The following is a 57,671-nucleotide window of genomic DNA, read 5'->3' as shown; positions in this document are numbered from 1 at the left end:
AGCAGCAGAAACCCGTGAAGCGGGAGCCTACCTTCATTGTGAACCGCTCTGCTTCGGAGCCAAGACGGACGTTTACCCCTACAGAAGTTTTTTCGCCTGTCTACGGGCGGATGAACCCTAAGGAGGGCGACGAGAGGCTGTGGCCGCGGACGACTCCAAAGTCTCCCGAACCCGTTCCACAAACAGAGGAGGCTCTTCCGAGCGATTTTTACAAGCGTCTAAGTGCCAGCCGGGAGGAAGAAGCGGCAGTCCAGGCAGCGCTCGGCCGCAGTCAGGCGGCGGCAGCGGCAGAAAAAAGTGCCGCGGTAGAAGAGCCGGCGGGCTTCCCGGCGGCGGGGACGGAATTGGAGCAAGTCAGCCGGGACGAGCATAAGCTGGAACCGGAGCGAGCAGACTGGGCCGGTCATGAGTTGGAGCCGCAGCCAGAACCGGAGCGGGTTGGCTGGAACGAGTATGCGCCGGAGCCGGAGCGGATCGGCTGGGCCGGTCTTGAGTTAGAGCCACAGTCAGAACCGGAGCGAGCAGACTGGACCGGGCATAAGCTGGAGCCGGAGTACGAACCAGAGGAAGCGGACTGGGACGAGCATGAGCTGGAGCCGCAACTAGAGGCGGAGCGAGCAGACTGGGCCGGTCATGAGTTGGAGCCGGAGTACGAACCAGAGGAAGCGGACTGGGAAGAGCAAGCACCGGAACCGCAGCTAGAGCACGCGGACTGGGCTGACCACGCTCCGCAGCCGGAACCAGTACAGGATAGGCCTGCCGCCGCCGGACAGCAGGAAAAATGGAACCTGCAGCCGGTTCCGGAGCGTCCACAGGCGTCCGAACCGCTTATCGCACGCATACAGCCACAGCCGCCCCAACCGGCGGTTCAAGCGGCAGCGCCAATCCCTCCGGGGTATACATATCCGCCGCTTCATCTGCTGAATCCCTCGCCAGAGCTGACTCAGGAAGGGGAGGAGCACACGCTGGAACAGAAGCGCTTGCTGGAGGAAACGCTTAGCAATTTCAACGTCAGCGCACAGGTCGTAGGCATCGTCAAAGGTCCGACGGTGACCCGATTCGAACTGCAGCCGGCGCCAGGCGTAAAAGTAAACAAGATCACCAGCTTGTCCGATGACATCAAATTGAGTTTGGCGGCGAAGGATATCCGGATCGAAGCCCCGATTCCCGGCCGCAATGCCGTAGGCATCGAAGTGCCAAACCTGAAGGCGGAGCCTGTGTTTATCAGCCGGATTATCGGATCGGAGGAGTTTCAGACCCACCCGTCCCCGCTCGCCGTCGCCTTGGGCATGGACATCGGGGGAATGCCGATCGTCGCCGACATCAAAAAAATGCCGCATGGCCTGATCGCCGGTTCGACCGGTTCGGGCAAGAGCGTCTGCATCAACTCGATCATCATCAGCCTGCTGTACAAAGCCAGCCCGGAGCAGGTGCGGCTGCTTTTGATCGACCCCAAAATGGTAGAGTTGGCGCCGTACAATCACCTGCCCCATCTGGTCACACCGGTGGTGACGGACGCAAAACAGGCGACGGCTGCCCTGAAGTGGGCGGTGGAAGAGATGGAGCGGCGCTACACGATGTTTGCCGAGGCCGGAGCCCGAGATATTGAGCGGTACAATCAGATCAGCGGCGAACAACTGCCTTATATCGTGATCATCATTGACGAGCTGGCCGACTTGATGATGGTCTCCCCGCAAGATGTGGAGGATTGCATCATCCGGATCGCCCAGAAGGCGAGAGCCTGCGGCATCCACCTCCTGCTTGCCACCCAGCGCCCGTCCGTCGATGTCATTACCGGAAACATCAAGGCCAACGTGCCAACGCGGCTAGCTTTTGCCGTCTTCTCGCAGGTAGACTCGCGGACGATCCTGGACCAGACCGGTGCCGAACGCCTGCTGGGGCGCGGAGACATGCTGTTCTTGGAGAGCGGGACCAATACGCTTCGGCTGCAAGGAAATTTCGTCTCCGATGACGAAATAGAGCGGATCACGCATTTGATCAAACGGCAGCGCCAGCCGGAGTACCTGTTTACCAAGGAGGAGCTGGAACAATCTGTCCAGACGTACGATGCCGGAGAAGATGAACTCTATTTTGAAGCCTTGGTTCACGTGGCGGAGCAAGGCCAGGCATCTGCGTCCGCCCTGCAGCGCAGGTTCCGGATCGGCTACAACCGCGCTGCCCGTCTCATCGAGATGATGGAGGGGGACGGATACGTGGCCGGCCAAAGCGGAGGAAAGCCGCGTGCGGTCTTGATCACGGCGGAGGATGCCAAGGCGCTGTCAGAAGGCACCAGCTTGTTTTGAGGAAAACTGTTCTCAGGCTGGCGGCGGGGCTGTATCACTCGTGAAGCAGAGAGGGGAGGAAACAGCAATGGAACTGCAAAAGAAGTTTATACCGATAAACGATCAGTTGGCATTGTTTAACGAAGAGTACTACATGACGATTTTGTCCGTTTCTCTGGAGGGCTATGGCCCAGACGAACGGACCCGCCTCTTCGACACCCTGTACGCCTTTCAAAGCGACGACATCGAACTGGAGATAGACGTCAGCGAGGAAAGCAAGCAGCTTTGGCATCTGCAGCTGCTGGTTCCCTATATGCTTACACTGGCCGATGCAGCCCGGAAGCGGATTGAACGGGGCCGGCAAGCGCTGGAGGCGTATTTGGAACAGCATCAGATCCGCGGCGCAATGGAACCGCTGAGAGGCGATGAGATATTTGCCTACGTAAAACGCTACAATCCGGAAGCAACGCTGTAACAAGGCCTGGTTTACCCATCTTCTTGGTCGATAGGAATTTATTAATTGTGCCCTATCGACATAAGTGCAACTAAGGCTCCGCCCAAAAACTTGGCGGAGCCAAGTTTTCTAAAATCGGTTATACTTAAAAGTAGAACATCATTTCACCTGATGAAACATTATCCTAAACGGAAAGAAGTGGGTGTGGGACGTGGAAGAGCACAAGTCGACGGTTCGTTCGGTCGAACGCGCGTTGGATATCCTGCTTTGTTTTACGAATGCTACAGAGCTTGGGTTAAGCGAGATCGCCAGCCGGATTTCCCTGCATAAAAGCACGGTGTATCGACTGCTCGCTGCATTGGAAGCAAAGGGATTCGTCATTCGCGATCCCCATACGGAAAAGTACCGGTTGGGATTCAGCGTCTGGGAGCTGTCGGCCAACCTGGCTCAATCTGATGATCCCGCAGCCATCGTGCTGACTGAGATGGAACGGCTGCGGGACATCGTCGGGGAAACGATCAGCCTGTACGTAAGGGATGGCAATGAGCGGATTCGCATCCAGGCGGTAGAGAGCAAGCAAGCGATTCGCCGCGTGGCCCCGATCGGTGCGAGGATGCCGCTGGCTGTCGGAGCCTCCAGTAAAGTTCTCGTCGCCTATTCCGATCCGGCCACACAGGAACAAATCTTGAGCGACCTTGCTTGGCCGGAGTACGTCGATCGCGACGGCTTTCGCCAGCAACTGGCGCAAATTCGCCAGATGGGCTACGCCACCAGTGTGGAGGAGCGGGAGATAGGGGCTGCCGCGGTGGCTGCTCCGATTTTTGACCGGACGGGCAGGATCACGGCTTCGCTGGCCATTTCTGGTCCTTCCAACCGACTTACTTTGGAAAAAATGACGGAATTTTCCACGCCGCTCCTCGAAGTGGCGAGACGCATGGGAAAAATGGTGAAATAACGGGGAGAGAAAACGCCCTGCCGGATCAGTTTTGATCCGGCAGGGCGTTTTCCTTTCTGACTGGCGAGCTAGCGCTCTTTTCGCTCATACACGCAAAAGGTATGGGTCAGGGGATTTTTTTCGTCTACTTTTCCCGGAGTAGCGGAGACCAGGGCGAACTGATCGCGGTCCCAATCCGGAAAAAAGGCGTCGCCGTCTGTATCCAGTTCGATTTCCGTGAGGTAGAGCCGGTCAGCCACGTCGATAAACTGGGCGTAGATCTCTGCCCCGCCGATGATCATCACGTCGCCAAGCTCGAGAACCTCGCTCTTGCTGTGAACCACTTCCACCCCCGGTGGGGCAAAGTCATGACGCCGGGTCAGTACGACGTTGCGCCGGTTGGGCAGGGGACGTCCGATCGACTCAAATGTCTTGCGCCCCATCACGACGGTATGGCCGCTGGTCACCTGTTTGAAGTACTGCAGCTCACCGGGCAGGTGCCAGGGCATCTTGCCGTCTTTGCCGAGCACCCGGCCGTTTGCATAGGCGGCAATCATGCTGATCATACGGATACGCTCCCCTTTATGTGCGGATGTGCCTCGTAGCCTACAATTTCTATGTCCTCAAACGTAAAGTCGAAAATGGACTTCACTCGGGGATTCAGCTTCAACGTCGGCAGCGGAAACGGCGTGCGGGTCAACTGCTCCCTTACCTGTTCCAGGTGATTGAGGTACAGGTGGGCATCGCCGATCGTATGGACGAATTCCCCCGGACGAAGGCCGGTCACATGTGCGACCATATGCGTCAAAAGCGCGTAGCTGGCGATGTTGAAGGGAATGCCGAGGAAAGTATCGCCGCTGCGCTGGTAAAGCTGGCAGGAGAGCTTTCCTTCCGAGACGTAAAATTGGAACAGGCAGTGACAGGGAGGCAGGGCCATCTGGTCAATCTCCGTCGGGTTCCAGGCGCTTACGATAAGGCGGCGCGAATCGGGATTCCGTTTGATCTCGTCTACCACCCACCCGATCTGGTCGACCGTCTTGCCGTCCGCCCCGCTGAAGGAACGCCATTGTTTGCCGTAGACCGGTCCCAGTTCGCCGTTTTCATCGGCCCATTCATTCCAGATGCGAACGCCATTTTCCTGCAGATAGCGGACGTTTGTGCTTCCCTGCAAAAACCATAGCAGCTCGTAAATAATCGATCGGGTATGCAGTTTTTTAGTGGTCATGAGGGGAAAGCCCTCGCCGAGGTCAAATCGCATTTGATGGCCAAAAACGCTGAGCGTGCCCGTTCCCGTCCGGTCTTCCTTTTTTACTCCCTCAGTCAATATTCTGTTGCAGAGATCCAGGTATGCTTTCATATGTAGGCAAGCTCCTTCCTATTAAATGTGCCCGGTCCGATTGATTCGCGGTTTCTGGCGGAATAAGCCGGTATACGAAAACGAGTACAGCAAGAGAGAACTCCAAAGAAATGTAAAGGTGAGCCCATGCACGAGGGTAAAAGGCTCTTGAAAGAAAAATACGCCCAACAGCAAGCTGATCGTCGGTGAAAGGTACTGGATAAAGCCAAGCGTGCTGAGCGGAACCGACTGGGCGCTCCGGGCAAACCAGAGCAGCGGCATCGCCGTGGCAACTCCGGAACAGATCAGGAGGAGCAGGACTTCAGCGGGGAGCTTAAATAAAGTTCCGCTGCCGCTTCCTTCCAGAAAGATCAGGTATCCAAGCGCAAACGGCGTGATCGTAAAGGTCTCCAGGGCGAGTCCGGTCAGAGCGTCGACACGCAGCAGTTTTTTCGTCAGACCGTACAGGGCAAAAGTAAGCGCCAGCGAAATGGCAATCCAGGGGATCCGCCCGTGTTCAATCGTCATGATCGCCACACCGATCGCAGCCAGTCCCAAGGAGATGAGCTGCAAAAAATGCAATCGCTCCCGCAGTACGATCATTCCCAAAGCGATGCTGAGCAGAGGATTAATATAATAGCCAAGGGCTGCTTCAATCACTTGACCGTGATTGACGGCCCAGATGTAAATATACCAGTTTCCGGTGACCAAAATCGAGCAGAGGATGACCGCCAGCAGCTGTTTTTTATTGGCTAGGACGGGTTTGATATTTTTCCATCTTCCGCGAATGGTCAAGACAGCCGCGACGAAGAGAAATGACCAAAATATGCGATGAGCAATAATTTCGTCCGATGGGATGAGGTCGAGCGACTTCCAGTACAAGGGGAGCAATCCCCATGTAGCGTAGGCCAGAATGGCGAAGCCGACACCCGCCCTGATCCCTTGTCGTTTTGCTGCTTCCGGATCCGTATGCATTTTTACACCTCATTTAATTTTTCGAGCGATTGCTGCCTTTTTTCCAATCGACTGTACACGTCTATATTATCACTAGGCGGCAGGGAACGGCAGATATTTTTATGGGGAGGCACTCACTGATTTGCACCGTCTACAGAAGCAAAAAAGAAAAACTTGAGCGGTGCAGCTGCTCAAGTTCCCGCACGAAGGATTTAACGGACCCTGCCCAGTCTTGTGACGAGCTTTCCCACCCCATCCAGATCAAGACCGTTCATAGCTGCAAAGCCGTACCCTGCCAGCGTAACTGTTTTCCCGCCGTAAACGGGGTATACCCCCTGCCACCCTCCGGAGACAGAGTAGATGGCGGGATCGGCAGTCGGATTGAGAAACAGGACATACCCTTCCGCCTGATTGGGCAGGGGGCCGGGATAGATGATAGGCAACGGGTTGTTTGTGCTGGGGGCGGGAGTGATTCCCGGGCGCAAAAGCTGGATCACGCTCTCATTTTTTCCTTTGAAGACCCTGGAAACGAAGACGGTTTGGACGAAGTTGTACAACCGGCCGTCTACATGATAAGACTTGATTGCTTTTTCGTCCGCTACCCCCGCAACGATCAGAGCGGACTGTCTGGTCAGTGCTGCTGCGCTTATATACTTGGTCTGATCGGTGTGCAGGTCGGCTATTGGAATGGCTGCAGTACTTTCCTCTGACAAAAAAACGCTGACCGTGAGTACGAGCGGAAAAAGGAGCTTGGCCAGTATGTTCACGCCTTTCCCCTCCAAAAGATTTTTTTCCATGCTTCTAGTGTCCGCAGCACTGGAAAAAGCATGCAACTGGCATCATTTGACAGCAAAATAGTCAGATTATAAATGAAAAATAGATTATTGACGCAAATAAAAATAAATGTTAAATTACAACTACAAATTAATTTTCTTGTTATCAAAAAAATTTTTAGATTGTGAGGGAGTGGCTTGGAAAACATAAAAGATGAACAGGCATTTTTAACCAACCTGATCAGGGGGATCGCTGCACAGTTTGGGGAAAAGTGCGAGGTCGTCCTTCACGATTTAAGCGGCGGCTACGAAAGCACCATTGTGGCCATCGAGAATGGCTATATAACCGGAAGAAAACCGGGAGACTGCGGCAGTAATTTGGGACTGGAGGTCTTGAGAGGCACTGTTGAGGATGGAGACCGGTACAACTATATCACACAGACAAAAGAGGGAAAAATCCTCAGGTCGTCTTCCGTATACATTAAAAACAGCCAGGGCAAGACCGTAGGCGCCATCTGCATCAACTTTGATATCTCCGACTTGATCGTCGCCGAAAACACACTTCGGTCCATTACCAAATACAGTCTGGAAAACGAAGTAAAAGAGGTTTTCGTCCGCGACGTAAACGAGTTGATTGATTTTTTGCTGCAAGAATGCCAAAAGGAAATCGGCAAACCCGTCTCGCATATGACCAAGGAAGACAAGATGAGAGCGATTTTGTACCTGGATAAAAAAGGGGCCTTTCACATCAAAAAAGCGGGGGACAAGGTCTGCAAGTTTTTGGATATCTCAAAATTCACTTTGTACAACTACTTGGATGAGGCCCGCAATTTGGAAGCATAGCTCTGGATGTGACCAAGCAGTCAGAGGAACAAATCAATCAGTTGTTCCCCCTGTTTGCCTTTAAGGGAGGTGAAAGCCAATGTAAGCATTAACAGGAATTGTAAGCGCAATCATAATAATATATGGAAAATTTAAGGGGGTCAATATGAAATCGTCTTGGTCAAAGCGTTTGGCTTATGGATTTTTTATCATGGTATTTTTGCTTTTAGCTGGCTGCGGAAATCAGGCCGCAGAATCGAATCAACAAGCGGGCGGAGCAGGCAAGAGCCAAGATTCCGGAAAAACCTACAAGTTTAAACTGGGCTTTAATACAAATGAACAGTCCGTGCGCTATGAAGCCGCCAAAAAATTCAAGGACGCCGTAGAGGAAAAGACGAACGGGCGAGTGGAAATCCAGATTTTCCCGTCCGAAACGCTTGGAACGGAGCAGGAGATGCTTGAATCCGTAAAGATTGGCGCCCTGGATTTCCAACTGGCCGGCGGCGGTTCGATGACCAATATCCTTCCGCAGTACGGAACACTGCAGCTCCCGTTCATGATCAACGGCTACGATGAGGCGTATGCGGTTCTGGATGGACCGATTGGAGACAGATGGAAGAAAGAAGCAGAAGAGTTCGGCTACAAGGTACTGGCTCATGCAGACCTCGGGTTTGCCCAGATTACCAACAACAAGCATCCGATCAAGTCACCGGAAGATATCGCAGGGGTCAAAATGAGAAGCCCGAATGAACCTACTTCGATCGAAACTTTCAACCAATTGGGCGCGATTACATCTACTATTCCTTTTTCAGAGCTTTATCTGGCCCTCTCGCAAGGCGTAGTGGACGGTCAGTTCAACCCGCTGGATGCCATCTACGACCAGAAATTTTACGAAGTGCAGAAATACTTAGCCATTACAAATCACTTTTACTATCACATCAATTTCATCATGAACAAAGGGTTGTGGGACAGTCTTGACCCCGAGCTGCAAACGATTATCCAGGATGCGGCCAACGAGGCGAGAGACCTGTCCAGAGAGCTGACGCAGAAGCGGAACTCCGAAGTGCTTGACAGCATGAAGGCCAACTTCGAGGAGATTACGGAGCCGGACATCGCGGCATTCAGGGCGAAGGTAGAGCCTGCCTATGCGAAGCTTGCGGATATCGTCGGGAAGCAAAACTTTGAAGAGGTGCAAAAATTCCTGGAAGAATATCGGGCAACACATAAGAAATAGTCCAGTTTTCAACGGGTCGGGCGCAGATGTACCTAAGCATCTGCGCCTGCCCTGAAAAGGAGTGTCCACATGAAAAGTTCTCTCGTGGCAGTAAACAGACTGATTGAAAGCATAACGAATGTCCTGGCTGTCGTTTCGAGCATTCTGATGGTTGTTTTGACCATCGTCGTTTTCTTGGACGTGTTTAGCAGGTATATTTTTAATCTTCCGTTTACATTTACGGGAGAGCTGACCGCCCTTATCTTTCCCTGGATCGTCTTTTTCGGCACCGTGATTATCACCAAAAACGATGAGAACGTTGCGATTACCGTCTTTAAGGAAAAATTCTTTGCCGGGAAATCCGGAAAATACGCTGATTTGATGATCTATCTCATCATGATTTTTTTCTCTGTTTTTCTGATTAAATCCAGCTTTGACCTGTCCGTTTCTGTGTACAGGCAGACGCTGCCGATCCTCGGGATCTCCAAATCGTGGATGTACATTTCCGAAACCTTTGCTTTCTGTCTGGTTTTACTCATTCTCATTTACAAAGCAATTCTACTCTTCTTTGGCAAGAAGAACATGGAGGAACAACAATGATCTGGATCATGATCGTCGGCCTATTTGTCCTGATAGCATTTGGCGTTCCCATTGCGTTTTCGATGGGAGCGGCAGCGTTGATGTACGTGCTGGTCGAGGGAATTCCGCTCTCGATCGTGGCGCAGCGCTTTTTCTCCAACACCCAATCATTTGCCTTCCTGGCCGTTCCGTTCTTTATTTTGGCTGGCAGTCTGATGGTACACGCCGGAATCGCCCAGCGGATTATCCAGTTGGCTCACTCGCTGGTGCGCTGGCTGCCGGGAGGACTGGGCTGCGTGTCTGTCGTGACCAACATGGTACTGGCCGGCGTTTCCGGTTCCAGTGTCGCGGATGCTGCTTCGGTTGGCTCCGTGCTCATTCCGGAGATGAAGAAAAAAGGCTATTCGTCATCCTTTGCCGCCTCGATCAACGCTTCAGCCAGCGTCGTAGGCATCATCATTCCGCCCAGCAGCACGATGATTATTATCGCCTGGCTGGCCAATCTGTCCGTGGCCAAGATGTTTATTGCCGGCGCCATCCCCGGCATTCTGATCTCCCTGGCTTATCTGGTGACGACGATCGTCATCTCCGTCAAGCGGGGCTATCCCCGTGAGCAGCGCCCTACATTCAAAGAAGTGGCGCAAGGTGTCATGCAAGCTTTTTGGGCGATTATCATGCCGATCTTCATGATCGGGGCGATCATCTTCGGTATTGCCACAGCGACGGAAGTAGCTGCCTTGTCAGCGGTTTACGCGTTTATCATCGGTTTTTTTGTCTACCGTTCCCTCGACGGGAAAAAGCTGATGGCGGCACTGAAAGAAACGGTCGTCGGCACGACTGTCGTGATGATGATCGTCTGTTCGTCTTCGATCTTCACCTACATCCTGATCAGCGAAGGAATCCCTGCGATGATCTCAAGCGCCCTGCTTGGCCTGGGAATCCCTGACTATCTGATGATTCTCATCCTGGTGCTGATTTTGTTCGTCGCCGGAATGATCATGGACCTCGTGCCCAACCTGTTTATTTTCATCCCGATCTTTTTCCCGATCGCGACCGGCATCGGCATGGATCCGATTCACTTTGCCATCGTCATGCTTTGTGCCCTGGCGCTGGGATTGTTTACGCCGCCTGTCGGCACCACGCTGTTCCTGTCGTGTCACCTGGCGAAGATCAAAGTGGAAAATACCTACAAGGATTTGATTCCGTACTTTGTCATTGGAGCGTTGGTCGTTATCTTGATCGCCTACATTCCGGGACTGGTCATGTGGCTGCCCGATGTGCTCATGAAGTAGCCTGACCGGTGCCTTATTGGCGAAAAAGCGAAGAAAGAAGGGTGTGTTCTCCAGTGAATCACGTTACACCGTATGTATCAGTAGATTTGGACAAAGTAGAAAAGAATATCACTGCGATGGTCGAGCGGCTGAGTCGAGCCGGGATCGACCACTGGCCGCACATCAAGACCCATAAGTGCATCGAATTGGCAAAAAAGCAGTTGGCAATGGGAGCGAAAGGCATCACCTGCGCAAAGCTGTCGGAGGCAGAGGTGATGGCAGAGGCGGGAATCGATGCCATCCTGATCGCTTTTCCGATCGTCGGGGAAGAAAATCTGCAGCGGCTGACACGGCTCGTTCAGAAGGTCAACGTCCTCCGCACCACGGTTGACAGCGTCGCCGTCGCCCGGGGATTGTCCGCAGCCGGTCAGGAAGCAGGACGAAAGCTGGAAGTGCTTATCGAGATTGACGGGGGCAGCCATCGCGGCGGAGTTCAGCCCGGGGCGCCTGTACTGGAGTTCGCCAGACAAATCGCGGGACTGCCGGGTATTGAGATCGCCGGGGTGTTTACGTACGTCGGCCAGATCTACGGCAAGTCATCCCCGGAGGAGCTAAAGGGAGAAACCAGGCGGGAGGCAGAGATCCTCTTGGAAGCCAAGCGGCTCCTGGAAGGAGACGGTATACCCGTACGCGTAATGTCGGGCGGCTCGACCCCGTCCAGTTACCTCGCTGAAGATCTGACAGGGATTACCGAAGCGCGCGCCGGCAACTACATTTTTGGCGATATGAACGCCGTCCATCTGGGGGTCTACACGGTACAGGACTGCGCCCTGCGGGTGCATGCCACGGTAGTCAGCGTGCCGCTGCCGGGCCATGCTACGATCGACGCCGGTTCGAAAACCTTGACCAGCGACCTCTCCGTGGCTGGAGATACGTATGGGTACATCGTCGGCAAGCCGGATGTAAAGATCGTGAAGTTAAATGAGGAACACGGTTACCTCCAGTTTGATCCTGCCAAGCACCACTTCCAGGTAGGGGACCGGATCGAGGTGATACCCAACCACAGCTGCGTCATCCCCAACCTCAACGATCACTTGTACGGGTATCGCCATGGCCAATTCGCGGGAACACTCAAGATCGACGCCCGCGGCAAGAACTACTAGGGAGACGAGAGGGTGTGAACAGCTTGCGTTCGATTCAAGAGGGAATCACAGCAAACTTTCATCAAGATGAAGTCATCGGCATCTTGCGGGAATTGATCCAAAAACAAAGCGAAAATCCGCTGGGAACGGAAGAAGAGGCGGGCCGGTATGTCCAAGCGCTGCTCGCGGAACACGGGATCAAGGCAGAACTCTCCTGGGCGGCTCCCAAAAGGCCCAATGTGATCGCCCGCCTGCAGGGTGTGCGGCCAGGCCCGTCAATGATCTACAACGGCCATCTCGACGTCGTGCCAGCGGGAAATCAATGGAGCATGGATCCGTTTGCGGGCATCGTCCAGGACGGCCGGGTGTACGGCAGGGGGGCTGCCGACATGAAATCGGGCGTGGCTGCCATGATCTACGCTGCCATCGTTTTGCAGCGGATGGGCAACCCGTTCGCCGGCGAGCTGATTCTGTTTTTCAATGCAGATGAGGAGCGTGGAAATATCGGGATGAAACACTTTTTGACGACGGACCTCACTGCTGATTGGGCTGTCATCAGCGAGCCGACGGAACTGAATATCTGCATTGCCCATCGCGGCGTGTCCAGATACCGGATCCAGACATTGGGGACACCCGGCCATGCTGCCGTTGTCACCAATCCCGACAATGCGATTTACAAGATGAATAAAATCATTCATAATTTAGAAAGTTTAGGAAATTCTTTAAGGCAGCGGGTCGATCCGCTTTTGGGTTCGGCATCGTTGAACGTCACCCAGATTCACGGCGGAACCGCACCCAATATCGTGCCGGGGAGCTGCGTGATCGAGATCGACCGCCGAATATTGCCGTCGGAGACATATGAGGAGATCCTGCAAGAGATTCGCGAATGCGTTGAGGAAGTGGCAGACGTCTCCGCCTATGAGCTTGAGTGCTCCTCCTATCTGGCGGCCAGCCAGATCGCGCCGGATCACCCGCTGGTCAAAGGAGTGGAGCAGGCAAACAACCTGGTCAGGGAGCAGGCGTGCCAGGTGAAAATATTCGAAGCCACCTGTGAAGCCCCGTTCTTTTCCGTCGACAAAGACATTCCCACGGTTGTCTTTGGACCAGGCTCTTTGAGTCAGGCCCATGTCAATGACGAGTATGTGGAGATTGCAGAAGTAGCGGACGCCTCACGCATCTTTGTCCAGCTCGCTTTGCAGATGCTGCGGGAGCAGGGGGAGTAGAACATGTATGCCATACGGCTGCGCTGCATAGGCTGCGGTAGTGAATATCCGCTGCTGCCGTACTACACATGTCCGGGGTGTGACGGATTGCTGGACGTCTGTTACGACTATCAGGCTCTGAAAGATCACCTGCAGCACGTTGGGGCGTTTTCCGGCGAACTGCTGCTGCCTGTCGTCCCAGAAAAGCTGATCTCTTTGGGCGAGGGGCGTACACCACTGGTAAAGGCTGAACGGCTGGCACAGAGGCTTGGTCTTTCAAACCTCTGGCTGAAGTGCGAATCTGTCAATCCGACCGGCTCTTTCAAGGACCGGCCAATCTCAGTCGGCGTCTCCAAGGCGGTGGAGTTCGGGTTTCGGCAGGTCGTGGTCGCTTCAAGCGGAAATGCCGCCGCCGCGGTCGCTGCCTACTGTGCTCGGGCGGGATTGGCCGCCACCATCCTCGTTCCCGAATCGACACCGGAGGAAAAGGTAAAACAGACTGCAGCCTACGGTGCCAAGGTGTTGAAGGTACCGGGTCCCTACAGCCAATCCTTCCACAGGGCGAAGGAAATGGCAGAACGGGAACAGATGTTTAACCTGACGACCACCTTTCTAAACCCTTACACGGTGGAAGGCGACAAAATGATCGCCTTTGAGCTCTGGGAGCAGATGAACCGGCGCGTGCCAGATGTCGTCTGTGTTCCCTTTGGCGCCGGGCCGGTGCTGGCAGGGATCTGGAAGGGCTTTGTCGAGCTGCGCGAGCTGGGCATGGCAAACGTGCTTCCACGGATCGCAGGGATTCAAGCAGCGGGCTGCAATCCCGTCGTTCAGGCATTTCAGGCTGGACGGAGTGAAGTAGAGCCGCAAAAAGCTCCTCGGACGATTGCTGGCGGAATCGGCGACGGTTTGGACGGATATGCCCAGGACGGCACCTATACGCTGCAAAAAATCAGGGAGTCATCCGGATTTGCCATGGATGTGTCGGACCGTCAAATTCTCGAAGCCCAGGCCTGGCTGGCAAAAGACGAGGGGATTCTCGTGGAGCCTTCCGCTGCTGCGGGGGTCGCCGGATTGGCGAAGAGTCTGCAGACACGGCAGATCGGCAATAGCGAGACGGTCGCAGTGATCTTGACAGGACACGGCCTAAAGGATTTGGCTTCATTTGATGCCATGTTGGAAAACCAATCATGAGAAAGCTGGTGAAATGATGTCTATCGAACAAAAATTAGCAGAGTTGAATATCGTCCTTCCCGACGTCGCCGAACCCAAGTTTTGCTTTGTCCCCGTCAATCAAACGGGCAACCTGGCGTATACCTCCGGACAGGACTGCCGGGTGAACGGGGTGTTGATCTACAAAGGAAAGCTGGGGCAGGATTTGACGATCGAGCAAGGCCAGGCGGCTGCGCGCCAATGTATGATCAACTGCCTGGCGGTGTTGAAATGGCATCTTGGCAGCTTGGATAAGATTAAAAAAGTAGTCAAGGTTTTGGGCTTTGTCAACAGTGCGCCGGGATTTTCCGATCAGCCCTATGTGATGAACGGGGCCTCCGAGCTGCTGGTAGAAGTGTTCGGAGAAAAAGGCAAACACGCCAGATCGGCAATCGGAACCAATGAACTCCCGTTCGATACTCCGGTTGAAGTAGAGATCATTGTAGAAGTGGAAGCGTGAGAGAATCGCCGGAAAAGAGAGGGGAGACCGTGATGAGTACAGCCAATCAAGCGATGATTGAACTCGGCCGGATGACCACCTTTGAAGCTGGAGAGCGGTTCAAGCAGGTGGAAGCGGCCATTATACCCGTTGGCTCCACAGAACAGCACGGCTACAACATGACATTGGATACCGATACACGCCTGGCCCATGGGGTTGCGAACAAAATAGCCGAACGGATGTATCCGCGCCTGCTTGTTCTCCCTCCAATCCCTGTTGGTGTTTCCTATCATCACATGGATTTTGCGGGGAGCATGACGCTGTCCCCGGCCACACTGCAAGCTGTCGTTTTTGACTATATCAAAAGCATGAAACGGCATGGAATCAAGCGTTTCCTGCTGATGAACGGCCATGGCGGCAATCAGACGACGCTCTCCGTGGCGTCTACAGTTGCCAGACATGAGCTTGGCGTTCAAATTGCCAACATCTTTTACTGGAACCTGGCGTCAGAGGAAATATCCAGCAAGGTAAAATCCGTCCGGTACGGACACGCCTGTGAAGCCGAAGCGTCTTTTGGATTGTACCTCGATCCCGGGATTGTCAGGGCGGATGACCTGCACGCTGCTGAGATGCTGGATTACCCTCTTGTCTTTAGCCAGTTTGAGCCGGGACCGCGGGTAGACTATCCGTACAGTTGGAAGCAGCTGACAAAAGATGGATCGTTCGGTGATGCCCGGGATGCATCACTGCAGCTTGGACAAGAAATCATCGATCTTGTCATCCTGCGGATGGAGCGTTTTATTGAAGACTTTCTCAAGCTTGATCCCGTGGAGGCAGAATCATTGTAACCATCACAGCTGCCAACTTGAATAAAAAGGAGTCTGGAACTATGGCAAGGATCGAACAAAAATTAGCTGAAATGGGTATCACATTGCCGCCAGCACCGAAACCGGCCGCGATTTACCAGCCAGCCAAGCGGGTAGGCAATCTTGTCTACCTGTCAGGCCAGGACTGCCGGGTTGACGGAGTATTGAAGTACAAGGGGAAAATAGGCTCCGATTTAACGGTTGAGCAGGGCTACGATGCTGCAAGGCTGACGGGAATTAACTGCCTGGCTGTCTTGAAGGAATTTTTAGGTGATTTGGACAAAGTAAAACAGATTGTGAAAGTTCTGGCGTTCGTCAATTCCGCGGATGGCTTTGCCGAACAGCCATATGTGATAAACGGATGTTCCGAATTGTTTGTCGAGGTGTTTGGCGAAATAGGCAAACACGCCCGCTCTGCGATCTCCTCCAACGAGCTGCCCTTTCACACGCCAGTTGAAGTCGAAGTCATTGTAGAAATCGAAGATTAAATCAGTAAGGATGGATACCATGGATGTAGTTACCTTTGGCGAGACGATGGTCCTGTTTTACCCCCCTACCGTAGGGCCGCTGCGGTTTGCGACTACGTTTCACCGGTCGATTGGCGGTGCCGAGTCCAACGTTGCCATTTGCCTTGCCCGGTTGGGCCACCAGGCAGGATGGTTCAGCCGATTGGGAAACGACGAGTTTGGCGTGTACGTACAAAATTTTATCAGGGGGGAAGGTGTTGATACCTCCCGGGTCCGCTTTGACGACCAGTTTCCCACGGGACTGTTTTTTAAAGAGCGCCAGGCGATGCAAGAACCGAGAGTCACCTATTACCGCAAGGATTCGGCTGCCAGCAAACTGTCGCCGGCGGATGTGGACGAGGAGTACCTCAGCCGGGCAAAGTTCCTTCACCTGTCGGGAATAACCCCTGCGCTTGGCCCATCCTGTCTGGATGCGGTTCACCATGCCATCACCCTGGCGAAAAAACACGGACTAACCGTCGTGTTCGACCCCAATATTCGCCTTAAGCTTTGGACGAAGGAGCGTGCACGGGAGGTGCTGCTGGAGGTTGCCAAACGGTGCGACATCGTCATGCCGGGTCTGGAGGAGGGAGAAATCCTGACCGGACAGACGGCCCCGGAAGAAATCGCCAAGGTCTTTTTACAAAATGGCGTCAACCTGGCCGTGATCAAACTGGGGGAAAAAGGGGCGTACTATGCCACTTCCGAAGCCGGTGAGTACGTTCCCGGGTATCCTGTTCTGCAAATCGTCGATCCAATCGGTGCCGGCGACGGTTTTGCCGGCGGGTTCCTGTCGGGGCTCATCCGCGGCTGGCCGTACCGGAAAGCGGTAGAATTGGGAAACCGCATTGGTGCGTACGCCTTGACGGTAGCCGGTGATGTGGAAGGATATCCGTTCGAATCGCAGATTTTTTCAGACCAGACAAAAGAGATCAAAAGGTAGAGGGGAGAAGGGTACAGATGCTGCCGATCATAGAGTTGCTCGGAAAGCTGACGGAATCGGGAGTGATTGCCGTCATCAGGCGGGTGCCGGAAGACAAGGTTGACAAAGTTGCGGAAAGCTTGGTCGAAGGCGGAGTGACGGCCCTGGAAGTGACCGTCGACTCGCCGGGAGCGTTCGATGCGATCCGCCGACTCTCTCAAAACCTGAAAGGGCAGGCGATTGTCGGAGCGGGAACTGTCATTGACAGTGAGTCGGCCAGGTTGGCGATCGCCAGCGGGGCTGATTTTATCTTTAGTCCGAGTCTTCATCAAGACGTCATCCGAACCTCGCTGCGATATGGAAAAATCGCCATACCCGGGGTGATGACACCGACAGAAATCATCACCGCCATGGAGTGGGGGGCGGCGATGGTGAAGGTTTTTCCGGCAGCGACACTGGGCGTTTCGTACATCAAGGACGTCAAGGGTCCCTTCCCCCATGTTCCGATCGTCGTCACGGGCGGAATCGATCTGAACAAATTGGCCGCCTTCGTACAGGCTGGAGTCGCTGCCGTTGGCATTGGCGGCCACCTGGTCAACCGGCAGGCCGTCGAAACCGGAGATTTTGCCAAGCTGACGGAACTGGCTGCCCAGTATACCCAAGCGGTCAAACAGGCGCGCAGCGGCCGGCAATCGTGATTCGTTTCACAACCATAGCGAACGGGCATACGTGAAGATCCAGGAGGAGTGAAGACTCGTGTACGTTTCCCTTTCAGATATTCAACGGGCGAGAGAAAACCTGGCCGGTGTGATACAGGCAACTCCCTTGCAGTACTCGAAGACATGCAGCAACCTGTCGGGAAATGAAATCTATTTTAAGCCCGAGAACCTGCAAAAGACAGGGTCGTTTAAGGTGCGGGGGGCATATCATAAAATTTCCCATCTGACTGCGGCGGAAAAAAGCGCCGGCGTCGTCGCCTTCTCAGCCGGAAATCACGGCGCGGGAACAGCCTATGCAGCCAGCCTGCTTGGCGTAAAGGCAACCATCTCCATGCCGACGGAGCCGGTTCAAAGCAAAAAGGCGGCGGTGATCGGATACGGTGCCAGGGTGATCGACGGCGGGAGCACGTCCATCACGATGTACCAGCGTGCTTTGGAATTGAGCCAAAGCGAAGGGCTGACCATGGTCCATCCGTTTGACGACTTGTTGACGATCGCCGGCCAAGGAACGATTGGCCTGGAAATACTTGAGGAGCTTCCCGACGTGGAAGCAGTGATCATTCCTGTCGGCGGCGGCGGGTTGATTTCCGGGGTGGCGGCTGCCTTAAAGGAAAGCAAGCCCGCCATCCAGGTGATCGGCGTCAATCCGGAAGGGGCAAGATCGATGTACGAATCGGTCGTCACCGGCCGTCTGACAGAGGTCGATCAGCTTGAGACGATGGCCGACGGTCTCAAGGCCAAGCGGGTTGGCGAGACGACGTTTGCCCATGCGCAAAAATACGTTGACGAGATGGTACTGGTATCCGAAGAGGAGATCGCCAAGGCGGCAGTTCTGCTGGCGGCGAGAGGAAAGCTGGTGGCCGAGCCTTCGGGGGCGGCCGCGCTTGCCGCGATGGTCTTTCAGAAAACCGGGTTGAGAGGGAAAAAGACTGTGGTGCTGGTCAGCGGGGGAAATGTAGACATGAAGCTGTTCGCTGACTTGATCGTAAGGCATATGTAAATTCCAGTTAAAAAAGCTTGTCCCTTCCAGTTTCATGGAAGGGTTATTTTTTTGGGATTTTCGGAAAATATGGTTGAAACCAACCCATTTACACAATGAGTTGAAATCTGTGCCTGGAGGTTGTCTACGACAAGGTAGCATTGGACGAGAAAATAAAGTCCTAGACTACCGCTGTTTTATTGAGCTATCATATCCAATCGTTTAGCGTATAGCGATAACCTCCCTTGCTGCTTCTATGAAAGATAATATGATTGGTGAAAGCCACTTGTCTTTATGCCATAACATCTGTGTATACACGTGCAAGTCCGGAATTTGCCATGGAAGAGCAACAAGTTCGCCCCGTTCAACTTCGGCTTTCGCTGTTATTTCAGGAAGAAAGGCAATACCGATTCCCGTAATTGCACATTGTTTAATGGCTTCGGCACTTTGAAACTCTAAATACGTAATACTATCAATGCCCTCTTTCTCAAATGACCGGTCAAACATGGTTCGATAGGGACAACCCTTTTCATTCGTCAGGAACACTTCTCCGTGAAAATCTTCCAGCTGCAGCACAGCTCGTTTCGCTAGTGGATGGTCTGGAGCGACGAAAAGGCGGAAAGTTTCTTCCACCAGCGGCTCCACTGCAAGTCCGCTCGAGCGAATGGGTTCGTCCAACATAAAGACGACATCCGCGACTCCCTCAAAGAGCGTTTCCTTGAGCTCTTGATTTGGAACGGAGCGGAAGATAAGACGAACTCCCGGATGGCGCGAACGAAATAGGTGAAAGACAACGGGAAGCCGATAGGCGCAAAGAACCTCGTTGGCACTTATCGTTAGGGTGCCGCTTAGATTTTCATTGTCATGAACGACGCTGCGAGCTTCGTCCAATTTGTTTAGAACGCTTTGGATATGAGTTAAAAATCGTTTACCTGCAGTTGTGAGAACGAGCTGCTTGCCCAAGCGGTCAAAGAGACGAACACCAAGCTCATCCTCCAATGCTTTTATTTGCATCGTGACGTTGGAGGGGACGTAGCTCAACACTTCAGCAGCCCGACTGAAATTTAAAGTTGATGCAACCGTGCGGAACGTAATCAGTTGGCGCAATTCCATCATACGATCCCCCTTTTACTTTCAATAATATTGAATACTACTTTGAATTTTATTCACTTTTATTGATGGTACCACAGGCCTATACTAAGTACAAGAAATACATTTTAAATGTGTGATTTCATTTTGAAGGGAGCGACAATACGATGGATTATGAGATTTTTGATTTGGGTGACGTAACCTTGCAATCAGGAGTGACGTTACCGAGCGCTTTCCTTGCGTATAAGACTTATGGAAGATTGAATGAAAAGAAAGATAATGTCATCGTCTATCCAACTGCTTTTGGCGACCAGCATGTTCAGAATGAATGGTTGATTGGAAACGGCATGGCACTAGATCCGAGAGAATATTTCATTATCGTTCCAAATCTGCTGGGCAACGGATTATCTTCGTCTCCCAGTAACACGCCTCCCCCATTCGACCGGGCTAATTTCCCGCAGGTAACCGTCTATGACAACGTTACATTGCAGCATCGGCTGGTGACAGAAAAATTCGGCATTCAAAAGATCGCTCTCGTCGTTGGATGGTCAATGGGAGGTATTCAAGCATTCCAATGGGGAGCAAGTTATCCAGACATGGTGGAACGAATTGCACCTTTCGCCGGAGTCGCCAAGACTTGGCCCATACGTTTGTGGTCCTGGACGGAATGAAAGCTGCACTCATGGCTGCAGCCCGCTTCGATTCAAGTAAACAAAACCAGTTGACTTCTGCAGACATGCGCGCGGTTGGCCGTGTCTATGCGGGATGGGGCTTATCGCAGGCGTTTTACAGAGAGGAACTTTATCGTGAGCTGGGATATGACTCATTGGCAGATTTTGTGGCTGGCGTCTGGGAAGATAGCTTTATGAAGATGGATCCGCACAATGTCCTGGCCATGTTATGGACAGGCCAAAATGCAGATATTAGTGCAAACCCCTCCTATAACGGAGATTTCGATGAGGCGCTCAAAAGCATTAAAGCGCTTGCCTGCGTCATGCCGGGGAGCACGGATCTCTTCTGCACGGCGGACGATAACGAATACGAGGCTAAGCTTATACCTCATGCTGTTTTTAATCCGATCGAGTCGATCTGGGGCCATTTTGCCGGTCGCGGAATCAACCGTGCCGATAATAAATTTATTGATGACAACCTAAAACGCTTGTTGGAGCTTCGTACAAACGGATAGACCATCATTAGCTTTGGAGTGTCCGATTTTTCTCGAACTATATTACCAGGTAATGTGGGAACAATTTGTCTCGTCGGTCATTTCTCTCTTGAATGAACGATCCTGCCCGATCGTATTAGGAGGTCGCCAGAACTTACTGGTCGACCTCCTTTTTGTGTGGGTGAGGGAGCGCACTGTGTACGCCCGAACACCCTTTTTTATAATAAAATTACCAATTTTTTTAAAAAACGAATGAATATCATTTTAAATCATGATAGCATTCGAAATGTATCACAAATAAATAAAGAAAGGAAAATGAAACGATGAATATGAAAGTCGAAACTCTTCCAAAATATCGCATTGCATATGTGCGACAAGTTGGTCCATATGGTCCTGCCAATACGCAAGCAATGGAAAAATTAAAAAAATGGGCTGAGAAGAAAAACCTGCTGACTGAATCGGTAATCATATTCGGAATTCCGCAAGATAACCCTGAAACAACACTTCCTGAAAACTGCAGATATGATGCATGTGTTGTCATTTCAAAGGATTTTCAAATGGATGGTTCCATTGGCGAAAGTGAACTTTCTGGTGGAAAATATCTTATTTTCAAAGTCAGACATACAGGGGAAGATATTCAAAAAGCATGGAGTGAAATTTTCCTATATGTACCAAACAGCGGATATCAAATGGACAACAAACCGATTTTAGAAAGATACACGGGTAATATGATTAAGGATGATTTTTGCGAAATATGTGTACCGATCAAACCGTTATAGTCTTTGTCCGCTTGGAGATAGCATGGTATAAAAACCCGGAGCCCGGTACAATAGCCGGACTCCGGGTTTTTACATATAAAGGCAAGGCCCATGTCGCGCTGACATGGGCCTTTTCCCTGTATGCTTAGCTTACCGGCACTTGTTTTTGATCCATCATTTGACGGAGAACAGCTTGGAGGATACCTCCGTTGCGGTAGTAGTCAACGTCTACCATGCTGTCGAGGCGGACGACCGCATCGAAGTCAAACTGGCTGCCGTCTTGGCGGGTAACGTGTACTTTGACGTTTTGTCCAGGCTGCACGTTGTCACTCAGTCCCAGGATGTCAAAGGTTTCCGTGCCATCCAGGTTGAGTGAATGCCAGCTTGCACCGTCTGCAAATTGCAGCGGCAGAACGCCCATGCCTACCAGGTTGGAGCGGTGAATGCGCTCGAAGCTCTCAGCGATGACTGCCTTGACTCCCAGCAGGAAGGTACCTTTTGCCGCCCAGTCGCGGGAGCTTCCCGTTCCGTACTCTTTACCGGCGATGACGACCAGCGGCGTATCAGCTGCTTGGTATTTCATGGAGGCATCGTAGATCGACATGACTTCATCGGTTGGCAGGTACTTGGTCACGCCGCCTTCCGTACCAGGTGCGACTTGGTTGCGGATGCGAATGTTGGCAAACGTACCGCGCATCATCACATCGTGGCTGCCGCGGCGGGAACCGTAGGAGTTGAAGTCTTTGCGCTCCACTCCCTTGGACTGCAGATAGAGACCGGCCGGGCTGGTTGGCGAGATGTTTCCTGCTGGCGAGATGTGGTCAGTCGTGACGGAATCTCCGAGCAGGGCCAGTGTTTTCGCGCCTTTGATTTCACCGATATGTCCCACTTCCGGAGACAGATCCTTGAAGAACGGCGGTTCCTGAATGTAGGTGGAGTTGGCATCCCACTCGTACAGGTCGCCGGTCGGCACGTCGATTTTGTTCCAGCTGTCGTTTGCCGTGAAGACTTGGGCGTACTGAGCGCGGAACAGTTCCGGGTTCATCGCCTTGCTCATGACCTCGGCGATTTCTTGCGGCGTCGGCCAGATGTCTTTCAGGTACACCGGGTTACCATGTTTGTCCTCGCCAAGCGGTTCCTTCTCCAGGTCGATGTCGACGGTTCCAGCCAGCGCGTATGCGATGACGAGCGGCGGAGAAGCCAGGTAGTTCGCTTTGACCAGCGCGTGAATGCGTCCTTCAAAGTTGCGGTTTCCGGACAGTACGGCTGCTACCGTCATGTCGTTGTCGGCGATCGCTTTGCTGACTTCATCCGGCAGCGGACCGGAGTTTCCGATACAAGTCGTGCAGCCGTAGCCGACGACGTTGAAGCCAAGGGCGTCGAGCGAATCCATCAGGCCGGCATCGACGAGGTACTGTGTGACGACGCGAGAGCCAGGAGCGAGCGAGCTCTTGACATAGCCCGGTTTTTTCAGGCCTTTTTCTACTGCCTTCTTAGCGAGCAGTCCGGCACCCAACATAACGCTCGGGTTGGAGGTGTTGGTACAGGAGGTGATGGCCGCGATGACGACAGCTCCTGTTTTCATCGTGCTGGTTTCGCCGTTTGGATGCTGCACTTCTACGCTTTTGGCGATCTTGTCTTCTTCGAGACCGAAGCCGCCTTTGTCGATTGGAGTGCGCAGGCTTTGGTTGAAAGCTTCTTTCATATGTGTCAGCTCTACCCGGTCTTGCGGGCGCTTCGGTCCTGCCAAGCTGGGAACAACCGTAGACAGATCGAGCTCCAGCGTGTCGGAGAAGACCGGATCCGGGGTAGCGTCCGTACGGAACAAGCCTTGTGCTTTGGTATAGGTTTCGACCAATTGAATCAGCTCTTCGCTGCGGCCGGTTTGGCGCAGGTAGTTGAGCGTTTCGGCATCGACAGGGAAGAAGCCCATCGTTGCGCCGTACTCAGGAGCCATGTTGGCCACGGTGGCGCGGTCTGCAAGCGAGATGTTGGAGAGGCCGGGTCCGTAGAATTCGACGAACTTGCCGACAACCCCTTTTTTCCGCAGCATTTGCGTTACGGTCAGGGCCAGGTCGGTAGCGGTAGCTCCCGGCTTCAACGTACCGGTCAGCTTAAAGCCGACGACTTCAGGGGTTACGAAGTAGAGCGGCTGCCCCAGCATCCCCGCTTCTGCCTCGATGCCGCCGACACCCCAGCCGAGCACGCCCAAACCGTTGATCATCGTGGTATGGGAGTCGGTACCGACCAGTGAGTCCGGGAACGCGACGACTTCGCCGTCGATCTCGCGGGTGCCGACAACCGTTGCCAGGTATTCCAGGTTTACTTGGTGAACGATCCCTGTAGCCGGCGGTACGGCACGGAAGTTGTCAAATGCCGTTTGCGCCCAGCGCAGGAAGCGGTAGCGCTCTTCGTTGCGTTCAAATTCCAGTTTCATGTTGGCTGCCAGCGCATCTGCCGAACCAAATTCGTCTACCATGACAGAGTGGTCGATGACCAGATCCACAGGTACCAGCGGGTTAATCCGTTTCGGATCGCCGCCGCTCTTTTTCATCGCGACGCGCATTGCCGCCAAGTCGACGACAGCCGGTACGCCGGTGAAGTCCTGCAGAACGATCCGGGCAGGAGCCAATGGCACTTCCTGGTTGGCATCGCGCCCTTTGGCCCAATTGGCCAGCTGCTGAACGTGTTCTTTGGTGATCGCGCGGCCGTCAAACTGGCGAACCGCAGCTTCGAGCAGCACTTTAATCGAGAAAGGCAGCTTGGAAACTTGCCCGATGCCTTGTTCTTCAAGGCCCTGGATGCGATAGTACGCATACGCTTTGTCCTGCACAGTCAATGACGATTTTACTGAGTAAGCGTCTTTGTTAGCCATACGTATTGCCTCCTTTATTATATAGAAGAAATGGCTGGGAAAAGATTCTGGTTTCACCAGATGAAACGACGTTTCGTTTCTGTTCGAGTACATTATACTTGATTCCTGGCAAATCTTCCACCCTATTTTCACACAATGTTCAAAGTTGCCCCCGGTCACCTATGTAGGCAGCCGCAGGATGTTCGCAATTCGCAAGCATCTTGCGGCAGCAGTGGTCATGCAGACGGATCTGCAGGTGCGAGCGGGTTCCAGGGCCCCTGCTGATGTCCCTTCCACTCGCTGCCGTCCTCCCACATTTCCTTTTTCCAGATCGGGACGATCTGTTTCAACCGCTCGATCGCATAACGGCCTGCTTCAAATGACTCATTCCGGTGCGGCGTGGCCACGGCAATGATCACGGCGATTTCCTCGATGGATAATTGTCCGATTCGATGGTGCATGGCGACCTGCGTCCCCGGCCAGCGCTCTTCGATTTCGGCTGCAATCTGTTTCATTTTCTCCACAGCCATCGGGGCGTATGCTTCATAGGACAGATATACCGTCCGCTGTCCTTTGGTGAACTCCCGAACCGTACCGACAAAAGTAAGGACAGCTCCGGCATGCGGGTTGGACACGAGTTTGATCAGTGTATCTGCGCTGAGCGCCTCTTCTGTCACCAAAAACCGCGAGGAGTCTTCCCCGCCGCTGACTGGGGGGATCAGCGCCACTTCCGCATTCGCGGGCACCGTCTGATCCGGTGCGGCGTATTCCTGGTTAAGCGAGACAAAGCAGCTGGGTAAGAGCGATGCCAGAGCTGGGGAGGTTTGTCCGATTTGCTCGATCAGCATTTGTACAGTCGCCCCCTCGGGAATTTCCACTTCGAGCTGGCGTGTTCCCGCACGCTCAGCCAAACCGGCAAAAAGCAGAACAGATACTCTCATCTACGATTCCTCACTTCCCATTTATGACTCTGTTTCGGAACAGGATAGAATTCTCCCTTGACGATATCACAAGTGGACGTGGACTGCCAGCCGGCAGACCAGAGCCTTGGCTGGAAAGCTTTCTCGTAAAGCGAGGTCTGTTTGTGAAATCGGCAGGGAAGACGATTACCTGTATTTTAACATTCCGTTTACAGTGCTTTAACCCTTGCAACTTGGCATCAAGTTAGACTGGGGGCGTGGTCATAAAGCGATGCTGAGGAGGTTCTCCCGTGAAAGTAGAGCTGCATTGTCATACGACTGTATCCGACGGTTCCTTTACGTTTGATGAAGTGCTGGATATGGCCTTGAAAGAAGACGTAGGCTGTTTGGCCGTCACGAACCACGATACGACCAAAGGCCTTGATGAAATGATGATCCTCGGAAAAGAACGCGGGATTGAAATCATCCCCGGAATTGAGGTATCGGCTTACGATTTTATCAGGAAGACGAGAGTTCATATTTTGGGTTACTTTATCGAACCGGGGCACTCCGCTCTAACGTCCTTATGCCGCCCGCTGCTCGACAAACGCCAGCAAGCAAGCCTGGCCATGATTCACAATCTGGTCGAAGCCGGATATACCATCACCTTGGAACAAGTCATGAAGTTTGCAGAAGGCGGCACTGGCATTTATAAACAACACATCATGCATGCGCTGATCGAACAAGGGTACACCACGGCCATTTACGGAGAGTTGTACAAAAAACTGTTCTCCCGCGGCCAGAATGGGGAGCAGCCAGGCATAGCCTTTATTCCGATGGAATACGTCGATGCAAAATCCGCTATTCAAGCAATCCGGGCGGCCGGAGGCGTTCCCGTTCTGGCACATCCCGGGCAGTACCATAATTTCGACGCTATACCGGAACTGGTGGAAAGCGGGCTTCAGGGCATCGAAGCATGGCATCCGCTGCACGGGCCCGATGACGAAGTGAAAGCTCAGGAGTACGCCATGGAATACGATTTGGTCGTAACGGGAGGTTCGGATTTTCACGGTTTTTATGGAGAAAAAGATGTATTGTTGGGCTCCAAAAGCCCAGGTATGGCCTGCGTCAACGAGTTAAAAGAGCGAAAAGAAATGCGGATCGGAAAATAACGGTACGTAAAAAGGAGCTGTTGCAGCATGCGGCATATACATCGGCCTGGAGCTCATACCAAGCTTTCAGCCGAACCGAGCATTCATGAAAGCACTCAGATGGAAAACAGCTTCGCCGGGGAATGGACTTCGATCGGTCCCCGCAACAAAATCGTTGAATCAAAGCTCGGCGATTACACTTATACAATGGATGACGTGACGATCAACTATACAGAGATTGGGAAATTTACCTCCATCGCTTCCCACGTTTGTATTAATCCTGTAAACCATCCGATGGACCGGGTGACTCAGCACCACATGACCTACCGCAGGGCCGCTTACGGTTTTGCCGGCACGGATGATGAAACGATTTTCAACTGGCGCCGTTCCAACCGGGTCACGATAGGCCATGATGTTTGGATCGGGCACGGGGCGATCGTGATGAAAGGAGTCGGCATAGGAACCGGGGCCGTCATCGCCTCGGGCGCAGTCGTGACGAAAGATGTTGAGCCTTATTCGGTTGTAGCGGGCGTTCCCGCCAAGCTTATAAAAGAAAGATTTCCCCGGGAGGTCGCCGATAAACTGCTGCAAATTGCCTGGTGGGAATGGCCGCGGGAGGTTTTGGAACAACGTTTTTACGAACTGAATGACATGGAAAGCTTTATCCGGAAATACAGCTGAATCTTCATCTGCTGAATCCCCCGTGCCTTGTTTCCAAGTGATCGTTTAGGAGGTTGGCTGAAATGTCTGAAGAGATGGATATCATGGATCACTTGATTACGGATATTCAGGCAGGCAAATACGATCCCGACGATAAGCTGCCGTCTGAGAACGAGCTTGCGGATCTGTTCCGTGTTCCCCGGATCACCGCCCGAAAAGCGTATGAAAGGCTTCAGGAGCTCGGCTACATCTATTCCAAACAAGGGAAAGGCAGCTTTGTCAAAGACCGGCATCAACGCATCCCCCTGTCGTTGTTCACAAGAGAAAGCTTCAGCAAAAAGATGTTGCAGCTGGGCTATCACTATCAATCGAAAAATATTTTTTGCGAGCCAATCGAATATAACAACAAAATTTATGAAGCACTCAGAGCGGAAGAGCGGGATCGGGTATTTAAAGTGGGAAGGCTGCGAATCATCGATCAAGTCCCGATCGCTGTCCATATTTCTTATGTGGCGGAAACGATGTTTGACGACATCGAACAAATCGGGAGCAAAATTACCTCGATGTTCGAATTTTACAGGGAAAGAGGATATACGGACCTCCGTTCCACACAAACTTTGCTGAGCGTTACTTTCCCTGCCAAATACGAGCGGGAACTGCTTGCGTGTTCGGGTTTGATCCCTTTGTTGGTTTTGGAATCCGAATGTGTGGATTACCGGAGCGGCCGTACGCTGGAGTACTCCAAAACGTTCTACCGCGGCGACTACTTTACCTATGTACTTTAACATGATCTTAACATCCGCTGGCCTGGCAACAAGATATCGTGGTTGTCGGAAGACGATCACAAGCGGGAAAGGAGGTTTGGCATGAAGCGGAAACAAAGAACGGAGATCCTGATTAACGGTTCTGCCGAGCTCGCAGCTGCATTAGCGCAAGAAATCGAGAACCGGTATCAAGTGACAACGATAGAGGAGCCGAATCATGGCTTGGTGATGGTAAAGGTAAGAGAAACTGCGCAAAAAAGCTTGTTTTATTTGGGCGAAGTATTCGTTACCGAATGCAAGGTTCAAATTGAAGGATGTATGGGGATTGGCATCTTGAAAGGCGACGAACCGGAGCGAGCCTACGATTTGGCAGTCATTGACGCGGCGTATGAAGCCGTGCTGAAGGAAACGGCTGCTTGGTCGGCATTGCTGCAGGCCGAAGCGGACCGAATCGCGAACGAGCGAAAAGCATTCGCAGCCAAAATACGAAGGACGAAAGTTGATTTTGAAACAATGGACACGGAATGAAAGGGGAGACAACAGTGAAGCTGGACCTGGTTCACGATATTCAAACTTCCTATAGAAAAGTGATAGATTCCATGTCGAGGCCGGGATTGATTTCCGATCTTTCCGCTGAGGCCGGCAAGCTGGACGGGGATGCTGGTTGTTTTCCTTCGACCATGATCATTGCCAGGATGCTTCTGGATACGGAGGTCACCTTCAAAGTGTTTTCCGAAAAGGAAGCCCGGGTTACTCATCTGTTCAACCAGCTGACTTACGCCAAAGCCGTGGAGGCGGAGCGTGCGGATTTTATTTTTGTTCTGCAGGATGCTGCATCGGATGATTTGCGGAACGCTCTCCAAAGGGCGAAGATCGGAGAGCTGGTCGATCCTCACCAATCAGCTACCGTCATCGTAGAAACGGAGGCGGTGTCGGGGGACAAGGCTTTACGGCTTACGGGTCCGGGCATTCACGCCGAAAGCTTTGTTCAAGTGAAGGCGAGTGCGGACTGGATCCACATACGGGAGGAAAAAAACGCCGAGTATCCGCGCGGAATCGATCTCATCTTCATCGACAAGAGCCATCGTCTCCTCTGTTTGGCAAGGACGACTCAGATACGGAAGGAGGAAGTCAGGTAAATGGGGTACGTAGCGGTGAAAGGCGGCACCTTTGCTATTGAGGAATCGTTGAAACGAATCCAATACGAGAGAGTAAAGCAAAGAAAAGTGCTGGACGTCGATAAGATCGAAAGCGGAATGAGAGGCTTGGTCGATCAAGTCATGTCGGAGAGCGGCCTCTACAGCGAAACGTTGGCGGCACTTGCGATCAAGCAAGCGGAAGGCAATCCGGAAGAGGCTGTTTTTCTTCTGAGAGCATACCGGTCCACTCTGCCCAGAAAGCATTACTCGAGAACAGTTGTTACCGAGCAGATGCTGGCAGAAAGAAGAATTTCAGCCAGCTTCAAAGATATTCCGGGCGGGCAAATCCTTGGAGCATCGACGGATTATAGCCATCGCTTGCTGGATTTTGACTTGATCGGTGAAACGGAAGCGGCGGTCAGCGAATGGCTGTACGAATTTGAACAGGAAGCCGGTGCTGGGGAGGAGACCCCTGATCAAGATATTGATTTAACCCGGTTGCCAAAAGTGTTGGATTATTTGAGAAAAGAAGGTCTATTAGCAAATTGTCCGGCAGATGAGCGGGAACCGGACGATGTGACGAGAAAGAGCCTGACGTTCCCGGCCAGCCGCAGCCAGAAGCTGCAAATTTTAACCCGTGGGCAGACGGGGGCTGTTACTTCGTTGGCGTATGCCGTGATCCGCGCATACGGTGCGATCCATCCTACCGTCGGCGAGCTGCGTGTGGGACAACTGCCCGTCTATATCGGCAATCCGCTGAAGCCATCCGAGGACGGGGACGAAGCTTACTACATGGGAGATATCAAAGTGACGGAAGTGGAAATGCTGATTCCGGCCACTGTGGAAAGAGAAAAAGGCAGAAAAGAGCTTGAGTTTGAGATCGGTTACGGACTCTGCTACGGACAAAATGAAACCAAAGCGATTGCCATGGGCATTTTGGACAAAACCCTCGAGAAAGGCGATCAGACCATACCTACCCAGAACGAGGAATTTGTTCTTTACCATATCGATTCAGTGGAGTCTACGGGGTTTATTTCTCACTTAAAAATGCCCCACTATGTCACCTTCCAATCGAAGCTGAACGATGTGCGCAAGACGAAGCAAGTTCAAAGCGAGAAAGCGTAAGGAGGTGTAACCTGTGCGAATCCAATATCATTTCGCTTTTTTTGACGAAGGCTCGAAAAGAGAAATCCGCAGAGCGACCTTGAAAGCAATCGCCATCCCCGGATACCAGGTACCTTTCGCCTCCAGAGAATTGCCGATTGGCCGGGGATGGGGAACCGGAGGGCTTCAGCTCACCTTGTCCCTGATCGGAAAAAAAGACGTGCTCAAGGTAATCGATCAAGGATCGGACGAATCCGTCAACGCTGTGAGCATTAAAAAATTGATTCAAAAAACGACGGGCGTGAAAACCGTAGAAGATACATCAGAAGCGACGCTTATTCAATCGAGGCACCGGATTCCGGAAATTCCGCTTAAGCCCGGCCAGATTCTCGTTCTGCAAGTGCCGCTTCCGGAACCTCTCCGCAAGTATGAAACCAGTGAGCGGGAAACCAAGAAGCTGCACGGGGAAAAGGAGTACAGCGGCGCATGGTTGATGCTGTTCGAACAAATCGTGAAATACAGAAACATGACGACCGGGGCCGACCATCCGGTTATGGTGCATGACAGGTACGTGATGGCGCCGAGTCCGATTCCGAAGTTCGACAACCCGAAGCTGGACAACTCCGAGGCGTTAATTTTGCTTGGCGCAGGCCGGGAAAAAAAGATTTATGCGGTTCCTCCCTATACCCGGGTCGTCTCGCTTGCGTTCGAAGACGTTCCTTTCCGGACGGAATCTTTCCAAGACAAGTCCTGCAAACTGTGTGGCGCCGAAGGGGTGTTTATGGACGAACTGTTCGATGCCGCTGCCGGCGTCACCTATTACCAGTGCAATGATACAAGCTATTGTTTTAGCCGGATGAACCGGAAATCGGCCGTTCTTATGCAGTACTAATAAAGAGGTGACGTAAAGATGGGTGAATCGGCAGCGCCGATCCTGACGATCAAAAACTTGAACAAGCAATTCGGCAGCGGATGCGATCAATGCGGAAGCCGGGCGGAACGGAAATTAGACAAAAATTACTGTCCGGTTTGCGGCACCGTATATTCGTGTCAGGACATATCGCTTGAACTGTATCCCGGTGAAGTTTTAGGCATAGTGGGCGAGAGCGGAAGCGGCAAGTCGACGTTGATGAGATGCATGTATTTTGATCAGGAGGTGACAAGCGGAGAAGCTTATCTCCAGGCCTATAAGGAAGGCAGGAGCAATCTGTTTCAGGAGTCGGCCCAGCAAAAAAGATATATCCGGAATCACTTGATGGGCAAAGTTTACCAAAATCCAGTGATGGGTTTGCGGATGCAGTTTACCTCGATCGGCAATATTGCGGAGAAGATGATCGCTGCCGGAAACCGAAATGTCGGGGCGATGGAGGCGAGGGGAAGAGAGCTGCTGGATCGGGTTACGATTCCCGTACACCGGATGAAGGAAGCGCCGAAAAACTTCTCCGGAGGCATGCAGCAGAGGGTTCAAATCGCCAAGGCGTTGTCCAACAACCCGCCGATTCTCTTGCTGGACGAAGTAACGACAGGACTCGATTTATCCGTACAAGCCAATGTACTCGATTTGATCAAGCATTTGCAACGGGAACTGAACATCAGCATCCTCCTTGTTTCACACGATCTCGGCGTGATCCGCATGCTTGCCGACCGGACAATGGTCATGCTGGACGGCAAAGTGGTCGAACAAGGCTTAACCGACCAAATCCTTGAAGACCCGCAGCATGCCTATACGCAGCAGTTGGTTCATTCTCTGCTCTAATCAAACCAACAGATGGAGGCAGTTGTATGTATCTGATAAAGAATGGACTCATTATAACGGAAGAGGCGATACTTGAAGGCTTCGATCTATTCATCCGGGAGGATCGGATCGAACGAATAGCGAGGCAGGGGGAGATCGAGCCCGACGAATGCATCGAGGTGATTGATGCGGCAGGCGCATACGTTTCCCCGGGATTCATCGACATTCATTCCGATTATATCGAGCATATGACGGCGCCAAGGCCCACCTCCCTGATGGATTTCCGCCTGGGCCTTCGGGAAGCCGAAAAAGAACTGATCTCCCACGGCATAACAACGATGTATCACTCACTGTCGATTTTTAAATCTCTCGATTATAAGTACAGGCCGATCCGTGAGCCGGAAAATGTGAGGAAATTGATTGATTTGATCGATCAGACTCATGACACCAAGCATTTGGTACGCCATCGGTTTCACGCGAGATTTGAGATCGACAATGTGGAGGAAGTCGATAATGTAAAAAAGTATATCTCCGACCGGAAGGTACACCTTGTCTCATTCATGGATCATACGCCGGGACAAGGGCAATACCGGGACCTGGAGGTTTACAGGAAAACGATCAAAGGGTATGAGCAAATCACTGACGAAAGCATCGATGAACTCATATTCAAGCATCAAACGAAACCGAAAATCACCGAGGCGGGGATCCGGGAGATCGCGATGCTGGCCCATGATCATCAGATACCGATTGCCTCCCATGACGACGATTCGATTGATAAGCTGGAGCTGGTGCAAAGCTTTGGGGCCGTCATTAGCGAATTTCCGATTACGCTGGACATTGCCAGGAAAGCAAAAGAAAAAGGGATGTATACCGTAGCGGGCGCGCCGAATGTGATTTTGGGAGGTTCGCACAACGGAAACTTGTCGGCTGCGGAAGCGGTCCAGCATCAGAGCATCGACATTCTGTGCAGCGATTACTATCCGGCCGCACTGCTTCATGCGGTATTTTATCTTGCGAAACATTGTCAGATGGACTTGGTTGAAATGTTCAAGCTCGTTTCACTGAATCCCGCAAGAGCGGTCAGCATCGATGAGGAAATCGGCTCCATCCGGGAAGGGAAAAAGGCTGACCTTCTCATCATTGAAAAGATCGAACCTGATTTCCCGGTCATCACGACGGTGTTTGTGGACGGAAAGCTGATACAGAAAACCAATTACAGGATTTGAGAAGGTGGAATTTTGTGGAAAACATACTGGCAATCGAGCATTTGTCCAAATCATTTACAATGCATCACGTAAACAAACATATCAAAGCGATAAATGACGTGAGCTTTTTCCTCAAGGAAGGCGAATTCATCGGTATTACCGGAAAAAGCGGCAGCGGAAAATCGACGGTTCTAAGGTGCATTTACCGGACGTATTTGCCGCAAAAAGGTCAGATTTTATACAATTCCAAAAAATTCGGGCCGATCGACCTTGCTCATGCCTCGGAGAGAACGATGATCGATTTGCGTAAGAATGAGATCGGCTATGTATCGCAATTCTTGAATGTCATGCCCAGGACGACAGCCAGGGAATTGGTCAAGCATGCGATTGTGGAGATGGGCCGCGAAGCTGAATTTGCCGACCGTGAAACGGAGAAGATGCTCGATCATTTCGAATTGGACCCCAGTTTATGGGACAGTTACCCGACCACGTTCTCAGGGGGTGAGAAGCTTCGTTTAAATATCGCAAGAGCGATGGTGAAGCGCCCGAGACTGCTGCTGCTGGACGAACCGACGGCAAGTCTCGATCATGCTTCAAAGATCAAAGTCAAGGTATTGATCGAGCAGTTGATGAAAGAAGGAACAACGATGCTCGGCATCTTCCACGATCTTGAATTCATGCAGAACCTGTGCAACCGGGAATACCGCATCCAGGATGGTCAATTTGTATCGAGGTAAATCGTTGTTATGTAAATCGTTATGATTTTTATCTTACATGAATTTAAAATTCGAGCAACAGTCCATTGATAATCCATTTGTATACTTAACTTGAATCGTCCATCATCCAGAAAAACCGATTTGAAATTGGAGAGGAGATTAAAAATGAAAAAAGCATTGGCCCTTTGTATGGCTTTATCTCTTGTAGCGGCAGTTACGGCTTGCAGTTCCAAATCGGCTGATTCCAACAACACGTCTGCCCCCGCAGCTTCGGCCCAAACGAAAGACACCATTACGATCGCATGGTATCCAAACGAATCGGGTGCGGATTTGCAAGATACGCGGGATGAAATTGGGAAAGTGATTGAGAAAGCAACGGGAAAGAAAGTAGAACATAAGACGACTACGGATTACATCATTGCAATCGAGTCCATAGCCAACGGGAACGCTGACCTGGCGTATATGGGAGCGCAAGGCTACGTTGAAGCGAACGCCAAAAACAAGGAGGTTCAACCTCTTATCGTAAACAGCGGCGAATCAGGTACTTTGGATGATGCGATTTACTACAGCTGGTTAAGTGTTCGTAAAGGAGAAGAGGATGCTTATAAAAATGGCGACGGCTTTTCCATCGACAACATTGCCGGTAAAAAATTCTCTTTCGTTTCCAACAGCTCCACCTCCGGATTTAAAGTGCCGTCTACCGGGATCGTAAGCTACTTCAGCAAACAAGATAAATATAAAAGCTTGACGGCGGATGATTTGCTTCAAGGCGGCAAAGACAAATTTTTCAGCGAGGTGCTGTTCGGAGGTTCGCACCAAGGCTCTGCGGCCAACCTGCTGATGGGCAAGGCGGATGTAGCTGCGTTCTGCGATAGCTGTGTGTCCAACTACGTGGAATTGGCATCCGGAACGGCCAATACACCTGGAGCGGTATACAAGGTAAAACAAGGCGCCGCTGAGCCGTTCAACACGCTGGTTGGGAAAGAATTTGCAGTCATTTCCGTAACGCCGGTTCTGAACGGACCTTTCGCCGTCAATCTGGGAACGGTTAGTGCAGAAGACATCCAGAAGCTTAGAGACGCTTTTACTTCTGATGAGGTAACGAAAAACCCGAAAATTTTCCTGCCGAAGGATTCCAAGGGATCTGCCATCTTCAAGCAGAAGACCGGCAAGGAACATTTCGTTACGGTAGAAGACGCTTGGTACAATCCGATCCGGGAATTGTCCAAATAAGCCAGGGGTTGCCATGACAACGTTACTGGAATGTAAACATGTATCCAAGAAATACGGTCACGGTACAAAGGCGTTATCAGAAGTTAGCTTCGCTGTGCAAGAAGGAGAATTTGTTTCGATCATCGGACCTTCGGGGGCGGGCAAGTCGACTCTCCTTCGATGCATAAACCGGATGATTGATGCGAGCAGCGGCGAGATTATATTCGATGGCGCCAATGTCTTGGATTTGCGGAAAAAAGAGTTAAAGAAGCTGCGCACGCGAATCGGCATGATTTTTCAACATTACAATTTGGTCAACCGTTTAAGCGTGATTGAAAACGTTCTGCACGGCCGGCTTGGTTATAAGTCCACGCTGGCCGGCGTTCTGGGCTTGTACACCGAGGAAGAAAAGCAGCAGGCTTACAGTATTTTGCAGATTCTCGGTTTGGAAGATCACATTTACAAAAGATGCGACCAGCTAAGCGGCGGACAAAAGCAGCGGGTTGGGATTGCCAGAGCCTTGGTCCAAAACCCGAAGATGCTGCTCTGCGATGAACCGATCGCTTCTTTGGACCCGAACGCCTCCAGGGTGATTATGGAGCATCTTAAAAATATTTCGTCCACGATGGGAATTACCGTGATCATCAATTTGCACCAAGTGGACGTGGCTTTGAAATATTCGGACCGAATTATCGGAGTCAATAAAGGAAGAGTCGTGTATGACGGAACACCTGATGGAGTCAAGACATATGAGCTCCAAAGCATCTATGGTCCCGATTTTGGGAAAACCACAGGTGAGCAGGGAGGACAACATGCAGGATGATTTCTTTGCGAAGAAAAGACGAAACTCGCTCATGTATTGCGCCGTGTTGATATTTTTGACTTGGGGTGCAATCATCGTGACGGATTATGATGTGATCAAAGGCTTTACCTCGATTCCGAAAGCGGCAGAATGGACCGTTACCAACTTTTATCCGAATGAGAAGGCCATGACAAAGCTGCCTGATATCTTGAAAACACTTGTTGAAACGGTGCTGGTATCCATTGCGGCAACAACGGTGGCTGCTTTGTTTGCTCTGCTGTGCGCGATTTTAGGTTCCAATACGACTGGAGTGAACGGCATATTCAGCTCATTTGCCAGAGGTATTGCAGCTTTGTTCCGAAACATCGATGTTGCAGCATGGTCCATGATATTGCTGTTTTCGTTTGGCCAAAACGTCTTAACGGGATATTTTGCGCTGTTTTTCGGGACGTTCGGTTTTTTGACAAGGGCTTTTATGGAATCGATTGACGAAGTAAGCCAAAGTTCCGTGGAAGCCTTAAGAGCTACGGGAGCCGGTTATTTTCCGATTATTTTTCAATCCGTCATTCCTGCGAGCATGCCTCAGCTTCTCAGCTGGATTTTGTTTATGGTAGAAACGAACATCCGCCATGCGACTCTCATCGGAATTTTGACAGGGACGGGAATCGGATTCTTGTTCAGCTTGTATTATAAAAGCTTGAATTACAGCTCAGCCAGCTTGGTAGTGATCGTCATCGTCGCGGCTATTTTGATTATCGAGTACATCTCAAATTATGTGAGGCGGGTGATCTTGTAAATGGATTGGAATGAATCGATCAGAGCCGTCAATGATAAAGCCGGGAACAAGGCTGGACAGATTCACAACAAACCGATCAGAACGAAGCCCTTCAATAAGGCTTCCTTCGTTATCCAAATCACCCTGTTCACGTTAATCGCTTTGACCTTGTACGGCTTCAGCAGCTTCGATTATAAAGACGTCCAACTTTTCGAAGCGGCTTATAACTCGCTTGTTACGGTCAAGACGATGTTTCTGGAGCCGCATTTTCAGCACTTTACGTTTGCCGGAGCTCTTAAGCAAGTCATCGTTACGCTCGGACTTGCGTTTCTGACGACATTGTTCGGCGCCGTTATCGCGTTGTTTCTAGGGCTTTTGGCTGCGCGAAACCTATCCTCAAACACAGTATCCGTGATGATAAAAGGAATCGTTGCTTTCATCAGGGGTGTTCCAACGGTTTTGTGGGTTTTGATTTTTGCGGTAGCTGCCGGTTTGGGGAGTGTTGCGGCTGTTATTAGTATGACCTTTCATTCTGTCGGATATTTGATTAAGGCTTTTTCCGAGTCTTTCGAGGAGCTAGACAAAGATGTGGTGGAAGCGCTCAAGGCAAGCGGCGCCAATTGGTGGCAGATTGTCTTCCAGGCCGTCATCCCGTCATCCATAACGTATATCATCTCTTGGACCTTCATGCGGTTTGAGATCAACTTTGCCGTTGCAGTCGCCATGGGAGCGGCGGCCGGTGCCGGCGGGATCGGGTTTGATATGTTTATGGCAAGCGCATTTTATTATGACGTGCGGGAAATTGGCGTGATTACGTATTTCATCTTAGCTTTTGCGATCGTCTTGGAAATTTTGGCTTCAAGAATGAAACGAAAACTAAGAGCAGCAGAATAAGTTTTTGCGTTGATTTTGTCCAGATACTCCGATAGGGTAAGAGTAAGTAGAAAATGGATCGGAGGACGGGCACAGATGAATCCAAAAGATGAATTGACCCATTTCAACCAGCAGCAGCGGGCGAGGATGGTAGATGTATCAGAAAAAGCGGTGACAGCACGGACGGCAGTTGCCCGAAGCCAGGTCACGATGAACCGGGAAACACTTAGGCGCATTCGCGAAGGCAGCGTCAGCAAAGGCGACGTATTGGCTGTCGCCCAGGTAGCGGGGGTCATGGCGGCAAAAAAGACGGCGGAGATCATCCCGATGTGCCACCCGCTGCCGCTTACGGGAATCGACATCCAATTCAGCTTTGAAGGCGAGGAGACGCTGGCTGTGGAAGCGACGGTGAAGACGACAGGGCAGACCGGCGTGGAGATGGAGGCGCTCACCTGTGCCAGCGCCGTAGTCTTGACTGTATACGACATGTGTAAAGCCATGGATAAAGCGATGGTGCTCGGCCCCACGTATCTGGTGAGCAAGACAGGCGGAAAGAGCGGCGACTACTACCGGGATCATCAATAGTCTATATACAAGGAAGGGCAAGCCCCAGTCCAGATTGGACTTTTTGGGGCTTGCTTTTTTTATTCGGCCGCGTGCTGAAACATTTTTACATGAAACGGGGAAAAGGTATAGATACTAGAGGAAGAAAAGCGAAAAAGGAGCGATTGTCGATGGTCAAAACATTGATTTCCGGACCGAAGGGGCTGCCTATCTCCGGCAACCTGTTGGAATTTCGCAAAGATCCGCTCGCTTTCCTGCAGCGGGCGGCGAAGGAGTACGGGGACGTGGCCCACATCCGTTTTGGCCCGAAACGTCATGTGTATCTAATCAACAACCCCGATTACATAAAAGAAGTTTTGATGACCAAACAGGCCAGTTTTCACAAGGCAAAGGGGCTGCAGACAGCGAAAGCGGTCGTCGGGGAGGGGATCTTGACCAGTGAGGGCAAGAAGCATCTGCGGCAGCGGCGGCTGATCCAGCCGGCCTTTCGCAAAGAACGCATCGCCTCTTATGGAGATGACATGGTCCAATTTGCCAAAAAGATGATCGATCTATGGCGGGACGGGGAGGAGCGGATGATCAGCCAGGATATGATGGAGCTCACCTTGGCGATCATTACGAATACCATGTTCGGCACAGATGTACATGAAAGCGTCAAGGAGATCGGACATGCGATTGAAGTGGGGCTTCATTACGTCAGCCGAAAAGCCAGTTCCATTCTCGACATCCCCCCTTCGGTGCCGACGAAGAGCAACCGCGAGTTTCAGCAGGCCAACGAAACTTTGGACAAAGCGATTTATAAGATAATAGAAGAAAGGCGCCGGGAAAACGCTGCCGACCGCCATGACCTTCTCTCCATGCTGCTTGCCGCCCGGGACGAAGAGGATGGAACAGGGATGAGCGACGAGCAGGTCAGAGACGAGGTGATGACCATCTTTATCGCCGGCCATGAGACGACGGCCAACACGCTGTCGTGGACCTGGTACCTTTTGTCCCAGCATCCGGAGGTAGAGCGCCGTTTGTGGGAAGAGCTTGACACGGTGCTGGAAGGCAGGCTTCCCACTGTAGAGGATATTCCGAAACTGACCTATACCAACAACATCGTCTGGGAGTCTCTGCGGCTGTATCCGGCTGCCTGGGCGATCAACCGCGAGGTCGTGGAACCGGTCCAGATCGGAGAGTATCAATTTGAACCCGGCGAGACGATCATGATGAGCCAATACGTCATGCACCGCAAGCCGGAGTATTTTGATCAGCCTGACCAATTTATCCCCGAACGCTTTGAGGGAGACCTGCTCAAGCGAATCCCACAGTTTGCCTTTTTCCCGTTTGGCGGGGGGCCGCGCATCTGCATCGGAAACAACTTCGCCCTGATGGAAGCGGCCCTCGTCATCGCGACCGTGGCACAGCGATTCCAGCTTCGGCTCGCTCCTGACCATCCGCCGGTTGAAACCGAGCCGCTGGTCACGCTGCGGCCGAAGAACGGCATCAGAATGCTGGTAAAACAGCGATAACCCTGTCAGCAAATGCAGTTCATCCGTGTGGTGAAACTGCATTTTATTTTTTTTGCCGAAAAGGGAAATTTTTTTTCCACTTGTTCGTAATACATTGTTAGATCACCGCCCTGCACGTCCTTACCTGCTTTATAAAAACGTAAGAATTTATTTCTTGTCTCGAAATATCTTCTGTGCCATAATATTTCATGTGCTGAAATAGTAGCGGAGGCAAGAGATGGATAAAATTGTGAAACTAAGCGAAACACTGAATCAGACGAACAAACTGTTTTTTGACATTTTGACGATCATTCTCGCGGATAGCGGATTAACCAGACTGCAGGTGTACGTGTTGAAAATGATCAAAGACTCCCCGCGTACGATCGGGGAGCTCAGCAAACTGACGGAGTTGCCCTACAGCACGACATCCGGCATCATCGACAGGTTAGAGCGGCAGCATCTCGTCGTCAGGCAAAAAGATGAGCATGACCGGCGTGTCGTGCGCGTCTATCTGGCGGATCGCCCTGAAGTGTTGGAGAAGAAGGTCCCGTTTTTAAGCGATGACTGTGTTCACCAACTGTTTGAAGGTATCACCGATGAGGATGCAATCAAGATCAGCGATGCTCTTGACATTCTCAATTCGTATTTAATAGCTAGACGAGACACATTGAAGGAGCAAAAAGGGAGTGAGTAGAGATGAACTTGTCTGACTTGTCGATCAGACGACCGGTCACCATCTTCATGCTGGCCATCGCCGTGCTGATGTTTGGCTTCGTTTCGCTGCCGCGATTGGCAGTAGAATTGATGCCGGAACTAAATCTGCCGGTCGCTGTCGTCGTCACCAGCGTAGAAGGGGGAGCCCCCGCTGAGGTAGAGAAGCTGGTGACGAAGCCGATAGAAGAAGCGCTAGGCAGCGTTTCTAACGTAGACAAAATCAATTCCGTCACAATGAGCGGAGCCTCGCAGGTCATCGTCCAATTTAATTGGGGAATCAACATGGACCAGGCGATGCTCGACATTCGGGATAAGATTGACCAGGTTCGGGGGGCCTTGCCTGATTCGGCAAAATCACCGCGAGTCCTGCGGTTCGACCCGAACAGCATGCCGATCGTGACGTTGGGTTTGACGGGTGACAGTGACACCGTCAAATTGAAATCGATCGCCGACAATACGATCAAATCGCGCTTGGAGCGCGTCGACGGCGTTGCCTCCGTCATGGTAACCGGGGGGAAAGACCGCCTGGTCGACGTGGTGCTCGACCCGTCGAAAATCGCCGCCTACGGTCTGACGATCGATCAGATTCAACAAGCGTTGGGGGCGACCAACCAGTCCGGTTCAGCCGGAGCGGTACGCCAGGGTGAGACAAAACTGAACATCCGCGTACAAGGGGAGTACCAGAGCGTCGATTCCATCGGAGATACGCCGATTCGCGTAGGTAACGGCAGTATCCGCTTGAAAGACGTCGCCCAGGTCAACGATACGTACAAGGAGGTCACCCAGGAAGCGTACCTGAATGGGGAATCGACTGTTGGTATCTCGGTCCTGAAGGCCTCTGGCGGAAACACCATCGAAGTGGTGGACGGGGTCAGAAAGGAACTGGCCCAGCTGGAAAAGGATCTGCCAGATGGACTGAAAGTCACGATGATCATGGATACATCGCAATTCATTAAAGACTCGATCTACACGTTGGCAGAACACGCTCTGTTCGGGGGATTGTTCGCGATCCTTATCCTGATGCTGTTCCTAAACAGCGTCCGGTCCGTCATCATCGTAGCCATTGTGATCCCCATCTCGATCATCGCAACCTTCTGTTTGATGTACTTTACCGGCGAGACCATCAACCTGATTACGCTGTCTGGTTTGACGCTCGGTTTGGGTTCACTCGTTGACTTTGCCGTCGTTATTTTGGAAAACATCTTCCGTCACCGCCAGGCGGGGAAAGGAATGCTCGAGTCGGCAAAACTCGGGGCCCGGGAAGTGGGCAATGCGGTCGCAGCCTCGGCTTTGGCACAGATTTGCGTCTTCTTGCCGATCGTGTTCGTCGACGGACTTGCAGCCCAGATCTTTAAGCCACTGGCGTTGACAGTCGTGTTCTCTCACATTGCCGCCTTCGTCGCTTCGATTACGCTGGTGCCGATGCTGTCTTCTTTGTGGCTCAAGAAGATCCCGGACCACGAAGAGGGGGAACACACGGCCAGATATCGGGGACTCAACCCGTTTAAATGGTTCAACATCGGTTTTAACAAGCTGGCGAGAGGATATGGACGCCTGTTGAAATGGGCGCTTGGACATAGAAAAACCGTGTTCGTTCTCACACTGGCGATGTTTGTCGGTGCCGTAGCGCTTGTCCCGTTCGTCGGAGCTGAATTTATCCCGGCACAGGACGAGGGACGAATCTCGGTTTCGGTTACCATGCCAAACGGCACGGTGCTGGAAGAGACTTCGGCAGTCGTGAAGGAGATAGAGGGATTTGCCCAAAAAATACCTGAATTGAAACTGTTGTATTCATCTTCCGGCAGCGGCGGTTCATTCATGTCAGCCACCGGCGGCAACTTGGGCAATATCAGCATCGAATTGGTTCCGAAGACGGAACGGCAACGTTCAACACTTGAGGTAGTGGAAGAACTGCGAAAACAGGTGGCCCACATCCCTGGAGCAAAAATCGTCGTCAAAGAGGACGATCAGGGAATGGGCGGCGGCGGCTCTCCTGTACAGGTCACTCTGCATGGTGATGACCTTGATGTGTTGAAGGACATCAGCAGCATCATCGAACAGGAGATCAAGTCTGTGCCGGGAACGCGTAACGTGTCCTCCTCATTCGATGACAGCGTCGAGGAGTTCCAGGTCGTTGTCGACCATGAAAAAGCGAGTTTGTACGGCTTGACGACGTCGCAAATCCTCTCCAATGTCCGCACGGCGTTCCAGGGGTCAACGATGACGAAATACCGTACGGGCGATGATGAAATTGACGTCAGGGTAACGATGCCAAAAGATTACCAGGAAGAGCGCAATTACCTGGATCGCCTGCGGATTACGACCGCGAGCGGCGCACAAATTCCGCTGTCTTCGGTCGCCTCGATCAAGCGCGAAGAGGTACCGCAGAAGATCAACCGATCCAACCAATCGCGCGAAGTCACGATCAGCAGCGATATTGCCGGTCGAGATCTGAACTCTGTCGTGCGTGACGTTACGATGAAGCTTGGCAAAATCAACCTGCCGGACGGGTACAGCATCCAGTTTGGCGGTCAATCGGAAGACATGGCCAAGTCGTTTATCAGCCTGTTCTTCGCCATCATCATGTCGATTGCCTTGATTTACATGGTCATGGCCGGGCAGTTCGAATCGCTGTACAGTCCGTTTATCATCATGTTCTCGATCCCGCCGACCCTGATCGGTGTGGTAGTCGGGTTGTTCCTTACCGGTACTTCGCTCAGCGTAACGGCTCTGATCGGGTACATTCTGCTCGTCGGGATCGTCGTCAACAATGCGATTGTTCTGATCGACTACGTCAACAACCTGCGCAAAAAGGGCTTCGAACTGAAAGAGGCGATTTTGCAGGCCGGGCCGCTTCGTTTGCGCCCGATTCTGATGACATCGCTGGCGACCATTTTGGCGATCCTGCCGATGGCTTTCGGCGGAGGGTCCGGAAACGAATCGCAGGCTCCCATGGCGATTGTCGTCGCCTTTGGTCTCAGCTTCTCGACGCTGATCACCCTTGTGCTGGTACCGGTGGTTTACACGTGGTTTGACGACTGGGGGAAAAAGCTGCGTTCGTTCCGACTGCGCAGACGTAAGAAAGCCGATTCGCCCGCTGCTATCGGGTCGAATGTGGAATAGGAGGAGAAACGTATGAAGCGAAATAGATTTCGTCTAGGCTTTTTGCTTGCGATGTCACTTGGGATGGTCATCGCGGGCTGCTCGCCCAGCGGCGGAGCGCCTGAAGCCGAACAACCAGAGGCGCCTACTCCCGTTCAAGTAGAAACCGTCGATACCGGTACAGTAAATGACCAGGCGGGTTTTGTCGGTAAGCTGGCTCCGAATGAAATGGTAAATGTATCGCCCAAGGTGGGCGGCAAAATCCAGTCGCTCCCGGTAAAGCTGGGTCAAAAGGTGAACAAAGGAGAGGTTCTCTTCACCCTGGATAAGACTGATCTGTCCAACAGCGTCAAACAGGCGGAAGCAGGGTATAAACTGGCTGCGGCCAACTTGGCGCAAAGCGGATCAAGCAGCTCGCAGGGGCTGACTCAGGCGGAAAACGGTTTGAAGCAGTCGGAGCAGGCACTGGCTGACGCCAAACTGAACTACCAGCGGATGAACGAGTTGTTCCAACAGGGTGCGATTCCGAAACAGCAGATGGAACAAGCGGAGACGGCTTTGACGAACGCCCAGACCGCCTACAACAATGCCGTAAGCAACCTGGAAAGCGCCAAGAAGATGACCTCGGTAGGCGTCTCGCAAGCTTCTGTAGACCAGGCGCGGGTAACTTTGGAAAATGCCAGGGAACAGCTGGCTAACGCCACCGTATCCGCCCCGATCTCCGGGTATGTGTCTGCTGTCAATGCGGCAGTGGGAGAAATGGCTTCTCCCCAAGCGCCGACAGTTGTGCTAGTCGATACGGATCCGCTGAAGGTAAAAGTAAATCTGGCGGAATCGGAAATCAATCATGTCAAAGTGGGAACGAAGGCAACCGTCCAGGTAACGGCTTTATCAAAAGAGGTGACAGGTCAGGTAACGGCTGTCAGCCCGGTAATGGATCAGCAATTGAAAGCTTACCCGATCGAGATTTCGATTGCGAACCCAGATAACCAGTTAAAGGCGGACATGGTGGTCAACGTCAGCCTGGAGAACGTCGCAGGCCAAAACGCCGATACGCTTGTCGTTTCCCGCAAGGCCGTCATCGAGTCTGAAGGCAAGATGTTTGTCTACAAAGTGAATGGCGATACCGTTCAAAAAGTGGAAGTCCAGACCGGGACTGAAAACAGCGATCGGATTGAGATCAAGAGCGGCCTCGCAAAAGGCGACCAGATCGTCGTTCGCGGCCAAACGCTGCTGAAAGACGGTTCAAAAATTCAGATCCAAACGGCTAGTAACTAATTCCCTTTTAGACAGCCTCCCGCAGAAAAGAATTGACAGCAAAAAACGGGGTAGCTACTATTAAAAACAAGGTTGCGCTCTGAAAGCGAAACAACCCCTTCTTCCAAAAGAAGAAGGGGTCTTTATATCATCATTCAACGTGACGAAAGGAAGGGCCGCTTATGCGTATTCAACCGGCTGCCATGATGGATCGTTTACCTACACAGTTTTTTTCATCACTCGTGGCAAAAGTCAGCAATATCGTCGCACAAGGACACGATGTGATCAATTTGGGCCAAGGAAATCCCGATTTGCCGACACCGCCCCATATCGTGGAAGAACTTCAGCGGCAGGCGGCAGATCCTGTTCACCATAAATACCCCCTGTTTCAGGGCATGCTTGAATTAAAGGCGGCTGTAGCTCATTGGTACAAACAAGAGTTTGACGTTGATCTCGACCCGGAAGAAGAAGTGGCTATCCTGTTTGGCAGCAAAACAGGACTTGTCGAAATATGTCAGGTTCTGTTGGATCCGGGAGACGTCGCACTGGTACCCGATCCCGGCTATCCGGATTATTGGTCAGGTGTGGCGATCAGCGGCGGACGGATGGCCATGATGCCGCTTCGCCAGGAAAACGACTTTCTGCCAGACTTTAGGGAACTGTCGGCAGAGGATTTGGCAAAAGCAAAGCTGATGTTCCTAAACTATCCGAATAATCCTACGGCAGTCAATGCGCCGTTTTCGTTTTTTGAAGAGGCGATCCGGTTTGCCAAGCGTCATGAGATCGTTATCTGTCATGACTTCGCCTACGGGGCCATCAGTTTTGATGGAAAGAAACCCGTCAGCTTCATGCAGGTTCCCGGGGCGAAAGAGGTAGGCGTCGAATTTTACACCTTGTCCAAGACGTACAACATGGCCGGATGGCGAGTAGGTGCGATGGTGGGAAACCGGGAGTTGGTTCGCCTGATCAATGTGATTCAGGACCATTATTTCTGCAGCCTGTTTGGCGCGGTGCAGATGGCCGCAGCCAAGGCTTTAACCGGTCCCCAAGACAGCGTACGCGAACTGGTCGCCGTTTACGAACGGCGGCGAAATGCCCTGTTTGGCGCGTTGGAGGAAAGCGGCTGGAAGGCCAAGATGTCCCAGGGTTCCTTTTTCGTTTGGCTGCCCACGCCGGGCGGGATGGATTCTGCTTCGTTTGCTGACCTGCTTTTGGAGAAAGCACATGTGGTCATGGCGCCAGGTGTCGGATTTGGTCCGACCGGGGAAGGGTTCGTCCGGGCGGCTCTCCTGACATCGGAGGAGCGCCTGCAGGAAGCCGTGCAGCGCATCGCCAAACTGAAACTGTTTTAAGAGCAAGCGGAAACGGCGCAATAACCATCCGGGAAGATGCTTTGACAGCTTTCCGGACGGAATTTTTTGTTTCGCCGTACAAAGGTGAACTCCGGTCATGTTTCACACAGCCGCTAAAAAATGTTTCACGTGAAAAAATACAGTCTATTCAAACAATTTGTCGAAAAAAGTAACTGGGCAGCTTCAGGATTGTTTTTCTGCATGGGCTAAAGCAACCGGAAAAAGTGGTGAGAAACGCTTCATCTGCATCAATCGACGAAGAACCAAAGCTGGCCTTTTTTGTTTGTCCAAAGCCCTAAGGGGTGGTAGGATGATAGTAAAGATTCCGAACGGGAGGCTATGATGGATGAGCGGAGATCAATTGGCCACTTTGGTGCTCGAAGCGCTATCAAGATTTGACAAAAGATTTGATTCGCTTGAAAGTCGCTTGGACAGGATTGAAACCCGTTTGGATTCGATGGAAAAGCGCCTGGATTCGCTTGAGGCTCGAATGGATTCGCTTGAGGCTCGAATGGATTCGCTTGAAGCTCGAATGAGCTCACTTGAAGCTCGCATGGATTCGCTTGAGGTGCGTATGGATTCACTTGAGGTGCGCATGGGTTCACTTGAGGCTCGCATGGATTCACTTGAGGCTCGAATGGATTCACTTGAGATTGAATTGAAGGAATTCAGGAATGAGGCGAATACGGCTTTTGACCGTCTAGAGCGCCGCCAGGATCGATTTTCCCTTCGCCTAGAGTCAGTCGAAACGGATGTCAGCTTATTGCTCGATAAAATATACGTTCATGAGGTGCAAAAGGAGTAAACAGCCCAGAGATCCCCGGGTTTACACGACCAAGTTCCGTCCTCCTTCAACATCGCAATGTTCCTATATTTTGCCGCAGGCATTTAATCATAGCATGCCAAACGCGGGACATAATAGTCTAAAGGCAAGCAGTAAAATGGAGGAACGCAATGGATAAGCACAATCATCTGGATCAATTGCCGATTGCCGCTCTGACGCCGGAGCAGTTGGAAAAACTGCGCCAAGCGGAGGAACAGCTCAATCAGGAAGGAAACACCGTCTACTTGATCGCCTTGGCCAAAGAAACAGGTTAGCAGGCGCCGCATTTCCTTGCCGAAGCAAAAACGTTATTTGGGAGGGAGCAACGGCTCTCTTTTTTTATTCCTTTTTCTGTTCCATGGGCTGTAATTCTTCTACCTTGCTTATTTCCCATGAAAACAGGGACGTCCTGTGCAATATAACCAACAGAGATCCCGCATACACACCGCGAATTTGATTATCCTCACTGTAATCGATCGTCTCCAACCACGCCACTACCTGAACTTGATCGTTATCGCTTGCCGCTTGATGCACCCGAACACCAGGCAATGCGAGGTGGCGGCCAACTGCAAATTCGTCAAAAGAGCGAATGAGTGAAATCTCCTCCTGTGTAAGTGAAACACCTTCGTCGTTTCCATTTCTTACGTTTTCAATGGCAAGCTTCACTTCATTCTCTGGAGAGTACTTTCCTTTTAGGATAAAACATGCTGCAAATAATGCGATCAGCGTCAACAGGCCCACACTTGAAAGCAGGACACGGCTAACCTGTTGACGGTGAATCTCTTTCCCCATCAATGTCACCCCCCATGTTTACGAATACCCGAGACCGACTTTACCAATGTTTATTCCACAACAAGCAGATTTTTCCTGTCTGCGGAAATCAGCTTCCCCGCGATGAATGAGCCGGACTGCTTGCGAATATCTTGGCATAAAGGGTTGTTCATAGGCCATCAGGCGGAAAAAGGGGGAAGCGAAGATGGGAATTTCGGCAGCGAAAAGGTTGTTCGCAGCGCTGTTGGTCAGTTCGATAGGATTGCTCTCGGCCTGCGGAGGCGGCACGTCCAGTTCAACGGAGGGGAAAGGAGGTCCGTCGGCCGCACCGGCGGAGCCGGCCGCCGATTACGCCGAGTTGTCACCTGACCAGTTGGCGGAGAAGATCAAGGCGGAAGGGGCGATCGTCAGCTACGGAATGCCGGATACGTGGGCAAACTACGAAGAGATCTGGAAGACCTTTACGGAAAAATACGGGATTACTCACACGGATACGGATATGTCCAGTGCAGAGGAACTGGCCAAGTTTGAGGCGGAGAAAGATAAGCCGGTCGCCGATGTAGGGGATGTGGGAATCACGTTCGGCCCGACCGGAAAAAGCCGCAGCATCTTGACAGCGCACAAAAACAAGTACTGGGGAGAAATCCCTGACTGGGCCAAAGATCCCGAGGGCTACTGGTGCTCGGAGTATACCGGCTCCATCTCGTTTATCGTCAACACCAAGAAGGTGACGAATGTGCCGAAGAGCTTCGCCGACCTGTTAAAGCCGGAATATAAAGGAAAGGTGTCGATCGACGATCCGATGCGCTCCGCACAGGCGAAAGCGGGCGTACTGGCAGCCGCCTTCTCCCGGGGCGGAGACGAGGCGAATATCCAGCCGGGCATCGATTTCTTTAAGGAGCTGTTTCAAGCTGGCAACTACAAGCCGCTGGAGGTGAATATCGCCAACGTTCAAAAAGGGGAAATCGCTGTTGGGATTATCTGGGATTTCAACTCGCTAAACTGGAAAGACCAGCTGCACATGGATGAGCTGACGGTCGTCATTCCGACTGACGGTTCGGTGACCATCCCGTATGTCGCCGTGATCAACAAATACGCTCCCCATCCGTACGCAGCCAAGGCGTTCAACGATTTTCTGTTCAGCGACGAAGCTCAGATCGCCTACGCCAAAGGGTTCGCCCGCCCGATCCGAAACGTCAAGCTGCCGGACGAAGTAGCCAAGAAGCTCCTGCCTGATTCCGCCTATACGGCTTCGAAGACGATCAAGGATTACGCCAAGTGGGATGAGACAGCCTCCAAAGCCATTCCCGCCCTGTGGGAAGAACAGGTACTGCCGGAGCAGAAGTAGCAATGAAACGAAAGCAACTGTGGATGTACGCTGCCGTCATGCTGCCCGCTCTGCTCGTATTGGCCGCGTTTGAAATCTTGCCCGCCCTGCGCCTCCTTGCCAGCAGCTTTTCCGGCAGGGAGGGGGGCTTTACGCTCGAACATTACGAAAAGGCGCTGTTTAGCAAATTTTATCTGCAATCGCTGCAGAACAGCCTGTCCCTGTCTGTCTTTTCTACCTTGCTTGGGCTTTTGATCGGCACCCTTGCCGCCTACGCGATGTTTCGCAGCGGCAAGCGGGCCCACAAGTGGATGACCACGTTCGTCAGCATTACGGTGAATTTCGCCGGAGTTCCGCTGGCGTTCGCCTTTATCGTCATCATGGGCAGCAACGGAATGGTGACGATCCTGTTTGCCAAGCTGTTCGGCCTGGACCTGTATGGCGCAGGCTTTACCCTGTATGGCATTGTCGGCCTGTCGCTGGCTTACGTCTACTTCCAGATTCCCCTGGCCACGCTGCTGATGGTGCCTGCCTTTTACGGCATCAAGCGGGAATGGGAGGAAGCGGCATTCATCCTCGGGGCAAAACCGGCGCAGTTCTGGAGGCGGGTGGGGATTCCCGTAATCGCGCCGGCGTTGGCCGGGACATTTGGCATTCTGTTCGCCAATGCCATCGGCGCCTACGCGACGGCCTACGCGCTGACCACCGGCATCTTCAATATCCTGCCGCTCCGCCTGTCGCGGCTGATCGCGGGCGAAGTCAGCTACGAGCCGGAGCTGGCCAGCGCGGTGGCGATGGTGCTGGCCGTCATCATGATCGCCGGCATCTGGCTGAATCGGATGATGCTGAACCGCTACAGAGGGGGGAGAGGATGAGCCGTAAAGCGTTTGTTGCCGCGATTTACCTGGTGGTCTTGCTCTACCTGGGGCTGCCGATCATCGGCACGTTGCTCTTTTCGCTGGCGGACAAGTGGGACGCTACCGTGCTGCCGGAGACCTATACCGTCAAATGGTATCTGCAGATGTTTACCGACTCTGCCGTGCTGCTGGCGATCGGCCGGTCGCTCCTGGTGGCGGGAGCGACCGTACTGTGCAATCTGATCATTTTCGTGCCAGCCGTGCTGCTGGTCAGTCTGTTCTTTCCGCGCCTTCAGGGAGTGCTGCGGACGTTGGCGCTGTTGCCTTTTGCCTTTCCGGGAGTGATCCTTGCCGTCGGGTTGATCCAGCTGTACTCCTCAGGAATTCTGCCGATTGCCGGAACCTTCTGGATTTTGCTGTTCGCCTATATGATCGTCTGCCTTCCTTACATGTACAATGCGGTGGTCAACAGCGTCACAGCGCTTGACGGCAAACGTCTGGTCGAAGCGGCCCAGACGCTGGGGGCGCCGATGCGCAAGATTTTTACGCGGATCCTCCTGCCCAACATCCTGCCGGGAGTGATCAACGGCAGCATCCTGACCTTTTCGGTGGCACTCGGCGAGTTTGTCCTCGCCAACATGCTGGTCGGCGGACAATTTCCTACGCTGCAGGTGATCCTGGAGAAGGCCTCCCACAAGGACGGCCACCTGTCCAGCGCGATGGTCGTACTCTACTTCGTCATCGTCAGCCTGGCCTCGCTTGTTCTGCTTTGGCTGATGGAGCGGGTATTTCATAAAAAGGCGGATGCCACAGGGTTCTCGGGCGGAGCAAAGGAGGGGTAAACATGGGATATGTCGAATTATCTAACCTTGACAAATACTACAAACAAAATCAAGTCGTCAAGGATCTCACCCTGTCGATTGAAAAAGGAGAGTTTCTCACATTGCTCGGCCCTTCCGGATGCGGCAAGACGACGACGCTGAGGATTGTGGCCGGGTTGGAGGAGGCAGACCGCGGCAAAGTCAGGATCGCCGGCAAGGACGTGACCGCCATCCCGGCGAGCGAACGGAACATCGGCATGGTATTTCAATCCTACGCGCTGTTCCCCAATCTGTCAGCTCTCGAAAACATCATGTTTGGCCTGGAGATGAAACGGGTGCCGAAGGGAAGGGCAAGACAGAGGGCGATGGAATTGGTCGAGCGTGTCGGCTTGGCCGGACAGGAGCGCAAGCTGCCCGATCAACTCTCGGGCGGCCAGCAGCAGCGGGTGGCGCTGGCCCGTGCCCTGGCAGTCGAGCCGCAGGTGCTGCTGCTGGATGAGCCGCTCAGTGCGCTGGATGCCAAAATTCGCGAGTCGCTGCGGGATCTGCTCAAAGAGCTGCAGCGCGATCTGGGCGTTACGACGATCTTTGTGACCCATGATCAGGATGAAGCGCTGGCCTTGTCCGATCGGATTGCCGTCATGGATGCGGGCAGGATCATCCAATTGGACACTCCTTACCAGGTCTACCGCAATCCTGTTAACCGTTTTGCGGCCGAATTTATCGGAACGTTCAATTTTTTGTCAGCGACGGCAGAAGCAGGCGGAACGATTCGTTTTGGCTCAAATGTGCTGCACACGGCCCATCCGGTTTCGCCCGGGCCGGTTACGGTCGGCATCCGTCCGGAGAGCATAAAGCTGGCAGAGGGGCGGAAGACAGGCAATTTGCTGGAGGGGCGGATCGCGGCGATCAAACTGCACGGCAGCATCATTCGGCTGCAATGCAGGGTAGAGGAGGCCGAGCTCTATGTGGACCTGCTCAACGACCAGGCGTCAGACGAGCTTGGCGAAGGCGATTCTGTGCTTTTGTCGGTCAAGGAAGAAGACCTCGTATTAATCGAATAGGGGGGAGAAAGATGCGCTCGCTTCCATTGATACTGGCGCATCGCGGCGCTTCCGCCCACGCGCCGGAGAATACGCTGGCTGCGTTTCGCCTCGGCTTTGAGCAGGGGGCTGACGGTATTGAGCTGGACGTCCACCTTACCCGTGATGGCAGGCTCGCCGTCATCCACGACCATACGTTGGAGAGAACGACCAACGGCACCGGGCTGGCGGGAAAGAAAACGCTGGCCGAGCTGGCCAAGCTGGATGCAGGTTCGTGGTTTGACAGCCGTTTTGCCCAGGAAAAAGTGCCGGCGCTGGAAGAAGTGCTCGAGCTTTGTCCGGCGGGGGCGATTGTCAATATTGAACTGAAAAACGGCCCCGTGTTTTATCCGCGTTTTGCCGAAGCGTTGGCAGAGACGCTTCGGTCCTGGAAGCAGAAGCTCGCTCTCGTCATCTCTTCTTTCGATCATCGCGTACTGGCACAAGTGCACCAGGCGGACAGCGAGCTGCCGCTGGGCCTTTTATATGAGGCCGTGCTCTACGACCCGATCGCGTATGTGCGTTCTTTGCCTTATCCGGTTCAATCCCTCCACGTCTGGCATCATCTGGCGACGTCCGAGCTGATCGCATCGGCCCATCGCGAGGGGCTGCGGGTCTTGGTCTATACGGTGAATCATCCGGATGACTTTGCCCGCGCCGTCGGAGCAGGAGTGGATGGCATTATCACAAACGTACCAGGTACTTATTGCAGAAAATAAAGCAGCAGTGGAGGTGCCGTGTGCACAATGGAAAGCTTCTGGGAATTTCTAGGGGTTGAAGATGGTTGGGTTCTGCTAGGGATTTTAGTCAGGATGGCGGCGGCGATCGTCGTCGGCGCGGTCATCGGGTTGGAGCGGGAGCGGTACTACAAGTCGCGGAATCAGACAAAAGCTGCGGGTATTCGCACCTATTCTCTGGTTTGTTTCGGAAGCTGTCTGTTCGGGATTGCCTCCATTCACGGTTTTCAGTCGCATCTCTTGAACGCTGCGGGATTGGTCGGAGATCCCGGGCGCGTAGCGGCACAAGTCGTCGCCGGCGTCGGTTTTCTCGGTGCGGGGGCGATTATCAAGGATCACGGACAGATCCGCGGATTGACGACTGCCGCCGGCCTCTGGGTAGCGGCAGCCCTCGGTCTGGTGCTCAGTTCCAAACTGTTCGTCATCGGTCTGATCGCCGCAATCTTGACGTACTTTATGCTTGATTTGCCGCGGATTTTCCCCGGGTTGTTCCGCTTTGCCGTTCAGGACGAGCCTGAGGAGTCCGAGCACACCGAACAGCGCGATGAGAAAACGGCGTCCCATTGAACGGGGCAAATGATGGAAAAGCGGTTGCAATTTCGTTGCAATCGTTTTATCATTGGTTAAAAGATTCTAAATTTTCGGAAGTAATCAACCCGAAGGCTCAGGTGCCTTGGACGCAGGAGGTTCTGCACCAAGTCACCTTTTTTGGTCGATGGCGGCCATAAAGCGAAGCAGACAGGCAGAGGGAGGTTTTTGGATGGATGAGGAAAGGCAGAGGGTGATCCAGGAGTATGTGCCCGGAAAACAGGTGACGCTGGCCCACGTCATCGCCAACCCGGATCCGGTTCTCTACACCAAGCTCGGACTGAAAGAAGCGGGTGCGATCGGCATTCTCACGTTGACCCCGACGGAGACGTCGATTATCGCTGCCGACATCGCGACCAAAGCGGCTGACGTCGAGCTGGGCTTTCTCGACCGGTTTACCGGATCGCTGGTGATCACAGGCGAGGTAGCCGCAGTCGAGATGGCCATCACTGCGGTAAACGGATTTCTCAGCGAAAAGCTGCGCTTTGCCACGGCGCTGCTGACGAGGTCTTAGCCATGGGCCGGGCGATGATCATCGGTGCGGTCGGCGCCGGAAAAACGTCTCTGGTGCAGGCGCTGTTTGCCGACCGGCAGCCGGCGCGCAAGACGCAGGCATTGGAGTACCGGGACTGGGTGATCGACACGCCGGGAGAGTACAGCGAAAATCCGATGTACTACCGCTCGTTGATGGCGACTGCACTGGAATCGGGCGTGTTGGTGATGGTCCAGGACGCCGCGCGGGAGCGGAATTATTTTCCCCCGGGTTTTGCTCAAGGGTTTCCGCTTCGCCCGATTGGAGTCATCACCAAAGCGGATCATCCCAAGGCGAATGTGGAGCGGGCGAAATCGCTCTTGCGGGAATCGCTGCCGGAAGGGGATATCTTTGTCACTTCGGCGTATGCAGGCAAAGGGATTGACGAACTGCGGGCCAGGCTGCTGCAGGACCTGGGCCTGGCAGGGGATGCCGATTAGAGAACGTGCTTTTGGGGAGGAGTAAGACGTGGAGGAACAGTGGATTACCAGTGTCGGCATCGATTTGGGGACGAGCACGACCAAATTTATCGTCAGCAGGCTGCGGCTGGCCCGCATGTCCAGCCACTTTTCCCTGCCCAGATACCAGATCGTCGAGCGGGAGTTGATCTATGCCGGCGCGATTTACAGCACCCCCTTAAAAACGAGCGACGAGATCGACGTGGACCGGGTCTCCCGAATCCTGCAAGAAGAGTACAAGCGGGCCGGGCTCACACTCTCCGAAGTCAAGTCGGGAGCAGTGATCATCACCGGCGAGACGGCGACCAAACAAAATGCGCAGGAGATCGTGCATTTTTTGGCCGAGCGTTCCGGCGACTTCGTCGTCGCTACGGCAGGGGCTGACCTGGAGGGAGTTTTGGCCGGCATGGGTTCGGGGGCCCAAGCCCGTTCCCGGAACATACATGGCGTAATCGCCAACATCGACGTCGGCGGGGGGACTGCCAACACAGCCTTGTTTCAGCGCGGCAAAGCGATCGGGACGGTCACCTTCCACATCGGCGGACGGCTCGTTCGCCTCGATCAGGCAGGCGTGATTCACTACATTGCACCGGCGCTTCAGCCCTGGCTTCGGGAACGCGGCTTTCGGATCGTGCCGGGGCAGCAGGTCAGCTACGCTTTGCTGCAGGAGATCGCCCGCCAGCTTAGCCGCTGCCTGTTGTCCTATTTGGCCGGCAAGGAGCGGGGAGCGGCTGCCGGGCTGCTGTTGGGGCAGCCGCTTGCGGAGGTTCCAGAGATCGACGAGGTCATGATCTCCGGCGGAATCGGGCAGCTCATCGGCGAACCTGCGCCGACGAACCTGGAAGAAACAGCGAAGTACGGAGATTTCGGGCCGCTCTTGGCTCACGCGCTTGCAGAGGAGAGCCGGCACTGCCCGTTTCGCGTCCTCCCGGCGGAACAGACGGTACGGGCCACGGTCATCGGAGCCGGCATGCAGAGTACGGAGATCAGCGGCTCTACCGTCCACATCGACGCCTCGCTCTTGCCGCTGCGAAACGTGCCCGTGCTCAAGCTGGAAACGGGCGGCCGGCAACTGACCGCAGCCGCGGTAAAAGCGGAGATCGGGCAAGTGATGGAGCTGGGCCGCCGGCTGTTCGACCCGACGGTATCGCCGCCGTTTGCACTGGCGATCACCGGCATGGGGTACTGTTCGTACGCCGAACTGCAGCTGCTGGCAGACGAGCTGTCCGCCCAGTTTTCGTCAGCATTTCCACAGAGCGGCATCATGGCCGTCATCTGTGAAAACGATATGGCCAAAGCGCTGGGGCAGTCGCTCACGATCCGCTGCAAAAACCGGCCGCGCGTGATCTGCATCGACCAGGTGCGGGTGGAGTACGGGGACTACATCGACCTGGGCGAGCCGATCGCCGGAACGATGATTCCCGTCGTGATCAAAACGCTCGCGTTTCACGAAGCCGCAAAGGAGGGGAGCCAATGAGATTAAAGACAAACGTGCTGGGACAGACGTACCAGTTTCGCGACCTCAAAGAGGTCATGGCCAAGGCGAATGAAGAGAAGTCAGGGGATCAGCTTGCCGGCATCGCCGCCGCCGACATGCGGGAGAGGGTGGCGGCGAAGCAGGTCCTCGCCGATCTGACACTTGCGGACATCCGAAACAATCCGCTTCTGCCCCCGGAAGAGGATGACGTCTCCCGGGTGATTGAAGCCGGGATAAACGAAAAGATCTACAGTCAGATCAAAAATTGGTCGTTCGCCGAGCTGCGGGAGTACATCCTCCGCTCCGATGTGGGCGCAGATGACTTAAAACGGATCAGCCGCGGTTTGTCCAGCGAAATGGTCGCCGCCGTCGCCAAGCTGATGTCCAATCTCGATCTGATTCAAGCTGCGGCCAAAGTAGAGGTTATCACCCATTGCAACATCACGATCGGGCAGAAGGGGGTGCTGGCCGGCCGGGCACAGCCCAACCATCCGACCGACAGCATTCCCGGGATTATCGCTTCGCTGTACGAGGCGCTCAGTTACGGGATCGGCGATGCGGTGATTGGAGTCAATCCGGTGATCGACACCACCGACAGCGTCAAAAATATCCTGCAGGCGACCAAAGAAGTGATGGACAAATGGCAGGTTCCCACGCAAAACTGCGTCTTGGCCCACGTCACGACCCAGATGCGGGCGATCCGCCAGGGAGCGCCTGCCGATATGATTTTCCAGAGCCTGGCGGGAACGCAGCAGGGCAATACGGCCTTCGGCATCAGCGTCGAACTGCTGGACGAAGCAGACGAGCTGATCCGAAGGGAGGGCACGTCGACCGGGCCCAACTGCTGGTATTTTGAAACCGGGCAGGGATCGGAGCTGTCCTCGGACGCCCACTTCGGGATCGACCAGGTGACACTGGAGTCGCGCTGCTACGGCTTGGCCAAAAAGTACCGCCCGTTCATCGTCAATACCGTAGTCGGATTCATCGGACCCGAGTATCTCTACGACAGCAAACAGGTCATCCGCGCCGGCCTGGAGGATCACTTCATGGGCAAGCTGCAAGGGCTGCCGATGGGTGTAGACGTTTGTTACACCAACCACATCAAGGCAGATCAAAACGATATGGACAATCTCGCCGTACTGCTGGCGGCCGCCGGGGTGCATTACCTGATCGGCGTGCCGATGGCGGATGACTGCATGTTAAACTACCAATCTACCAGCTACCATGACATCGCCACACTTCGGGAGCTGCAGGGACTGCGTCCGGCGCCGGCATTTGAACAGTGGCTGGAGAAGATGGGGCTCATGGAGCGCGGGAAGTTGACGCCGATCGCCGGCGATCCGACGATTTTCATGTGAAGGGGGCGGCCCGATGAAAGAAGAGCTTGTGCTTGATGTGTTGGTGGATAAGGTGTTGGCGGAGCTGGAACGAAAGCGCGGAAAGGCAAAAAGCGAGGACGTCACGCAAGGAGAGCACAGCGATCGAGAGGAAGCCGAAATAGCCGTTCCCCAGCCCAAGTGGGGGGAGGGGCTTCGCGAGCTTTTGGTCAGCACGCCCGCCCGCATCGGAGTGTGGCGGGCCGGAACGCGCCCGCTGACCAAGGAGGTGCTTCGCTTTCGCCGCGATCACGCCGCCGCTGTAGATGCGGTCTACGGCGAGGTGAGTCAAAGCACTCTGGACGAATTTCAGCTGTTTACCGTGGAAACCTGCTTTCAAAATACGGAAAACTACTTGAAGCGGCCGGATATGGGCCGAATCATCACGGACGAAGGCGTCTCGACGATCAAACAGAAGTGCAAGCAAAGGCCGCAAGTGCAGATCGTCGTATCCGACGGTTTGAGCGCCAACGCGGTCGACGCCAATTTGCGCGATGTGTTTCCCGCTTTGCTGGATTCGCTAAAAGCGTACGGGCTGCAGTGGGGCACGCCGTTTTTTGTCCGCGGCGGTCGGGTGGCGTGTATGGACCACATCGGCGAAATCCTCCAGCCGGACGTTTTTGTGCTCCTGATCGGGGAGCGGCCGGGACTGGTCTCGGCACAGTCAATGAGCGCCTACATGTGCTACCGCCCCCGCAAAGGAACAGTTGAATCGCAGCGAACAGTCATCTCCAATATCCATAAAGGAGGGACACCCCCGATTGAAGCCGGGGCCCACATCGGCACGGTGTTAAAAAAACTACGACTGACCAATTAACATACAAAATGTATATTCTG

The 57,671-nt window shown here is 53.1% G+C and carries 58 protein-coding genes and 1 pseudogene (1 of these 59 running past the window's edge); 51 read left to right on the top strand and 8 right to left on the bottom strand.

Annotation, left to right across the window (positions count from 1 at the left end):
• From ACI7RC_RS08880 to ACI7RC_RS08870, 3 genes are all read left to right on the top strand, one after another.
• Positions 1–2,303: the 3' portion of a DNA translocase FtsK gene (locus ACI7RC_RS08880; protein WP_408107886.1), read on the top strand. It extends 304 nt beyond the left edge of the window; only the last 2,303 of its 2,607 coding nucleotides appear in the window; its start codon lies beyond the left edge, outside the window; the stop codon is at positions 2,301–2,303.
• Between the two features lie 67 nt (positions 2,304–2,370).
• Positions 2,371–2,757 carry a hypothetical protein gene (locus ACI7RC_RS08875; protein ID WP_408107885.1) on the top strand — a complete coding sequence of 129 codons (387 nt, stop codon included), beginning with the start codon at positions 2,371–2,373 and terminating at the stop codon, positions 2,755–2,757.
• A 190-nt stretch (positions 2,758–2,947) separates the two neighbouring features.
• Positions 2,948–3,691 (top strand): IclR family transcriptional regulator, encoded by a 744-nt coding sequence (locus tag ACI7RC_RS08870; RefSeq protein ID WP_408107884.1) that lies wholly within the window; start codon positions 2,948–2,950, stop codon positions 3,689–3,691.
• Between the two features lie 68 nt (positions 3,692–3,759).
• On the opposite strand, the gene ACI7RC_RS08865 is transcribed toward ACI7RC_RS08870, so the two are convergent.
• From ACI7RC_RS08865 to ACI7RC_RS08850, 4 genes are all read right to left on the bottom strand, one after another.
• On the bottom strand, positions 3,760–4,236 hold the full coding sequence (locus ACI7RC_RS08865; RefSeq protein ID WP_408107883.1) for a dihydrofolate reductase: 477 nt from the start codon (positions 4,234–4,236) through the stop codon (positions 3,760–3,762).
• Positions 4,233–5,027 (bottom strand): thymidylate synthase, encoded by a 795-nt coding sequence (locus ACI7RC_RS08860; protein WP_408107882.1) that lies wholly within the window; start codon positions 5,025–5,027, stop codon positions 4,233–4,235. Before ACI7RC_RS08860 ends, ACI7RC_RS08865 begins: the two co-directional genes overlap by 4 nt.
• A 21-nt stretch (positions 5,028–5,048) precedes the next feature.
• Entirely contained in the window at positions 5,049–5,981 is a 933-nt protein-coding gene (gene rarD / locus ACI7RC_RS08855; RefSeq protein ID WP_408107881.1) for an EamA family transporter RarD, read from the bottom strand.
• A 191-nt stretch (positions 5,982–6,172) separates the two neighbouring features.
• Entirely contained in the window at positions 6,173–6,727 is a 555-nt protein-coding gene (locus ACI7RC_RS08850) for a hypothetical protein (protein ID WP_408107880.1), read from the bottom strand.
• 204 nt (positions 6,728–6,931) lie between these two features.
• Between ACI7RC_RS08850 and ACI7RC_RS08845 the strand changes: the two genes are divergently transcribed.
• From ACI7RC_RS08845 to ACI7RC_RS08785, 13 genes are all read left to right on the top strand, one after another.
• On the top strand, positions 6,932–7,576 hold the full coding sequence (locus tag ACI7RC_RS08845) for a helix-turn-helix transcriptional regulator (protein WP_408107879.1): 645 nt from the start codon (positions 6,932–6,934) through the stop codon (positions 7,574–7,576).
• A gap of 145 nt (positions 7,577–7,721) precedes the next feature.
• Entirely contained in the window at positions 7,722–8,789 is a 1,068-nt protein-coding gene (locus ACI7RC_RS08840; protein WP_408107878.1) for a TRAP transporter substrate-binding protein, read from the top strand.
• Between the two features lie 69 nt (positions 8,790–8,858).
• On the top strand, positions 8,859–9,368 hold the full coding sequence (locus ACI7RC_RS08835) for a TRAP transporter small permease (protein ID WP_408107877.1): 510 nt from the start codon (positions 8,859–8,861) through the stop codon (positions 9,366–9,368).
• Positions 9,365–10,639, top strand: coding sequence for a TRAP transporter large permease (locus ACI7RC_RS08830; RefSeq protein ID WP_408107876.1), 1,275 nt, complete (start codon positions 9,365–9,367; stop codon positions 10,637–10,639). Before ACI7RC_RS08835 ends, ACI7RC_RS08830 begins: the two co-directional genes overlap by 4 nt.
• Before the next feature lie 53 nt (positions 10,640–10,692).
• Entirely contained in the window at positions 10,693–11,781 is a 1,089-nt protein-coding gene (locus tag ACI7RC_RS08825) for an alanine racemase (RefSeq protein WP_408107875.1), read from the top strand.
• Positions 11,782–11,795: 14 nt separating this feature from the next.
• Positions 11,796–12,983, top strand: a complete 1,188-nt coding sequence (locus ACI7RC_RS08820) for a M20 family metallopeptidase (RefSeq protein ID WP_408107874.1) — start codon at positions 11,796–11,798, stop codon at positions 12,981–12,983.
• 3 nt (positions 12,984–12,986) lie between these two features.
• Positions 12,987–14,153 (top strand): threonine synthase, encoded by a 1,167-nt coding sequence (gene thrC, locus ACI7RC_RS08815; protein WP_408107873.1) that lies wholly within the window; start codon positions 12,987–12,989, stop codon positions 14,151–14,153.
• 13 nt (positions 14,154–14,166) lie between these two features.
• On the top strand, positions 14,167–14,631 hold the full coding sequence (locus ACI7RC_RS08810; RefSeq protein WP_408107872.1) for a RidA family protein: 465 nt from the start codon (positions 14,167–14,169) through the stop codon (positions 14,629–14,631).
• Positions 14,632–14,663: 32 nt separating this feature from the next.
• Positions 14,664–15,458: a creatininase family protein gene (locus ACI7RC_RS08805; protein ID WP_408107871.1), complete on the top strand. Its 795-nt coding sequence runs from the start codon at positions 14,664–14,666 to the stop codon at positions 15,456–15,458.
• Between the two features lie 41 nt (positions 15,459–15,499).
• Positions 15,500–15,964, top strand: coding sequence for a RidA family protein (locus ACI7RC_RS08800; protein ID WP_408107870.1), 465 nt, complete (start codon positions 15,500–15,502; stop codon positions 15,962–15,964).
• Positions 15,965–15,983: 19 nt separating this feature from the next.
• A complete protein-coding gene (locus tag ACI7RC_RS08795) occupies positions 15,984–16,925 on the top strand; it encodes a sugar kinase (RefSeq protein WP_408107869.1) in 942 nt (313 codons plus the stop codon).
• Positions 16,926–16,942: 17 nt separating this feature from the next.
• Complete coding sequence (locus ACI7RC_RS08790; RefSeq protein ID WP_408107868.1) at positions 16,943–17,602, top strand: bifunctional 4-hydroxy-2-oxoglutarate aldolase/2-dehydro-3-deoxy-phosphogluconate aldolase; 660 nt, start codon at positions 16,943–16,945, stop codon at positions 17,600–17,602.
• A 58-nt stretch (positions 17,603–17,660) separates the two neighbouring features.
• Positions 17,661–18,623, top strand: coding sequence for a threonine ammonia-lyase (locus ACI7RC_RS08785; protein ID WP_408107867.1), 963 nt, complete (start codon positions 17,661–17,663; stop codon positions 18,621–18,623).
• Between the two features lie 201 nt (positions 18,624–18,824).
• Here ACI7RC_RS08785 and ACI7RC_RS08780 read toward each other — a convergent pair whose 3' ends face one another.
• The gene (locus ACI7RC_RS08780; protein WP_408107866.1) at positions 18,825–19,715 is read right to left on the bottom strand and encodes a LysR family transcriptional regulator; all 891 of its coding nucleotides are present in this window, start codon (positions 19,713–19,715) and stop codon (positions 18,825–18,827) included.
• A gap of 143 nt (positions 19,716–19,858) precedes the next feature.
• On the opposite strand from ACI7RC_RS08780, the pseudogene ACI7RC_RS08775 reads away from it, so the two are divergent.
• Together ACI7RC_RS08775 and ACI7RC_RS08770 are read left to right on the top strand one after the other, a co-directional pair.
• A pseudogene (locus tag ACI7RC_RS08775) lies at positions 19,859–20,877 on the top strand (alpha/beta fold hydrolase).
• Positions 20,878–21,179: 302 nt separating this feature from the next.
• On the top strand, positions 21,180–21,635 hold the full coding sequence (locus ACI7RC_RS08770) for an AraC family transcriptional regulator (protein ID WP_408107865.1): 456 nt from the start codon (positions 21,180–21,182) through the stop codon (positions 21,633–21,635).
• A gap of 124 nt (positions 21,636–21,759) precedes the next feature.
• Here ACI7RC_RS08770 and acnA read toward each other — a convergent pair whose 3' ends face one another.
• Both acnA and ACI7RC_RS08760 read right to left on the bottom strand, forming a co-directional pair.
• Positions 21,760–24,489 (bottom strand): aconitate hydratase AcnA, encoded by a 2,730-nt coding sequence (gene acnA / locus ACI7RC_RS08765; protein WP_408107864.1) that lies wholly within the window; start codon positions 24,487–24,489, stop codon positions 21,760–21,762.
• 215 nt (positions 24,490–24,704) lie between these two features.
• The gene (locus ACI7RC_RS08760) at positions 24,705–25,409 is read right to left on the bottom strand and encodes a molybdenum cofactor biosynthesis protein (protein ID WP_408107863.1); all 705 of its coding nucleotides are present in this window, start codon (positions 25,407–25,409) and stop codon (positions 24,705–24,707) included.
• A gap of 269 nt (positions 25,410–25,678) precedes the next feature.
• Between ACI7RC_RS08760 and ACI7RC_RS08755 the strand changes: the two genes are divergently transcribed.
• From ACI7RC_RS08755 to ACI7RC_RS08650, 22 genes are all read left to right on the top strand, one after another.
• Complete coding sequence (locus ACI7RC_RS08755) at positions 25,679–26,539, top strand: PHP domain-containing protein (RefSeq protein ID WP_408107862.1); 861 nt, start codon at positions 25,679–25,681, stop codon at positions 26,537–26,539.
• A 27-nt stretch (positions 26,540–26,566) separates the two neighbouring features.
• A complete protein-coding gene (locus tag ACI7RC_RS08750; RefSeq protein ID WP_408107861.1) occupies positions 26,567–27,199 on the top strand; it encodes an LbetaH domain-containing protein in 633 nt (210 codons plus the stop codon).
• A 62-nt stretch (positions 27,200–27,261) separates the two neighbouring features.
• Entirely contained in the window at positions 27,262–27,963 is a 702-nt protein-coding gene (locus ACI7RC_RS08745; RefSeq protein ID WP_408107860.1) for a GntR family transcriptional regulator, read from the top strand.
• An 81-nt stretch (positions 27,964–28,044) separates the two neighbouring features.
• Entirely contained in the window at positions 28,045–28,470 is a 426-nt protein-coding gene (gene phnG / locus ACI7RC_RS08740; protein WP_408107859.1) for a phosphonate C-P lyase system protein PhnG, read from the top strand.
• A 14-nt stretch (positions 28,471–28,484) separates the two neighbouring features.
• Positions 28,485–29,081: a phosphonate C-P lyase system protein PhnH gene (gene phnH / locus ACI7RC_RS08735; RefSeq protein WP_408107858.1), complete on the top strand. Its 597-nt coding sequence runs from the start codon at positions 28,485–28,487 to the stop codon at positions 29,079–29,081.
• The gene (locus ACI7RC_RS08730) at positions 29,082–30,206 is read left to right on the top strand and encodes a carbon-phosphorus lyase complex subunit PhnI (RefSeq protein ID WP_408107857.1); all 1,125 of its coding nucleotides are present in this window, start codon (positions 29,082–29,084) and stop codon (positions 30,204–30,206) included. It begins immediately after the preceding gene.
• 13 nt (positions 30,207–30,219) lie between these two features.
• Positions 30,220–31,077, top strand: a complete 858-nt coding sequence (locus ACI7RC_RS08725) for an alpha-D-ribose 1-methylphosphonate 5-phosphate C-P-lyase PhnJ (protein WP_408107856.1) — start codon at positions 30,220–30,222, stop codon at positions 31,075–31,077.
• 18 nt (positions 31,078–31,095) lie between these two features.
• Entirely contained in the window at positions 31,096–31,941 is an 846-nt protein-coding gene (locus tag ACI7RC_RS08720; RefSeq protein WP_408107855.1) for an ATP-binding cassette domain-containing protein, read from the top strand.
• A gap of 26 nt (positions 31,942–31,967) precedes the next feature.
• Positions 31,968–33,146 (top strand): phosphonate metabolism protein PhnM, encoded by a 1,179-nt coding sequence (gene phnM / locus ACI7RC_RS08715; protein ID WP_408107854.1) that lies wholly within the window; start codon positions 31,968–31,970, stop codon positions 33,144–33,146.
• A 14-nt stretch (positions 33,147–33,160) separates the two neighbouring features.
• Positions 33,161–33,862 carry a phosphonate C-P lyase system protein PhnL gene (locus tag ACI7RC_RS08710; protein WP_408107853.1) on the top strand — a complete coding sequence of 234 codons (702 nt, stop codon included), beginning with the start codon at positions 33,161–33,163 and terminating at the stop codon, positions 33,860–33,862.
• Between the two features lie 144 nt (positions 33,863–34,006).
• Positions 34,007–35,074, top strand: coding sequence for a PhnD/SsuA/transferrin family substrate-binding protein (locus ACI7RC_RS08705; RefSeq protein WP_408107852.1), 1,068 nt, complete (start codon positions 34,007–34,009; stop codon positions 35,072–35,074).
• A 13-nt stretch (positions 35,075–35,087) separates the two neighbouring features.
• On the top strand, positions 35,088–35,876 hold the full coding sequence (phnC, locus tag ACI7RC_RS08700) for a phosphonate ABC transporter ATP-binding protein (protein WP_408107851.1): 789 nt from the start codon (positions 35,088–35,090) through the stop codon (positions 35,874–35,876).
• A complete protein-coding gene (locus ACI7RC_RS08695; protein ID WP_408107850.1) occupies positions 35,866–36,651 on the top strand; it encodes a PhnE/PtxC family ABC transporter permease in 786 nt (261 codons plus the stop codon). The genes phnC and ACI7RC_RS08695 overlap by 11 nt, the downstream gene beginning before the upstream one ends.
• The gene (locus ACI7RC_RS08690) at positions 36,652–37,524 is read left to right on the top strand and encodes a PhnE/PtxC family ABC transporter permease (protein WP_408107849.1); all 873 of its coding nucleotides are present in this window, start codon (positions 36,652–36,654) and stop codon (positions 37,522–37,524) included.
• A gap of 75 nt (positions 37,525–37,599) precedes the next feature.
• The gene (moaC, locus tag ACI7RC_RS08685; RefSeq protein WP_408107848.1) at positions 37,600–38,088 is read left to right on the top strand and encodes a cyclic pyranopterin monophosphate synthase MoaC; all 489 of its coding nucleotides are present in this window, start codon (positions 37,600–37,602) and stop codon (positions 38,086–38,088) included.
• A 149-nt stretch (positions 38,089–38,237) separates the two neighbouring features.
• Positions 38,238–39,581 (top strand): cytochrome P450, encoded by a 1,344-nt coding sequence (locus tag ACI7RC_RS08680; protein WP_408107847.1) that lies wholly within the window; start codon positions 38,238–38,240, stop codon positions 39,579–39,581.
• A 217-nt stretch (positions 39,582–39,798) separates the two neighbouring features.
• On the top strand, positions 39,799–40,254 hold the full coding sequence (locus ACI7RC_RS08675) for a MarR family winged helix-turn-helix transcriptional regulator (protein WP_408107846.1): 456 nt from the start codon (positions 39,799–39,801) through the stop codon (positions 40,252–40,254).
• A gap of 2 nt (positions 40,255–40,256) precedes the next feature.
• The gene (locus tag ACI7RC_RS08670) at positions 40,257–43,397 is read left to right on the top strand and encodes an efflux RND transporter permease subunit (protein WP_408107845.1); all 3,141 of its coding nucleotides are present in this window, start codon (positions 40,257–40,259) and stop codon (positions 43,395–43,397) included.
• 12 nt (positions 43,398–43,409) lie between these two features.
• Positions 43,410–44,654, top strand: coding sequence for an efflux RND transporter periplasmic adaptor subunit (locus ACI7RC_RS08665; protein WP_408107844.1), 1,245 nt, complete (start codon positions 43,410–43,412; stop codon positions 44,652–44,654).
• Positions 44,655–44,815: 161 nt separating this feature from the next.
• Positions 44,816–45,985, top strand: coding sequence for a pyridoxal phosphate-dependent aminotransferase (locus tag ACI7RC_RS08660; protein WP_408107843.1), 1,170 nt, complete (start codon positions 44,816–44,818; stop codon positions 45,983–45,985).
• A 346-nt stretch (positions 45,986–46,331) separates the two neighbouring features.
• Complete coding sequence (locus ACI7RC_RS08655) at positions 46,332–46,790, top strand: hypothetical protein (protein WP_408107842.1); 459 nt, start codon at positions 46,332–46,334, stop codon at positions 46,788–46,790.
• A gap of 149 nt (positions 46,791–46,939) precedes the next feature.
• A complete protein-coding gene (locus ACI7RC_RS08650) occupies positions 46,940–47,083 on the top strand; it encodes a hypothetical protein (RefSeq protein WP_408107841.1) in 144 nt (47 codons plus the stop codon).
• 64 nt (positions 47,084–47,147) lie between these two features.
• Here ACI7RC_RS08650 and ACI7RC_RS08645 read toward each other — a convergent pair whose 3' ends face one another.
• Positions 47,148–47,600: a hypothetical protein gene (locus ACI7RC_RS08645; protein ID WP_408107840.1), complete on the bottom strand. Its 453-nt coding sequence runs from the start codon at positions 47,598–47,600 to the stop codon at positions 47,148–47,150.
• A 184-nt stretch (positions 47,601–47,784) separates the two neighbouring features.
• Here ACI7RC_RS08645 and ACI7RC_RS08640 point away from each other — a divergent pair, with 184 nt between their 5' ends.
• The 11 genes from ACI7RC_RS08640 to eutC all read left to right on the top strand — a co-directional run bounded on the left by ACI7RC_RS08640 (position 47,785) and on the right by eutC (position 57,651).
• Positions 47,785–48,927 carry an extracellular solute-binding protein gene (locus tag ACI7RC_RS08640; RefSeq protein WP_408107839.1) on the top strand — a complete coding sequence of 381 codons (1,143 nt, stop codon included), beginning with the start codon at positions 47,785–47,787 and terminating at the stop codon, positions 48,925–48,927.
• A 2-nt stretch (positions 48,928–48,929) separates the two neighbouring features.
• Positions 48,930–49,781, top strand: a complete 852-nt coding sequence (locus ACI7RC_RS08635) for an ABC transporter permease (protein ID WP_019122088.1) — start codon at positions 48,930–48,932, stop codon at positions 49,779–49,781.
• A complete protein-coding gene (locus ACI7RC_RS08630) occupies positions 49,778–50,605 on the top strand; it encodes an ABC transporter permease (protein ID WP_019122087.1) in 828 nt (275 codons plus the stop codon). The genes ACI7RC_RS08635 and ACI7RC_RS08630 overlap by 4 nt, the downstream gene beginning before the upstream one ends.
• Before the next feature lie 2 nt (positions 50,606–50,607).
• Positions 50,608–51,648, top strand: coding sequence for an ABC transporter ATP-binding protein (locus ACI7RC_RS08625; protein WP_408107838.1), 1,041 nt, complete (start codon positions 50,608–50,610; stop codon positions 51,646–51,648).
• A gap of 11 nt (positions 51,649–51,659) precedes the next feature.
• Positions 51,660–52,385 (top strand): glycerophosphodiester phosphodiesterase, encoded by a 726-nt coding sequence (locus tag ACI7RC_RS08620; RefSeq protein ID WP_408107837.1) that lies wholly within the window; start codon positions 51,660–51,662, stop codon positions 52,383–52,385.
• A 27-nt stretch (positions 52,386–52,412) separates the two neighbouring features.
• Positions 52,413–52,970 carry an MgtC/SapB family protein gene (locus ACI7RC_RS08615; protein WP_408107836.1) on the top strand — a complete coding sequence of 186 codons (558 nt, stop codon included), beginning with the start codon at positions 52,413–52,415 and terminating at the stop codon, positions 52,968–52,970.
• A 193-nt stretch (positions 52,971–53,163) separates the two neighbouring features.
• Positions 53,164–53,505, top strand: coding sequence for an ethanolamine utilization microcompartment protein EutS (eutS, locus tag ACI7RC_RS08610; RefSeq protein WP_408107835.1), 342 nt, complete (start codon positions 53,164–53,166; stop codon positions 53,503–53,505).
• 2 nt (positions 53,506–53,507) lie between these two features.
• A complete protein-coding gene (locus ACI7RC_RS08605; protein WP_408107834.1) occupies positions 53,508–53,963 on the top strand; it encodes a EutP/PduV family microcompartment system protein in 456 nt (151 codons plus the stop codon).
• 28 nt (positions 53,964–53,991) lie between these two features.
• On the top strand, positions 53,992–55,458 hold the full coding sequence (locus tag ACI7RC_RS08600) for an ethanolamine ammonia-lyase reactivating factor EutA (protein ID WP_408107833.1): 1,467 nt from the start codon (positions 53,992–53,994) through the stop codon (positions 55,456–55,458).
• A complete protein-coding gene (locus ACI7RC_RS08595) occupies positions 55,455–56,816 on the top strand; it encodes an ethanolamine ammonia-lyase subunit EutB (RefSeq protein WP_408107832.1) in 1,362 nt (453 codons plus the stop codon). The genes ACI7RC_RS08600 and ACI7RC_RS08595 overlap by 4 nt, the downstream gene beginning before the upstream one ends.
• Before the next feature lie 13 nt (positions 56,817–56,829).
• Positions 56,830–57,651, top strand: a complete 822-nt coding sequence (gene eutC / locus ACI7RC_RS08590) for an ethanolamine ammonia-lyase subunit EutC (RefSeq protein ID WP_408107831.1) — start codon at positions 56,830–56,832, stop codon at positions 57,649–57,651.
• Positions 57,652–57,671 lie beyond the last annotated feature (20 nt).

The organism is Brevibacillus sp. B_LB10_24 (assembly GCF_046036945.1).
In the GTDB taxonomy this organism is placed as follows: Bacteria; Bacillota; Bacilli; order Brevibacillales; family Brevibacillaceae; genus Brevibacillus_C.
This window is presented reverse-complemented; position numbering and strand designations above follow the sequence as displayed.

Coding starts and splice junctions, on each gene's coding strand:
- ACI7RC_RS08875 (WP_408107885.1), top strand. CDS start 2,371: ATGGAACTGCAAAAGAAGTTTATACCGATAAACGATCAGTTGGCATTG.
- ACI7RC_RS08865 (WP_408107883.1), bottom strand. CDS start 4,236: ATGATCAGCATGATTGCCGCCTATGCAAACGGCCGGGTGCTCGGCAAA.
- ACI7RC_RS08860 (WP_408107882.1), bottom strand. CDS start 5,027: ATGAAAGCATACCTGGATCTCTGCAACAGAATATTGACTGAGGGAGTA.
- rarD (WP_408107881.1), bottom strand. CDS start 5,981: ATGCATACGGATCCGGAAGCAGCAAAACGACAAGGGATCAGGGCGGGT.
- ACI7RC_RS08840 (WP_408107878.1), top strand. CDS start 7,722: ATGAAATCGTCTTGGTCAAAGCGTTTGGCTTATGGATTTTTTATCATG.
- ACI7RC_RS08835 (WP_408107877.1), top strand. CDS start 8,859: ATGAAAAGTTCTCTCGTGGCAGTAAACAGACTGATTGAAAGCATAACG.
- ACI7RC_RS08830 (WP_408107876.1), top strand. CDS start 9,365: ATGATCTGGATCATGATCGTCGGCCTATTTGTCCTGATAGCATTTGGC.
- thrC (WP_408107873.1), top strand. CDS start 12,987: ATGTATGCCATACGGCTGCGCTGCATAGGCTGCGGTAGTGAATATCCG.
- ACI7RC_RS08810 (WP_408107872.1), top strand. CDS start 14,167: ATGATGTCTATCGAACAAAAATTAGCAGAGTTGAATATCGTCCTTCCC.
- ACI7RC_RS08805 (WP_408107871.1), top strand. CDS start 14,664: ATGAGTACAGCCAATCAAGCGATGATTGAACTCGGCCGGATGACCACC.
- ACI7RC_RS08800 (WP_408107870.1), top strand. CDS start 15,500: ATGGCAAGGATCGAACAAAAATTAGCTGAAATGGGTATCACATTGCCG.
- ACI7RC_RS08795 (WP_408107869.1), top strand. CDS start 15,984: ATGGATGTAGTTACCTTTGGCGAGACGATGGTCCTGTTTTACCCCCCT.
- ACI7RC_RS08790 (WP_408107868.1), top strand. CDS start 16,943: ATGCTGCCGATCATAGAGTTGCTCGGAAAGCTGACGGAATCGGGAGTG.
- ACI7RC_RS08780 (WP_408107866.1), bottom strand. CDS start 19,715: ATGGAATTGCGCCAACTGATTACGTTCCGCACGGTTGCATCAACTTTA.
- ACI7RC_RS08770 (WP_408107865.1), top strand. CDS start 21,180: ATGAATATGAAAGTCGAAACTCTTCCAAAATATCGCATTGCATATGTG.
- acnA (WP_408107864.1), bottom strand. CDS start 24,489: ATGGCTAACAAAGACGCTTACTCAGTAAAATCGTCATTGACTGTGCAG.
- ACI7RC_RS08760 (WP_408107863.1), bottom strand. CDS start 25,409: ATGAGAGTATCTGTTCTGCTTTTTGCCGGTTTGGCTGAGCGTGCGGGA.
- ACI7RC_RS08750 (WP_408107861.1), top strand. CDS start 26,567: ATGCGGCATATACATCGGCCTGGAGCTCATACCAAGCTTTCAGCCGAA.
- ACI7RC_RS08745 (WP_408107860.1), top strand. CDS start 27,262: ATGTCTGAAGAGATGGATATCATGGATCACTTGATTACGGATATTCAG.
- phnG (WP_408107859.1), top strand. CDS start 28,045: ATGAAGCGGAAACAAAGAACGGAGATCCTGATTAACGGTTCTGCCGAG.
- ACI7RC_RS08730 (WP_408107857.1), top strand. CDS start 29,082: ATGGGGTACGTAGCGGTGAAAGGCGGCACCTTTGCTATTGAGGAATCG.
- ACI7RC_RS08720 (WP_408107855.1), top strand. CDS start 31,096: ATGGGTGAATCGGCAGCGCCGATCCTGACGATCAAAAACTTGAACAAG.
- phnM (WP_408107854.1), top strand. CDS start 31,968: ATGTATCTGATAAAGAATGGACTCATTATAACGGAAGAGGCGATACTT.
- ACI7RC_RS08705 (WP_408107852.1), top strand. CDS start 34,007: ATGAAAAAAGCATTGGCCCTTTGTATGGCTTTATCTCTTGTAGCGGCA.
- phnC (WP_408107851.1), top strand. CDS start 35,088: ATGACAACGTTACTGGAATGTAAACATGTATCCAAGAAATACGGTCAC.
- ACI7RC_RS08695 (WP_408107850.1), top strand. CDS start 35,866: ATGCAGGATGATTTCTTTGCGAAGAAAAGACGAAACTCGCTCATGTAT.
- ACI7RC_RS08690 (WP_408107849.1), top strand. CDS start 36,652: ATGGATTGGAATGAATCGATCAGAGCCGTCAATGATAAAGCCGGGAAC.
- moaC (WP_408107848.1), top strand. CDS start 37,600: ATGAATCCAAAAGATGAATTGACCCATTTCAACCAGCAGCAGCGGGCG.
- ACI7RC_RS08680 (WP_408107847.1), top strand. CDS start 38,238: ATGGTCAAAACATTGATTTCCGGACCGAAGGGGCTGCCTATCTCCGGC.
- ACI7RC_RS08675 (WP_408107846.1), top strand. CDS start 39,799: ATGGATAAAATTGTGAAACTAAGCGAAACACTGAATCAGACGAACAAA.
- ACI7RC_RS08670 (WP_408107845.1), top strand. CDS start 40,257: ATGAACTTGTCTGACTTGTCGATCAGACGACCGGTCACCATCTTCATG.
- ACI7RC_RS08665 (WP_408107844.1), top strand. CDS start 43,410: ATGAAGCGAAATAGATTTCGTCTAGGCTTTTTGCTTGCGATGTCACTT.
- ACI7RC_RS08660 (WP_408107843.1), top strand. CDS start 44,816: ATGCGTATTCAACCGGCTGCCATGATGGATCGTTTACCTACACAGTTT.
- ACI7RC_RS08655 (WP_408107842.1), top strand. CDS start 46,332: ATGAGCGGAGATCAATTGGCCACTTTGGTGCTCGAAGCGCTATCAAGA.
- ACI7RC_RS08650 (WP_408107841.1), top strand. CDS start 46,940: ATGGATAAGCACAATCATCTGGATCAATTGCCGATTGCCGCTCTGACG.
- ACI7RC_RS08645 (WP_408107840.1), bottom strand. CDS start 47,600: ATGGGGAAAGAGATTCACCGTCAACAGGTTAGCCGTGTCCTGCTTTCA.
- ACI7RC_RS08640 (WP_408107839.1), top strand. CDS start 47,785: ATGGGAATTTCGGCAGCGAAAAGGTTGTTCGCAGCGCTGTTGGTCAGT.
- ACI7RC_RS08635 (WP_019122088.1), top strand. CDS start 48,930: ATGAAACGAAAGCAACTGTGGATGTACGCTGCCGTCATGCTGCCCGCT.
- ACI7RC_RS08630 (WP_019122087.1), top strand. CDS start 49,778: ATGAGCCGTAAAGCGTTTGTTGCCGCGATTTACCTGGTGGTCTTGCTC.
- ACI7RC_RS08625 (WP_408107838.1), top strand. CDS start 50,608: ATGGGATATGTCGAATTATCTAACCTTGACAAATACTACAAACAAAAT.
- ACI7RC_RS08620 (WP_408107837.1), top strand. CDS start 51,660: ATGCGCTCGCTTCCATTGATACTGGCGCATCGCGGCGCTTCCGCCCAC.
- ACI7RC_RS08615 (WP_408107836.1), top strand. CDS start 52,413: ATGGAAAGCTTCTGGGAATTTCTAGGGGTTGAAGATGGTTGGGTTCTG.
- eutS (WP_408107835.1), top strand. CDS start 53,164: ATGGATGAGGAAAGGCAGAGGGTGATCCAGGAGTATGTGCCCGGAAAA.
- ACI7RC_RS08605 (WP_408107834.1), top strand. CDS start 53,508: ATGGGCCGGGCGATGATCATCGGTGCGGTCGGCGCCGGAAAAACGTCT.
- ACI7RC_RS08595 (WP_408107832.1), top strand. CDS start 55,455: ATGAGATTAAAGACAAACGTGCTGGGACAGACGTACCAGTTTCGCGAC.
- eutC (WP_408107831.1), top strand. CDS start 56,830: ATGAAAGAAGAGCTTGTGCTTGATGTGTTGGTGGATAAGGTGTTGGCG.